Annotated in this window: 36 protein-coding genes (2 of these 36 running past the window's edge); 20 read left to right on the top strand and 16 right to left on the bottom strand. The window is 55.9% G+C overall.

Going from position 1 to position 57,671, the window contains the following annotated elements; translation table 11 throughout:
• The 4 genes from Mal65_RS24865 to Mal65_RS24850 form a co-directional block, all read left to right on the top strand.
• Nucleotides 1-331, top strand: the final stretch of a protein-coding gene (locus Mal65_RS24865) for a sulfatase family protein (protein ID WP_145304040.1). The gene continues 1,115 nt to the left of window position 1, outside the view; only the last 331 of its 1,446 coding nucleotides appear in the window; its start codon lies beyond the left edge, outside the window; its stop codon occupies nt 329-331.
• Nucleotides 332-510: 179 nt separating this feature from the next.
• Nucleotides 511-1,143 carry a 3-keto-disaccharide hydrolase gene (locus Mal65_RS24860; protein ID WP_196784431.1) on the top strand — a complete coding sequence of 211 codons (633 nt, stop codon included), beginning with the start codon at nt 511-513 and terminating at the stop codon, nt 1,141-1,143.
• 90 nt (nt 1,144-1,233) lie between these two features.
• Complete coding sequence (locus Mal65_RS24855; protein ID WP_196784430.1) at nt 1,234-2,673, top strand: sulfatase family protein; 1,440 nt, start codon at nt 1,234-1,236, stop codon at nt 2,671-2,673.
• A 151-nt stretch (nt 2,674-2,824) separates the two neighbouring features.
• Nucleotides 2,825-3,814 (top strand): family 43 glycosylhydrolase, encoded by a 990-nt coding sequence (locus Mal65_RS24850; RefSeq protein WP_145304039.1) that lies wholly within the window; start codon nt 2,825-2,827, stop codon nt 3,812-3,814.
• A gap of 67 nt (nt 3,815-3,881) precedes the next feature.
• On the opposite strand, the gene Mal65_RS24845 is transcribed toward Mal65_RS24850, so the two are convergent.
• On the bottom strand, nt 3,882-5,408 hold the full coding sequence (locus Mal65_RS24845; protein WP_145304037.1) for a sulfatase family protein: 1,527 nt from the start codon (nt 5,406-5,408) through the stop codon (nt 3,882-3,884).
• 64 nt (nt 5,409-5,472) lie between these two features.
• Nucleotides 5,473-7,044 (bottom strand): arylsulfatase, encoded by a 1,572-nt coding sequence (locus Mal65_RS24840; RefSeq protein ID WP_145304035.1) that lies wholly within the window; start codon nt 7,042-7,044, stop codon nt 5,473-5,475.
• Between the two features lie 218 nt (nt 7,045-7,262).
• Here Mal65_RS24840 and Mal65_RS24835 point away from each other — a divergent pair, with 218 nt between their 5' ends.
• Together Mal65_RS24835 and Mal65_RS24830 are read left to right on the top strand one after the other, a co-directional pair.
• Nucleotides 7,263-8,870 (top strand): hypothetical protein, encoded by a 1,608-nt coding sequence (locus Mal65_RS24835; RefSeq protein WP_145304033.1) that lies wholly within the window; start codon nt 7,263-7,265, stop codon nt 8,868-8,870.
• 32 nt (nt 8,871-8,902) lie between these two features.
• Nucleotides 8,903-9,544: a methylated-DNA--[protein]-cysteine S-methyltransferase gene (locus Mal65_RS24830; RefSeq protein WP_165701512.1), complete on the top strand. Its 642-nt coding sequence runs from the start codon at nt 8,903-8,905 to the stop codon at nt 9,542-9,544.
• A 111-nt stretch (nt 9,545-9,655) separates the two neighbouring features.
• Here the strand turns inward: Mal65_RS24830 and Mal65_RS24825 are convergent, their stop codons facing one another.
• Nucleotides 9,656-12,031, bottom strand: a complete 2,376-nt coding sequence (locus tag Mal65_RS24825) for a beta-agarase (RefSeq protein WP_145304029.1) — start codon at nt 12,029-12,031, stop codon at nt 9,656-9,658.
• Between the two features lie 140 nt (nt 12,032-12,171).
• Nucleotides 12,172-14,028 (bottom strand): sulfatase-like hydrolase/transferase, encoded by a 1,857-nt coding sequence (locus Mal65_RS24820; RefSeq protein WP_145304027.1) that lies wholly within the window; start codon nt 14,026-14,028, stop codon nt 12,172-12,174.
• Nucleotides 14,029-14,476: 448 nt separating this feature from the next.
• On the opposite strand from Mal65_RS24820, the gene Mal65_RS24815 reads away from it, so the two are divergent.
• Nucleotides 14,477-16,807 carry a hypothetical protein gene (locus Mal65_RS24815; RefSeq protein ID WP_145304025.1) on the top strand — a complete coding sequence of 777 codons (2,331 nt, stop codon included), beginning with the start codon at nt 14,477-14,479 and terminating at the stop codon, nt 16,805-16,807.
• Between the two features lie 92 nt (nt 16,808-16,899).
• Here the strand turns inward: Mal65_RS24815 and Mal65_RS24810 are convergent, their stop codons facing one another.
• Both Mal65_RS24810 and Mal65_RS24805 read right to left on the bottom strand, forming a co-directional pair.
• Nucleotides 16,900-18,375, bottom strand: coding sequence for a sulfatase (locus Mal65_RS24810; protein ID WP_145304023.1), 1,476 nt, complete (start codon nt 18,373-18,375; stop codon nt 16,900-16,902).
• 32 nt (nt 18,376-18,407) lie between these two features.
• Nucleotides 18,408-20,057: a sulfatase family protein gene (locus Mal65_RS24805; protein ID WP_145304021.1), complete on the bottom strand. Its 1,650-nt coding sequence runs from the start codon at nt 20,055-20,057 to the stop codon at nt 18,408-18,410.
• A 168-nt stretch (nt 20,058-20,225) separates the two neighbouring features.
• On the opposite strand from Mal65_RS24805, the gene Mal65_RS24800 reads away from it, so the two are divergent.
• The 3 genes from Mal65_RS24800 (at nt 20,226) to Mal65_RS24790 (ending at nt 25,414) form a co-directional block, all read left to right on the top strand.
• Complete coding sequence (locus Mal65_RS24800) at nt 20,226-21,329, top strand: cis-3-hydroxy-L-proline dehydratase (RefSeq protein ID WP_145304019.1); 1,104 nt, start codon at nt 20,226-20,228, stop codon at nt 21,327-21,329.
• Nucleotides 21,330-21,617: 288 nt separating this feature from the next.
• The gene (locus Mal65_RS24795) at nt 21,618-23,834 is read left to right on the top strand and encodes a glycosyl hydrolase family 28-related protein (RefSeq protein WP_145304017.1); all 2,217 of its coding nucleotides are present in this window, start codon (nt 21,618-21,620) and stop codon (nt 23,832-23,834) included.
• Nucleotides 23,835-24,238: 404 nt separating this feature from the next.
• The gene (locus Mal65_RS24790) at nt 24,239-25,414 is read left to right on the top strand and encodes a Gfo/Idh/MocA family protein (protein WP_196784429.1); all 1,176 of its coding nucleotides are present in this window, start codon (nt 24,239-24,241) and stop codon (nt 25,412-25,414) included.
• Nucleotides 25,415-25,459: 45 nt separating this feature from the next.
• On the opposite strand, the gene Mal65_RS24785 is transcribed toward Mal65_RS24790, so the two are convergent.
• Nucleotides 25,460-26,959 carry an arylsulfatase gene (locus Mal65_RS24785; RefSeq protein ID WP_145304014.1) on the bottom strand — a complete coding sequence of 500 codons (1,500 nt, stop codon included), beginning with the start codon at nt 26,957-26,959 and terminating at the stop codon, nt 25,460-25,462.
• Nucleotides 26,960-27,179: 220 nt separating this feature from the next.
• Here Mal65_RS24785 and Mal65_RS24780 point away from each other — a divergent pair, with 220 nt between their 5' ends.
• Entirely contained in the window at nt 27,180-29,411 is a 2,232-nt protein-coding gene (locus tag Mal65_RS24780; RefSeq protein ID WP_231131244.1) for a sulfatase-like hydrolase/transferase, read from the top strand.
• A gap of 15 nt (nt 29,412-29,426) precedes the next feature.
• On the opposite strand, the gene Mal65_RS24775 is transcribed toward Mal65_RS24780, so the two are convergent.
• Together Mal65_RS24775 and Mal65_RS24770 are read right to left on the bottom strand one after the other, a co-directional pair.
• Nucleotides 29,427-29,987 carry an ECF-type sigma factor gene (locus Mal65_RS24775; RefSeq protein WP_145304012.1) on the bottom strand — a complete coding sequence of 187 codons (561 nt, stop codon included), beginning with the start codon at nt 29,985-29,987 and terminating at the stop codon, nt 29,427-29,429.
• 221 nt (nt 29,988-30,208) lie between these two features.
• The gene (locus tag Mal65_RS24770) at nt 30,209-30,850 is read right to left on the bottom strand and encodes a hypothetical protein (protein WP_145304010.1); all 642 of its coding nucleotides are present in this window, start codon (nt 30,848-30,850) and stop codon (nt 30,209-30,211) included.
• Nucleotides 30,851-31,245: 395 nt separating this feature from the next.
• Between Mal65_RS24770 and Mal65_RS24765 the strand changes: the two genes are divergently transcribed.
• Together Mal65_RS24765 and Mal65_RS24760 are read left to right on the top strand one after the other, a co-directional pair.
• Complete coding sequence (locus Mal65_RS24765; RefSeq protein ID WP_145304008.1) at nt 31,246-31,734, top strand: EF-hand domain-containing protein; 489 nt, start codon at nt 31,246-31,248, stop codon at nt 31,732-31,734.
• A 150-nt stretch (nt 31,735-31,884) separates the two neighbouring features.
• Entirely contained in the window at nt 31,885-34,200 is a 2,316-nt protein-coding gene (locus Mal65_RS24760) for a serine/threonine protein kinase (protein WP_145304006.1), read from the top strand.
• A gap of 61 nt (nt 34,201-34,261) precedes the next feature.
• Here Mal65_RS24760 and Mal65_RS24755 read toward each other — a convergent pair whose 3' ends face one another.
• Complete coding sequence (locus Mal65_RS24755) at nt 34,262-36,616, bottom strand: peroxidase family protein (protein ID WP_145304004.1); 2,355 nt, start codon at nt 36,614-36,616, stop codon at nt 34,262-34,264.
• A gap of 282 nt (nt 36,617-36,898) precedes the next feature.
• On the opposite strand from Mal65_RS24755, the gene Mal65_RS24750 reads away from it, so the two are divergent.
• Both Mal65_RS24750 and Mal65_RS24745 read left to right on the top strand, forming a co-directional pair.
• Nucleotides 36,899-37,561, top strand: a complete 663-nt coding sequence (locus Mal65_RS24750) for a sigma-70 family RNA polymerase sigma factor (protein ID WP_145304002.1) — start codon at nt 36,899-36,901, stop codon at nt 37,559-37,561.
• A 67-nt stretch (nt 37,562-37,628) separates the two neighbouring features.
• Nucleotides 37,629-38,885: a BamB-related PQQ repeat family beta-propellar protein gene (locus tag Mal65_RS24745; RefSeq protein ID WP_145305185.1), complete on the top strand. Its 1,257-nt coding sequence runs from the start codon at nt 37,629-37,631 to the stop codon at nt 38,883-38,885.
• Between the two features lie 23 nt (nt 38,886-38,908).
• On the opposite strand, the gene Mal65_RS24740 is transcribed toward Mal65_RS24745, so the two are convergent.
• The 3 genes from Mal65_RS24740 to Mal65_RS24730 form a co-directional block, all read right to left on the bottom strand.
• The gene (locus tag Mal65_RS24740) at nt 38,909-40,795 is read right to left on the bottom strand and encodes a dienelactone hydrolase family protein (RefSeq protein WP_145304001.1); all 1,887 of its coding nucleotides are present in this window, start codon (nt 40,793-40,795) and stop codon (nt 38,909-38,911) included.
• A 57-nt stretch (nt 40,796-40,852) separates the two neighbouring features.
• Nucleotides 40,853-42,721: a sulfatase gene (locus Mal65_RS24735; protein ID WP_145303999.1), complete on the bottom strand. Its 1,869-nt coding sequence runs from the start codon at nt 42,719-42,721 to the stop codon at nt 40,853-40,855.
• 70 nt (nt 42,722-42,791) lie between these two features.
• Nucleotides 42,792-45,218 (bottom strand): PDZ domain-containing protein, encoded by a 2,427-nt coding sequence (locus Mal65_RS24730; RefSeq protein WP_145303997.1) that lies wholly within the window; start codon nt 45,216-45,218, stop codon nt 42,792-42,794.
• Nucleotides 45,219-45,689: 471 nt separating this feature from the next.
• Between Mal65_RS24730 and Mal65_RS24725 the strand changes: the two genes are divergently transcribed.
• The 4 genes from Mal65_RS24725 (at nt 45,690) to Mal65_RS24710 (ending at nt 52,293) form a co-directional block, all read left to right on the top strand.
• A complete protein-coding gene (locus Mal65_RS24725; RefSeq protein WP_145303995.1) occupies nt 45,690-47,498 on the top strand; it encodes an L-fucose isomerase in 1,809 nt (602 codons plus the stop codon).
• A 55-nt stretch (nt 47,499-47,553) separates the two neighbouring features.
• Nucleotides 47,554-49,353 carry an alpha-L-fucosidase gene (locus Mal65_RS24720; RefSeq protein WP_196784428.1) on the top strand — a complete coding sequence of 600 codons (1,800 nt, stop codon included), beginning with the start codon at nt 47,554-47,556 and terminating at the stop codon, nt 49,351-49,353.
• Between the two features lie 7 nt (nt 49,354-49,360).
• On the top strand, nt 49,361-51,112 hold the full coding sequence (locus Mal65_RS24715; RefSeq protein ID WP_145303992.1) for an alpha-L-fucosidase: 1,752 nt from the start codon (nt 49,361-49,363) through the stop codon (nt 51,110-51,112).
• A 74-nt stretch (nt 51,113-51,186) separates the two neighbouring features.
• Entirely contained in the window at nt 51,187-52,293 is a 1,107-nt protein-coding gene (locus tag Mal65_RS24710; protein ID WP_145303989.1) for an alpha-L-fucosidase, read from the top strand.
• A gap of 65 nt (nt 52,294-52,358) precedes the next feature.
• Here the strand turns inward: Mal65_RS24710 and Mal65_RS24705 are convergent, their stop codons facing one another.
• Together Mal65_RS24705 and Mal65_RS24700 are read right to left on the bottom strand one after the other, a co-directional pair.
• A complete protein-coding gene (locus Mal65_RS24705) occupies nt 52,359-53,777 on the bottom strand; it encodes a sulfatase family protein (RefSeq protein WP_145303986.1) in 1,419 nt (472 codons plus the stop codon).
• Between the two features lie 154 nt (nt 53,778-53,931).
• Nucleotides 53,932-55,110, bottom strand: a complete 1,179-nt coding sequence (locus tag Mal65_RS24700) for an AraC family transcriptional regulator (protein ID WP_145303983.1) — start codon at nt 55,108-55,110, stop codon at nt 53,932-53,934.
• A 173-nt stretch (nt 55,111-55,283) separates the two neighbouring features.
• On the opposite strand from Mal65_RS24700, the gene Mal65_RS24695 reads away from it, so the two are divergent.
• Nucleotides 55,284-56,558 carry a glycoside hydrolase family 117 protein gene (locus Mal65_RS24695; protein ID WP_196784427.1) on the top strand — a complete coding sequence of 425 codons (1,275 nt, stop codon included), beginning with the start codon at nt 55,284-55,286 and terminating at the stop codon, nt 56,556-56,558.
• Here the strand turns inward: Mal65_RS24695 and Mal65_RS24690 are convergent.
• A protein-coding gene (locus Mal65_RS24690) for a sulfatase family protein (RefSeq protein WP_145303978.1) crosses the window boundary here: on the bottom strand, nt 56,536-57,671 show its 3' portion. It continues 295 nt past the right edge of the window; 1,136 of the gene's 1,431 nt are visible here — the last part of the coding sequence; its start codon lies beyond the right edge, outside the window — the gene reads right to left on this strand; its stop codon occupies nt 56,536-56,538. The two genes, Mal65_RS24695 and Mal65_RS24690, sit on opposite strands and share 23 nt — an antisense overlap.

Raw genomic sequence — 57,671 nt, 5'->3', positions numbered from 1 at the left:
GGACGGACTCAGTCTGTTATCACACATGATGGGCCAAGACCCGCCGACCGCGGAGCAACGGGGGACGGTGTTTTGGCAGTTGGACCTTTATCGAAACATCCAACGCCACTACCCCAAACCCAAGCCCTATGCGACCGAGGTGGTGAAGCGAGGGAGGTGGAAAATGCTTGCTTATCATGGAACGCCTGTCGAGCTGTTTGATGTGCAGGCGGACCCGAACGAGCAACAAAATTTGCTGGCGGAGCACTCTGACCTGGCCGCATCGTTGGCATCAGAGCTTGAACAGTGGCTCAACGCGCCCCGGGTTTCTCAAAATCGGCAAGGTCACTGATCGTGATGATGATTCCACTAAGCCTTCGCACACACTGCGGCTGCCGATCAATCGGCGCAGCGGTTGTTTGTTTCGCGTTCTGTCTGATCGCATCGACGATTTCGTCGCTTTCAGCAGAGGATTTGGCGGACCCTAGGCTGCGCTCGGCATCTGGGCTCCAACCACCTAGCGGGGCAGTGGTGCTTTTCGACGGATCAAGCTTTGATGCATGGAAGCCATTTTCTTTCCAGTGGATCAATCCGGATGACAACCAGCGGCAGATCCAGTGGAAAATCGTTGATGGCGATGCGATGCAAATCGAATTTGAGTTCGATGGGAAACGTCGTAAACAGTTTCTGTGTACGAAGCAGTCATTCGGTGATTATCGATTGCACCTGGAGTTTCAGTTGCCCGGTGAAGGGTCAGGAAACAGCGGTGTCTTCTTTGGTCCGCTTTACGAACTGCAGATCTTCAACAGCTCTGGAAAAGAGAAGTTGGGTCTGGGTGATTGCGGAGCGATCTATCAGATTCGCGAACCCGACGTGAATGCCGTCCGGCCGCCCGGTGTTTGGCAGACCATTGACCTGCTTTACCGTGCTGCGAAGATCGGCAGGAATGGATTTATGGCCGAAAAGGATGCGGCGCGGGTATCCATCTGGCTGAACAGCACCCTGATCCACGATGACGTCAAGCTTTCCCTGCGGCGGAACAAGTACGCGGCCTTTTCAGAGACGCCAATGTCGCCCATTGTTTTGCAGGAGCACGGTTCCCCCGTCAAGTTTCGAAATATCTGGTTGCTGGAATCGACAAGCACGCCAGATCAGGACCAGTGAACTTCTCGGACGCAATGGTAGAAGTTTGGTGTCCGGTGTTCCGTTGTCGACGCCATCGGGGGCAATCGAGATCAACGAGTTTCAGTAAACATGTCATATCACAGCATATCAGCATCCCCAGGGGTGACCCCGCGAATCATGATGGGATTCGCAATCGCTTTTTGGGCGATCGGGTTTGGTGCCAGCTCGGTTTCGTCGGCGGGTGGGGCGAAACGGCCGCCAAACTTTGTGGTGATTTTCGCCGACGACCTCGGGTTCGGTGACCTGAGTTGCTATGACTCTCGGGGGATCGAGACCCCGAACATCGATGCAGTAGCACAACAGGGATTCCGAAGTACTGATTTTTTCGTCCCGGCCAACGTTTGCAGCCCATCTCGTGCAGCATTGTTGACAGGACGCTACCCCATGCGATGTGGGATGCCGGTCGCCAGGCATGAATCGGAATCGAAGTACGATCGCTATGGACTTGCGGACGACGAGATGACAATCCCCGAGCTATTGAAGCCGGCCGGCTATCGGACGTTGATGGTGGGCAAATGGCATTTGGGGATGGAGGTCGATGGTTCCCATCCGTTGGATGCGGGTTTCGACGAACATCTGGGGATCCCCAGTAACTATGGGAAGCAGCGTGGACCCAACTACAACACACTGTATCGTGGACGGCAGGTTGAACAACGCAATGTACCATGCGAAGAATTGACGAAGCGTTACACCGACGAAGTGATTCAGTTCATTCAGCGTTGTAAAGACCAACCATTTTATATCTATGTTTCGCACCACATCGTGCACTCACCTTTACTTCCAAGCGCTGGATTCGTTGGGAAATCTGGAAAAGGAAAGTACGGCGATTTTGTTCAAGAACTAGATCACAGTACTGGTCGCATTATGGCGGCCATTCGTGATGCCGGAATCGATGAAAACACCTTGGTGGTATTCACTTCTGACAATGGTCCAACCATCGCAGGGTCCACTGGTGGGTTAAACGGCGGAAAGTACTGCACGATGGAAGGCGGACATCGTGTCCCGGGAATCTTTCGGTGGCCGGGCATGATCCCGGCGGATCAGGTGTCGAACACGACCTTGACCAGCATGGACCTGTTACCGCTGTTCTGTGGACTGGCTGGTGTGATGCCGCCTGAGGATCGAAAGATCGACGGGAAGCACATTCTGCCGATTCTGTTGGGGCAGTCCACCGAGTCGCCTCACAAGGTGTTGTATTACTACAACGGCACCAACTTACAAGCCGTCCGCGAAGGCAACTGGAAACTTCATTTGCCGCGTACGGCTAGGGACCAACCGTTCTGGTCAAAGAAGAAGATGAAAGGCCGCGGATTTGTAGAGTTGAACGAGCATCGGCTGTTCAATCTCCGTGCGGACGTTGGCGAAACGCAGGATCTGGCGAGTCGTTACCCTGACGTCGTGGCACGATTGAAGCAGAGGGCGGACGAAGTTCGTGGCGAGTTGGGTGACGTGGATGTGACGGGAACCGACCAGCGCATGATCGAGTTGGTGGATCCCCAAGAACGATAAACCAGACAAAGTCCAGAGCCATCGACCTTGCGATGCTCAGGCATAATTTATCCGAGCGTCGACAGCGAGATGTCGCAAGATTGCGGCGGTGCTTCGTCGTCGACGATGACCAGGAAGCCTTAGCCCGTACGCGACAGCCCAGGAGCCGAATATGAAATTCTTAGTATCGAACTTTGTGTACTTTTTGGTATCGCTAACCGCTGTCGCAGGTTCCGCCGAACTTCCGACCGTTTCGGTGACCCACCGAGCCGTCGAAGGGATCGGCGCGACACCCAATGTGATGCGACGTGACCCCAGCGATATCATCCGAGTTGATGACACGTATTATGTGTGGTATTCCAGGGGGAAGATATCGCCTGGCTACGACGCAACCGTCTGGTATGCGACATCTTCGGATGGTGTTCACTGGACCGAACAAGGCCAGGCCTTGGCAAAGGGAACCCCTGGCGACTGGGACGGGGCCAGTGTCTTTACGCCCAATATCTTAGTAGCCGAAGGACGGTACTGGCTTTTCTATACGGGAACATCTCGCAAATTTCAGAAGGGGTTCAATCCGGATTCAAAAATCGGCGTTGCCGTGTCTGAATCACCGGATGGACCGTGGTCGCGTGTGGGTGACGGTCCCGTCGTGACCAACAGTGAGCATAAAAAAGATTTTGACAGCCATCTTGTGGACGACGCATGTCTGATCGCTCGTGAAGGAAAGTACTGGCTTTACTACAAAGGCAGACAGCTGGGTAAAGGCCCCGGGCAAACGCAAATGGGAGTCGCAGTCGCCAAGGATCCCCAAGGTCCCTACGTGAAGCACGCGGCGAACCCAGTCATACCTGGCAATCACGAAGTTTTGGTCTGGCCGCAAGGCGGTGGTGTGGCGGCGATGATTGGGACCACGGGCCCCAAAGAGATTACGAATTCTATCATGTACGCCGCTGACAGAATTCGATTTACCAAGACTCATCGTGTGATTAGCGGACCCTGGGCGGGTGGGGTCTATCGTGCTGATGATTTCCAAATGGACTACGCCGGTGGTCCGCCCAGATGGGGAATCGAAATTGGAAGGCCTGTGAAGGGCGGGGCCACCCGTTTGCCGTTCCTTCAGCGTTTTGAAATTCCCGAAGCCAGTCAACAATCGATGCGGTGAACAGGCTCGTGGTTCGCTTGATGCGCTCGCACGTTGGAGGGCCTTTGAGTTGGCTACTGGGCAACCGTCATTTCTGCGATTTCGATCGCTTCGTCAATGCGGCTTTCTCGCTCCAGGGAAGATTGCGATCGAACACCGTCGCATATCGTGGATAGCCGTTATAGGGTACCGATTCTTTGGCCCACTGGCGGACATATGCGTCGTATCGACGACGCATCAGGCGAAGCGTTTCGATCTGCTGGTTGTTTCCGGCCAGGTTGACCAATTCCAGCGGATCGTTTGCTGTATCGTAGAACTCTTCTGATGCTTCGAATCCGTCGCCGGCGTAGGACCACAAGATGTATTTATGATCTTTGGTTACTACGGACAGTGAATGGGTTGCCGGATTCCCCCAAACGTTGATTAGTGGCAATGATTCATGGATGGATTGGGAAGGATCTTCATAAATAGCCATCAGATCGCCACCGTCGGTTCCCTGCGGAACGGGAACGCCCGCAAGCGTCAGCAACGTCGGCATGAAGTCGCAATTTCCGGTCAACGCGTCGCAACGCCGGTTTTGGCCTGACCGCGGGGACCGCGGATCGAACACGATCAATGGGACGCGTGATGATTCTTCGTAGGGAAGGACTTTGGAACCATAGCCGTGGGACCCACAGAGGAATCCATTGTCTGACGTGTAGATGATGACCGTGTTGTGGTCGACATTGCACTGCTTCAAAGCTTTTCGAATCATCCCAACGGCTTGATCAATTCCATAGACCTGTTGATGGTACTTGGCCATCACGCCGTCGTAGTCATCGGCATAATTCCAGCTAAAGAAACGCTCGTATTGGCGATCCGTTTTGCTTTGTTTGGAAAAATGTGTCCCGTACTCGCGACCGAAGTTATCGGGTTTTCTGAAGCGATTGTTTTGGTAGACCGCATCGAATGCCGGATCCGGTTCGGCAGGCTTGTGTGGTGCTTTGAAGCTGATGGAAAGACAGAATGGCTGGCCGGAGATCGCGGAATTCTGAATGAAATCGCGACCGAATGCGCCATAGGACAGTGTTGAATGCGGATACTTGTCCGCATAGGCGGCCATGGACGCATTCGCTTTGGTTTTGTAACTCGTCTGACCCGGACCACCGCCCCAGCGATCGAATTCATTCGCCAGCTTCAATCGGTGTTCGCCCTGTTGGTCAGCGACGTCGAAGCCGATCTTTCCGGCAAATGCAGTGCGATAGCCTGATCGGCGAAGCAGAACCGGGTAGGACGTTTTCCAAGTGTCAAGCCGCATGTCACCATGCGTGAAATTGCATCCGGTCTTGAACTCAAAGCGCCCCGTCATCACGGTTGCCCGACTGGCCATGCAGATGGCCGTGGTGACGTAGTGATTATCAAACACGATGCCATCACGTGCCAGCTGATCTAGATTCGGTGTTTGGACATCGTTGTTGCCATAGCATCCCAGGGAGTAAGTGCACTGATCATCGGCCATCAAAAAAATCAGGTTGGGACGTTGATCGGTCGCCAATGCAACGACCGAACCGGTCCCCCACTGGATAAAGCAAGCGATGGCGGTCAGTACAACGCCAGCAGAGCAGGGAATACGCATGGTTTGTCAGCAGCTTTCGGACGGTGGTGAGATTGGAAATTTGAAGGCGTCGACACGTTGTTCTTCAAGGCTGAGCCGGAGCCAAGTCCGGACGCGGAGAATTCGATTCTTGCTGCATGATCTTCTTCATTCGCTGGACTTTGTCGGGATATCGGGACGCCAAGTCGAAACGCTCCTCGTTGTCTTCCCCGATGTTGTACAGCTGAAAAACGCCTTGATCGCGTCGGGCTTCGACCAGTTTGAAGCCATCGCTTGCGATCAATGCGCTGCTTCCCATCGCGGCAAATCGATTGAAGACAAAAATGTGATCGTGTCGCTCGGTTTGTTCTTGCCCGAGCAAGGTGGGCAAGAACGAAATCCCATCTTTTCCGGCGGGCGTATTCTGCCCCACTAAATCCGCCAAAGTGGGAAGAAAATCGTAGTGTGATGACAGTAGAGAGGTCTCGGTACCCGCGGCGATCTTTCCTGGCCAGCGCGCAATCATGGGGCATTGCATTCCGCCCTGGTAACCGCTCCGTTTCAAACCCGCGCGTCCGCCGGCGCCGTTGAACACATCACCGTACCGAGACGTTCGCCATTTTCTGTCGGTCAGATTGGCTGGCTTGCCATCAGGCAATCGCTGTGCGCGATAATCATCTTTGGGGCCGTAGTAGAGTTCGTGACCGTTGTCCGAGGTGAAGAAGACGATGGTGTTTTTGTCCAGGCCCTGAATCTTCAGTTCATTCATGATCCGTCCGACGTGATCGTCAAGCATCTTCACCATCGACGCGTATTTCTTTTCAGCCAAGGAAAGGTTCGGTGCGTCAGCAAAATCAGGATGCAGTTCCGGGATGGAAACCGGACCATGTGGCAATTGTGTGGGGTGATAGAGGAAGAAGGGTCGGTCACGGTTCTGGCGAATGAACTTCACGATGCCTTCAATGAAAACGTTTTGTGAGTACGTTTGGCCGCCGTATCCGATCGGTTCATCACCTTTCTCGGAAGTCTTTCCGCAGTCCGCCCGTGTATTCCCCGGAAGTTCGAATCGCTGGCCGTTTCGCCACAGATAGGGTGGATAAAAGCCGTGGCATCGCTGGTGGTCGAAGTAGCCTTCGTAGAAGTCCCATCCAAATCGCTTGACACGTTGGTGCCACGTCAGAAAGCCACGGTCGAGTTTGCCGAACTGTGCGGTTTCGAATCCGGCACGCTGCGCAATTTGTGCTAAGAAGACTTCGTTCTCAGCGATGGGATTGGCGTTGGCCTTCAGCGCCGCGAATCGCCGTTCATATTCTTGCTGTGTGATGCGTCCGGAATCACGCTGGATGGGAAGGCCGGGGCGGGTTTGTGACCACCCGCCGACGCGGCCGTCATGCATGCCGGTTAGCAGGGTCCAGCGTGAAGGAGCACAGTAGACGCCGCCGTAATAGTTGGTGAATCGGATACCCTCGGTCGCCAAGCGGTCAATATTGGGCGTGCGGATGACCTGTTGGCCGTAACATCCCAGTAGTCCCGGGCCAAGGTCGTCCGCGAAGATTAGGATGACGTTGGGGCGGTCGACGGTTGGGGCCGCCTGGATTTGCTTGGATACCGCAACCAGTAAGAAAACTGCGATACTGAGGCAGATTTTGTATCTGTTCACATTAAATGCTTTGTTCATCGTCGGTGCTGGTCGCTGGCATCTTCGGGAAGGAATCGGCGTGCCCAGATTTTGGGGAACGAATCGCGATGATGTGTAGCGATTGGGCCGCGGGATCGGAGACGCTGTCGAAAGTTCGGATGGGATCTGGTCGATCGGTCCGCAGGTGTTTAGCGTCACCATTGTAAAGTTTTTGATTGTACTTGAATTGCTCGGCGTCTAGTTCGGAACTTCTTGTGATGACCCACACGGAACACTTTTCTCGTAGAACCCTTGGCACGATCACGATTTGGATGCTGGGTGGCTTGATCGTTGGCGGCATGGCGATTGGCCAAGACATTCGGCCAGATCAGATCCAGTTTCGTCGGCAAGCGGTGCGGCGAATGGTTTTTGATTCCGAACAGGCGATTCCACTTGCTGGTTTGTCACCTTCCAAAGCGATTGATCTGGATTTGATGCATCCGGACAACGTTCCCGCAAGTGAGCGTGCGGTTTGCAGGCTGGAATCTGGGCACCTGATCGTCAAGGCCGGACAATCTGAACGATCGTTGACGCGGCGATGGATCGGTAGTGTCAACCCTTTTGCGACCTATGAAGTGGAGATTGCTTCGATCATCGGAAACGGGGCGGTTGGAATCCGGTTGGATGATTCAGGGTCGACTGATTTTTTGGAAGCCGAATTGCTGTTTCAAAATGATCGGCCGAATCAGGTGCGATGGACGACGCACATTGATGGCAACGACGTTCAGTCCCATGTCTGGAATCTAGAGGATCACCAAATTAAGAAAGCATCCTGTGTTCTGAGGGTCCAGATGGCGGCGGTCGGCGCGAACGTGTTCATTGAAACATCTGGTCGCAGCCGGTTGATCGGGTACATCGATTTTTCGGAGCATCTGGAGCTAAGAGACAAGGCTGTAGCATTTCGGTACGAATTCATGGCCACTGCCAATTTGAAGGATTCATCCGAGATCAAGATTCGACGGGTGACCGCGGCGATCACTCCGGGGACCGGTCAGGCGGACATTCGTGCCATCACCGACGAACAGGGACGCCCCTTATTGGATGACGGGCGATTGTGGTTCACCGTCACCATTCGCGGACGTGCGCTTCCGCATCCAGCCCAAGGCGTGTTTTCGCTGAACCCATCCGTATTCGATCTTCGTTTCGAAGGCTTGATTGTGTTCGATATGGGGGATGGGCTGTTGCGCAACGAATTGGCGTCGCACTTGTTTCGCGATTCAACGACGGGACAATGGCGTGGTTGGACGACCGGTTTCAGCGCGTTCGGAAGCAAAGGCCGCAATGAATCCAAATCGATCCTTGCGGTCCATTCAGATCGAGACCCACGCAAAGGATATTCGATCATGAAGGCGCGGCCGGTTGGCATCGACGGTGCGCATGAAGATCCGCACGGTGTGTACGATAGCCGCGATGGGAAATGGCGTTTGCTGTTGTGCGAGAATGCAGGTGGATACAAGGCGGCCATGTGGGAAAGCGATCACTGGGATCATGGCTATCAGCGGATCGCCGGTCCGGTAGAAGTCGACAGCACGGGCACGCAGATCCAGCAATTCGGCGATAAGCGATTCGCCCTGTTCGGCAGCGCCGATCGAACGGTCTATGTTCGAAGTTATCCTGATCTGAAGCCGGTCGGGGAGTTACAGATTCATCGTCCACCCTGGAATGACGATCATGGAACTCGAATTTGGCCCAACGTGATTCCGCTTCCGTCCGGGTATCCGGCCCCCTATGTCGCGTTGATGATGGATCGGGCCAATTTTCCGGGGATGCCAAAGCGAAATTGGACTTACGGTGCCTTGTACTTGTATCACGGTAATCTGAAGTGATGGACGGCGAACCGACTGAGACGAAGTTGGGAATGCACGAACCTGCGTCGGTTCCCCGGCAATGTGTTCTAAAGGGACTGTTGACGCAGACAGACCAGAACGATCGATCGGCCGACGCGATGCTTCAACGCTGGGCCCAAGGTCGCCCGCCGGCACGTGGCCGAATCGCTGTGCCGGCTTCCCTGGCTCGGATCACGACCCCTTTGGGACCGATGGTGGTGGCCGCTGACCCACAGCGGTTGATTCTGTTGGAGTTTGCCGATCAAGAAACGTTGGAAGCACATTTGCAGAACACACAGACGTTGTTTTGTGCCGACTTTCGTGTTGAGTCCAACTCGTTGATTAGGCAAGCGGAAGAACAGTTGCAGGAGTACTTCTGTGGCCACCGTAGCAAGTTCACCGTCCCGTACGAACTTCGGGGCACGGAATTTCAGCGTGCGGTTTGGGAGCAACTGTGTTCGATCCCTCCTGGTGCGACCATCAGTTACCAAGAACTGGCCAGTCGAGTCGGAAAGCCTGGTGCCCAGCGAGCCGTGGGACGCGCCAATGGCCAGAATCGATTGGCGATTTTGGTTCCCTGTCATCGCGTCGTTCGCGCTGATGGGAAACTGAATGGGTACGCCGGTGGGGTGTGGCGTAAGAGATGGTTGCTGGAACGCGAACGTCAAACCTGAAAGAACATAGCGATGCTGCCGTGCTGAACGAACGATGCCTTGGTGCGCGTCGGTAATCTTGCAACCGTGCGACACCAAGGCGTTCGGAAAAGCGTTGTCGCCGTACGGTGACTAGTCTGCGTCGCGTAACGTTTGCAACTGGACGGATGTGATCGTCGTCCCGGGTTGGGCGACAATGTCGATCTGGTTTTCTTGCTGTATCAACGATGGAAGAATGGCTGCGTCCAATGGTGCGAAGAACTCGGAGAATTCATCAGCGTCGCCGGTATCAATTGAAACCGGCGTGCCATTGATTTGAACGGCCAAGGGTTCCGTGATGCCGCCGCTTCGATGCACACCGACAATCAGTTTGGCGTGTTTGACGTGCGCCGCGTCGGTAACGTTGATTCGGAAGGTCTTGGATTGGCCGTCGCTTTTGATCGCCGTCGCATGGGCATAATTTCGATCCATTACCAGTGTTCCTGCGGGGGTAAGCGGCTGGGGCAACAAAAGCCGAATCACAGTGGTTTCGTTGACATCGACGGGGATCTTCGACGCGTCCACGGAATGTTCCGGTTCAAAGACGACTTGGCCACGATGGTAATTCAGCCGAGTCTGTGTCGCAGCACTTGCACCGACGCGTTGGGCAACATCGGAAAGATCGATGGCGATTTGTCGTCCACCCATGTTGGTCACCGCCAAAGAGATACGTTCACCGTCATGCACGGCAACCACGTCCAGCCAATCGCGTTGGAAGTCGACCGGCAGCCGGTTCCCGTCAAAGTCGCTCCACAGATCGAAGTAGTGTGAAACCGTTGTGCGATCAAAATCTTCGATCGTTCGGTGGCGGTCGCGATCGGTTTTAGGTGTGAACGCGGCGTCGCCGCTGTTGGGGTTCCACGACATGTGCAAGAAGATAAACGGAACAAACAAGTCGATCTGATCGGGACGCTGCATCGACTTATTCAGATAGGCGTTCCAGGCGTAAAGCCGAAGCCAATTGTCCGATGGCTGGCGACCGTTTTGCAGCGATCCACATTCGGTGATCAGGATCGGCAACACATTGTCGACTTTGTGCATGTGCGCACGAAGCATGTCCAAAATGGCTTCGTATCGGCCCAACAGGTAGTTCGAATAGCCCAGCCCACGACGCTCGTGAGCACCGAGCATCAACGCGTTCTCGTAAAAGTGATGCGAGAAGAAGTCAATGTGGCCGCGCGTTTCTTCGATAAACCGGGCTTGGTTGCGATACAGATCAAAGTCTTTGACTTGCAGTTGCATGTAGGCGGATGATGGACCGCCGACTTGGGTTTCGGGCGAACGCTGATGGACGGCTTCCGCGACTCGATTGTGAAAATCGGCAAGCAACCCCCAGCCGTCGATGCCTTTGCTTTCCTGCCAGTGATGGGCCCATTCGGATTGGACGCTGCTTTCGTTTTTGACTTCCCACCAATGGGCGCTGTAACCGGCATCCTTGATCTGTTCGGCGACCAGAGCGGCCGCCAATTCCGCGGCGTCGTCAAAGTGTTCCACTTGAGGTGTGCCACGTCCGACCAGGGGCACGGACATGAAATCAGGCCAGTCGTTGAAACAGCATGCGAACGGCTTTTCTTGGTACAGCGGGATTGCCTTTCGCAAACGAACGCCGGCGTCGTATCGATCAAAGAAGCTCATGTCAGCGGCGCCGGGCTGTGTTTTGCTTTCCTGCAACACTTCGGATCCGCCCCAGCTTCGGGTCAGTCCCGGATTGAACTTGAACGCACCGCGACCGGTCAGGAATCCGCGTTGGGCGGCCCAGTTTTCAAACGTGGCATCGACGGTTCCAGGTGTTTCATGCATCCGGAACCATCGATCGCGTTGCAGACGGCTGGTTCCACCAACGGACAATTCGTGATCGGTGTCCAATTGGATTTCCACCCGATCACGCGGGAATTCTGATCCCAGGTCGCGATAGGGGATCGTGTCAAACTGTGGTGGGATCGCTTTTTGGGCAATGAAAACCAAGTCGTCAATGCGACAGGTTTCATTCTTTTGCTTCATCAGAAACCGCATCTTCATTCGCGATGGTGTTGAGTCCATCAACGGAATCGACGGCATTTGAACGCGATAAAAGTCTTCGACTTGCTTGCTACGCGGGGGAGCTTTGTCGGGCGAGAACGGGAACACCCGGACTTCGGCGATACGGTGCAGGTTTTCACCGTGAAACGCAAAGTGGCGAAACAGTCCGGCGATCCGTTCGGCACCCTCGGGCAACAGGATTTCGTCACCGTCGCCGATCTGGTGCGTTTCGGTCAGAATTGTCAGCTCTTTCAATCCACGGTCACGCCCATTACCGGTGAACGTGGTTTGGCGGTCTTTGGCAAAGTCGTCAAACAGAAAATGATGCGTTGCTTGTTGTGCTAAGCCTTCTTGGCTTAGTTGCTGGCCATGCACGGGACAGATGGTGGCCAGGCATGCCGCCGACACAAGCATCACGGCCAGGCGTAGTTGGGCGAAGGATGTCAACATTCAAACTTGATGGGGATCGAGGGAACGGTGATCCGCAGGCCCGCGTCTGTCGACACGGGGCGTGCATTGATGAGGGGGGGGTAGAGTTAGGGCCCGGCCGGATGATCCGTGATGCGACCGAGCCGCTGGAAGAAGGAACGCTACAGTTCCAGTTTTCCGTCGTGGGCTCCGGTCGCGAATGAGCTGCGATGGATCTTGGTACCGTCAGCCTTTGGCCCCCATTCGACTTCGACGCGTCCGTCGCCAAGGACGATGCGTAACAGTTTGTCTTTCAGTTTTTGGGCGACCTGCCGATAGTCATCGTCGAATGCCAAGTTGTGGATCTCATGAGGATCGCTGGGCATGTGATACAAACCCGGGTCCAGGTCCGCGTAATCAGCCTTCATTGCCCATTGCATGTCGACGCCACGGCGTTTGTCGGGGCGGGTCTGCAGCGACAACACGTATTCTTTGGTCCGAATGAACGCGCGAGGGCCGGTGACCGCATGGCTTTCACCCACGACGTAGTCTCGCGCTGGTGCATCACCGGAGGTGACCTTGGCCAAATCGTAACCGTCCAAATGATCAAAGCGTTCGGTGGAAAGATCGGCACCGGCCGCGGCGAGAATGGTCGGTGCGATATCGACAAACTCGGTGAAGTCCGTGACCACTTTGCCAGCCGGGAATGCCTGTTTGTCCGACGCGGCCACGATGATCGGGTTGTGGGCATCGATATCCCACGGCGTGAACTTGCTGACCGATCCGTGGTCATTGAGTTTCCAGCCGTGATCGCCGCAGACGTAAACGATCACCCACGGTTGTTGATGATCATTGCTGTACCGAATGAAATCGTCGGTTGCCTGGCCGACCAACGAATCGCCGTAGGCACAGAACGCAAAGTAGTCTTGGATCATCGCCTGTTTCTGAGCATCGGTGAAGTGATCCGAATAGCCGGCTTTGACTTGCTTCTGCATCTGTTTCGGCATCGATTCCAGTTCGCTTTCGCTGAACTGGGGAACCTTGTAAATGTGCTGTTGGAAGCGTTCGCGATAGTCGCCCGGGGGCAACACGGGAGTGTGAGGAAAGTCAAATCCGATGTGACAGAACAGCGGCTTGGTGGGATCCACGCCATCAAACGTTTGTGATCCAACGGGGAATGGTTGTTGTTCGCTTTTTAGGTATTCGCCAAACAACGACGCATACCAACCATCACGTGTTTTGCCAGCCGGTTGTGAACTGACACCCGACAGAATCGATCCGTTGTCGGGGGCTGGTGGTTTGGTCGGCGTGAAGTGACGCAGCAAGTCGTACTTCTTCATCGTCATCTCGGCCGATCCGGCATACTTGGGGAACCGTTTTTCCAGTTCCAAAGATGCATATTCGAACTCGCCATCCGGGGTCACAAAGAAACGCAATTGTTTGATGGGTGGATCCAGCTTGATGCCGTCGATTTCGTAGAACCAGTCTTTCCCCCAACCGGTCAACCCGTCGCGGTGCAGTTGCTTGAAATTTAGGTCCGTTTGATAGATCGGATGGGGTTGAACCCGATTGCCTGTGACCGTTTTCAGCCGGACGCCCAGTTTCCCGATGTGTGTCGTCTGGTATCCCAACGATGCCATTTGTTCGGGAAGGGTTGGTTTGTAGTGTGGGGCGTTGTTGTTGTGATATTCAAATTCATAGACGCCCGAACGGAATGGGTAACGTCCGAAGTGCATCGACGCACGTGACGGTGCGCAGCCTTGGGCTTGGCAATAGGTATTGATGAACGTCGTGCCCATTGCCGCCAAGCGATCGACGTTGGGTGATTCGACATAACCCAGTTCGCTCATGTCACGACCGTGCAGCATTTGATTGAAAGCACGGATAGAATCGTATCGCTGGTCGTCGGTCAGAATCCAAAGCACGTTCGGTTGGACGACGGAATCGGCCTGCGATGCCGTTTGTTGGGCCGGGGCCGAATCGGACAACAATACCAGGGCGGCCAGAAGTGCGAAGAAGGGCAGAGGGGGACGTATCATGGCGAATTGCTTGGAGGGATGACGCTTGGTGGAGGGGGGGCGGCCGAAGCTTCGTCGGATATTTCATGCCGGGCGTCGCATCCACGACGCACCTTCAGATTGTAAACAATTGACGATCCGCTGTGCTGCTTCTTTTTGACCCAAGCCAGATGATGGGCGGTTGCTGGACGTCGGGGACTGGGGGTGCGACCATTGACGCTTTGATCGCCGGCGACCAAGCCGCGGCGGACTGTACTTTGGAAAATGCCGTCGGAATGGGATGTTCTTTCCCGCCAATTGCGGGGAAGCCGCGTGGTCCAAGACTCGGCAGAAAACGGTCCGACGGTGTGACTGGAACACAATGACGCACATGAACTTTTTACATCACCACGGTTTCGGGAGAACGACATCCAGACAGCTTCCCGGTGTTGTGTTTGGGCTGGCCTTTGTCGCAATGATCGGTGGATGCATGGCGTCCGCATCCGCGTCGGATCACTATTCATTCGCAACTTGGAAGAACGGTTGGCGAAAGAACCAGGATGATTCGAGCCCCGATGTGTTTCAGATTCAAACGGATCGGTTCGAATTTGCGTTGGATGTTGAGCAGATGTCGCAACCTAGGCTGGGTCCATCGACACCCATGCCCGGTTATCAGGCGGCGTTGGAAACCGAGTGCACTGACTGGGCCGCGATACCTGCCGCGTCGCTGACGCTTCAGATGGTTGTCGATGGTCGGAGCTATACCGCCAAGCGTTGTGCCGCCGGGACGCGAGGCGACCTCAAGCGGTTGGCCGATGTGCGATTGTGGGAATCCGGAAGATTCGTCCAGCACTTCGATTTTCTGGGGCTTGAAATTTTGGATGCTTCAGGGCGACGTTTGGATGTCGAAAGCCGCTTGGACATCGTGGCATGGCCGGACCGATTGGTGTTCACTCTGATTGCCGAAGGCTTGCCGTCCGAGAAAACAGTGGACATGTCTTTGCACCTGAGAAGTGCGATGGGGGAATGGTCCGCAGCGGAATCATTCGAAGTCAAAGCAGAAGAGGATGGTGAGCAGCGGGTTCGGATGGTTTGCCATTTCGACAAAGAGCATGCATCTACGGCCGAGGTCGATATCGCCGTGATGGCTCATGACGGACAGCAGCAAGTTGCCCGCCCCGATGATGATTACGCTTGTCATGCGGTCAAGTTTGGGCGTTTGCGTCGACCGTTTCAGACCGGTTATCAGCCCAATCGGGGCTTCGACGAGTTCGAGATCTCAGTGACTCCGCGGTCAAAGACGGATTCAATTGCAGCCGTTGATGACACCGTTCCGTTCATGCTGCATTTGTCATCGCCGGCCAACATCACGGGCATCGCCCCTGTCTTATGCGATTCGCGGGGGCGACCGACCGGGATTCCTGTTCAGCTGAGTAAGAATTGGCACTACGAACCGAAGGGAAGCTATGCCATTGTGTTCGCCATGCTTCCGCGACAGACGGCAACCTATCGTTTGCGATTGGCCTATGGCTTCTACGGGGCACTGCCCAGTGCCAGTCACGCACAGCTAAGTCTTGTCGGGTATGGCGGTCATGGACGATGGGATCAGTTTGCAATTGGGTGCTGGGGCGAAACCATCTGCTTTGACAGCGATCGCAGTCTGGTTGATTGTGCGATCACGGATATCCGCATGCTGATGGCTCGCGATGGCATCGATGGGCGGAAATGGTCTTGGACCGAAGCAGGGTGGGGTGGTGATTGGCTGGACATCAGGAATGTGACCGGTCAAAAGTTTCATCCGCGCGGGGTAAAGACCGCTTATCTGTCACACGGACCGTGTATGCCTCGCATGCTGCAAACCGGTTTCTATGGAACAGATCAGCAGGTCTCATTTTCCGCCGATGTTCAAGTTGCACGGGCCGACGACTATGCACGTACGTTTCAAACGCTGCGTTATCAGTTTCACCAAGAGGTGTCCGCCGATGATGTTTCGTTTTTTTCACTCGGTCGGACGCATCACTATGCGACTCCATATGTCGATGTGGGACAACGCAGCGGATTGATTCGCCAGATCCCTGTGGATGCCGGAAGGGCAAAGGGGGATCGTATCATCGATTCATTTCAGTGGAACGGCGAGGCTCCGCATTGGGTCGCGTTGACCGGTGCGTATTCCGTCGCGGCGAAGACCAAGCCCAATGGATACCGAGCGTTGATTGTGCACCGCTATCGCGCGAATTTGGGCGGCAAAGTCTATCAGCGACCGACGTTGGATGTGCGGGTGCACCAGTCAGGCCCGGCAAACGTGGATTTGCGGTTGGTGCCACCGGAACCGGTTTCCGGTTTTCGCAGCGGTGATCAAGTCGAATTGATGGTTGAGCTGATCACTTTGCCGAGAAACGCTGAGGACTACTACGGACCCAACGAAGTGTTTCGCGAACACCTTCATGTTCATCCCTCTTCATGGGAAACCACACTTCGTGAAGCGACGAACCATGAGGTCGCCACGGATGTGTCTGGTGGTCAGTTGTTGCAAGCGTATCCCGTGGTGATCCGAGCCAGCGATTCGACCGTTCGATGGCGGCATCAGGACGGTGTCGGACCCATTCCGGTGCGGATCGAAGGCCTTTCAACGATCAAGGATTTTTCATTGCACCAGATCGTCGACGGATCAAAGGTTCCGTTTGAGTTATCGTCACAGGGGGTGGATCAGTGGCAGGTTGACCGCGATCCAACGACGGGAACCTTTGCATTGACGTTCAACTTGCCCAGCGATGAACCGTCGCGGCAATGGGTGTTTGAAACCACCGCTGGGGACCACTGATCATCAACGCGGGCGATGGAACGGGTCGGAGTTCCCGCGTGTCGTTGGAATGCAGACGACGCAGCGGCAAACGCTGATGCGAATCATCGCGATCATTCGCTGGGGACCCAAGGTCGGTGGCCGTTCTTTTCCCGAAGGAATTGCGCGTTCACGTCCTGGTACCAATCGTGCAACCGATGCCGCATCTGTTCCGCCTTGTCCGGCATGTTTTCGGCCAGGTCATTTTTTTCACCCACGTCTTTGGACAGATCGTATAAGTGAATACGACCGTCTTCGTAACGTTCGATCAGCTTGTAATTGCCCATCCGGATCGCGCCGCCGGGAAAGCCGCCTTGATTGCTGTAGTGGGGGTAGTGCCAGAAAAGTGCATCGCGATCCAATGAGTTTCCGCGAAGGGCGGGAGCCAGGTTGATCCCGTCAATCGACGGGGGCAGCGTCGCGTCTACTGCGGCGGCAATGGTCGGAAGCAAGTCAATCGAACAGATCGGTTCGTCGCTGACGCTGCCGGGTTGGGTCACACCGGGGTACCGAATGATCCACGGTTCACGAATGCCACCTTCATAGACCCATCCTTTCCCACCACGCAGCGGCAGATTGCTGGTGGGCGAACCTTCCGATGTGGACAACCCGCCGTTGTCGGATGTCAGAACGACGACGGTGTGATCGGCGATTCCAGCGGCGTCGATCTGGTCCAAGACCTCGCCGACCGCCTGATCCATGGCTTCGACCATGGCGGCATAAACGGCATGCTTTTGCAGGATGCGAACCTTGCGGGGACGGTCGCCGAAGACCTGTTCTTCATCGGCAAACTCTTCGCCTTCGATCTCCACCGCTTTCGCTTGATATTTCTTCACCAAATCGGGGCGTCCCATCAATGGCGTATGGACGGAATAGAAGGCCAAGTATGCCAAGAAGGGTTGGTCCGCGTTCTGTTTGATAAAGGCAGCGGTTTCACGAGCCAGACGATCGGGCAAATGGTCACCCGGCGGACTGTCAGGTTTCAATTCCGGATTTTGAAAAGGCGAAAAGTACTTCTTGCCTGTGTAGGGGCCACCACGGTGATAGCCGCCCATGTTTACATCGAAACCTTGGGCCGGCGGGTAGAAATTCGGATCGGGACCGAGATGCCATTTGCCGGCAAAGAAGGTTTGGTATCCCTTGGGCTTCAACACTTCCGCGATCGTCACTTCTTCCAGCGGCATCTTGTCGTTCAACGGTGCCGGGCGAAACGTGCCTTCGCGTTTTCCCGAGAAGAAATTGGTTGCCTGAGCGCGCGTCGGATAACGCCCCGTCATCATACTGAACCGCGTCGGCGAACAAACCGGATTCGCTGCATAGCCGTTGGTGAAACGCATCGCGGAATCGGAAAAGCGATCGATGTTGGGCGTTTCGTAGAAGCAATTCGGATTGTTCGCGCCGATGTCCATGAAGCCGAGGTCATCGACCAGTAAGACGACAAAATTCAATGGTGGCGAGTCCGTCTCCGCGGCCGCGGTGGATCGCAGGGTGGCGACACCCAGCAATAGGACACAGACAATCAGACAGCGGGATTTGGATTCAGGTCGCATCGCGGTCTCGAAGAAAGTTGAAGAAAGAAAGCTCATTGCGCGGAACTGTTCGCTGTTTTGGCGGGACGGCTGCGTCCGGACTGAACCGATTCATGTAGTTGATCGCGTAGTCTTGCGGCGACGTCCGGATGTTGTTCGACCAGATTGAACGTTTCGCCTGGGTCGGCTTCCAAATCGTACAGTTGTCCTGGCGTATCCGGTGCGTGATCGGGCAAAGCGAACAATTTCAATTGTCGGTGCTTTTCATAGTTGTTGCCCCCGGATCCTTTATGATCCAAGTACTTCCATTTGCCTTGTCGGATTGCCAGCCAGCGAGTGCCGCCGAATCCTTGCTGCAAAAGATACGGACGCAATGGGCCGGACAAACGTTCCTGGAAAACAGGGATCAAGCTGTAGCTGTCTTCCGCCGCGTCATCAGGCAGGTCGACATCAAGTGTTTTCGCTGCGGTTGCAAACACGTCGCACAGTGAAATCAAGGCATCGGAGGTCGTCCCTGGGCGAATGCTGCCCGGCCAAGTCGCAATGAACGGCACGCGATGGCCGCCTTCCCAATTGTCCCGCTTGACGCCACGCCAAGGTCGTGCGCCGTCGTGTTGGTGATCGTTTCGCATGTGGAACACGGTGGGGACTTCTGGACCATTGTCACTGGTGAAGATCAGCAACGTGTTTTCGGCGATGCCCAATTCGTCCAACGTGTCGGTCAATTCGCCGACGATGTGGTCCAGTTGGGCAATGAAATCACCGTGCGGACCCGGATCGGTTTGACCTTGAAACGCGGGTGCCGGAAACGATGGAAGATGAACCGCTTGTGTGCTGTGCAACAAGAAGAATGGCTGGTCGGGATGGCGTCGAACATGATCGTGTAGAAACTGCCGACTCTTTTCCAGAAAAACCAAGTCAACCGTTTCCAAATCAAAGTCCGGCGCCTGCATTCCACGTCGGTTGTCGTTGGCATAGGGATGCTTGGGCAACGTCGATCGATCCAATAGGCCGGTCGGCGGTGTGGGGATTCGATCACCATCGATGAACGCGTACAGCCAATCGGTTGTCGGGCAACAAGCGGTACCAAAAAATTGGTCAAAGCCGCAATCGATCGGCCCACCGTCGATGCGACGCGAATAGTCAATTCGTTGTACGTCGGGAAGTCCGCCGCGATGGATCGGTTCACCCTGTTCGTCGTAGAACGTCAGGCCAATGTGCCATTTTCCAAAACAGGCGGTGGCATAACCGTTTTGTTGAAGCATGCCGGGTAAGGTCAAACGATCACTTGCAATCAGAGACGGACCACCTGCGCCGCTGAAGACACGTCCGCCATTGGGAATTCGGAATGCCATTTGGCCGGTCATCAAGCTGTATCGAGTCGGCGTGCAAACCGTGCATGGGCTATGGGCATCGGTCATCCTGATGCCGCGGCGGGCCAACGCATCGATGTTCGGCGTCGGGATGTTCGATTCTGGGTTGTAACAGCCGACATCACCGTATCCCAAGTCATCGGCCAGGATGACCAGAATGTTTGGACGCGAAGCTTCATCTGCAATGGCGACAGGTCCCCGGATGCAGACAACGACAATCGCCAAGGCAATCCGTGCCCACCAGAGCGTCGTTGCGTGGGATCGTCGGTCAAGATGGTCAACGCGGATGACAAACGCGTCGGCGGAAACCGGGATTGTTGAGTGAGCCATGGCATCGCTGGTGTCTTGAATGATTCAAGTCGTCAGTCTACCTCAACGGCCGATCGGTGATGCAGTTTCAAGGGGGCCATCCATTGGAAATATCGATCGCCGGATCGAACAGGTTTGCCTTCGGCGGGTACGATGTGACCTCTTTGAACGATCCCAGTGGAAACCGCGATGAAGATTGCATGCATCCGCGCCTATCAAGTCGATCTTCCCTTGATCGAAGGCTCATACAATTGGTCGGGCGGAAAGTCCGTTTCGGTGTTTGACAGCACCATCGTTGCGGTCGAAACGGACGACGGGACCGTGGGCTTTGGCGAAGTCTGTCCGTTGGGACCAGCTTACCTGCCCGCGTTTGCCGCAGGTGTGCGGACGGGGCTTCGCGAAATCGGTCCTCGCTTGATCGGATGCGACCCACGTGAACTCGGTGCGCTGAACCTGCGGATGGATTCGGTGTTGCGTGGGCACCCATATGTGAAATCAGGAATCGATATCGCTTGTTGGGATTTATTGGGCAAAACCAGTGGCTTGCCCGTTTGCACGCTGATGGGGGGACGCCATGGCGACGCGGTACGGTTGTACCGGGCCATTTCCCAACAGTCGGCTGACGAGATGGCGGCGAAGATCACGCGCTATCGCGACGAAGGATACACACGATTTCAGTTGAAGGTCGGTGGTGATCCCGACACCGACATCGAACGCATTCATGCGGCTCGTGATATCCTGCCCGCGTCGCATCGACTGATCGCTGATGCCAACACCGGTTGGACGCAGCATGAAGCGATGCGGGTGGTTCGGGCGACAAAGAACTTGGACGTCTATATCGAACAACCCTGCGAGACCTATGAGGAATGTTTGGCGATTCGACGTGGGACGGATCATCCGTTCGTGCTGGATGAAAACATTGACAGTCTTGGGATGCTGTTGCGCGCCAAATCTGATCTGGCAATGGACGTGGTGAATCTAAAAATCAGTAAGTTGGGTGGCCTTACCAAGGCAAAGCAGGCGAGAGATTTGTGCGTCGCGATGGGAATCGCAATGACTTTGGAAGACAGCTGGGGCGGAGACATTGCCACGGCCGCGATCGCGCACTTTGCCCACAGCACCCCCGAAGCCTTTCGATTCACCAGTACCGATTTCAACAGCTATGTCACCGTCTGTACCGCGGATGGAGCACCCCAGCGGATGAGTGGTTGGATGAAGGCGTCGGACCGACCTGGTTTGGGGATCCAGCCTCGGATGGATGTTCTGGGCGATCCTTTGCTGGAGATTCGCTGACGTTGTCGTCGGCTTCTGAAATGTTGCTGGCATGATTTCGATTGGCTGTTCTGGTCATGGCGCCAATTCAATCGATTCGTTTTCCGGTGACTGTAGAAATCGGTGAAAGGTGGTCACCCCACCATGCTTGCTGCGGTGAAGTGCCGCAGACACTGTCTCCTCGGCTTCACGGCGGCCTGCATCAAGTTTTCGTTGCGTTGTGCGGGCGTCTTCACCGTTACACTGCACCGGAAACCTTCTTGTGACATCCATTGTGACGTTGCCCGCAAATTCGCATGAGAAATTGATATGGCCCACCCCATCTTGCGACTCTCGGTCTGCATCCTTCTCGTCGGTGTCATGGGGGCGGATGCAAGGTCGGCGGAAGATCCCGATCGTGTGTTAGCCAGTCAGCCTCTTTCGTCGTTGGGGATGATTGACGTCACCGCACCTCCCTTTGGTGCCGATCCGACGGGTAAAGGCGACAGCACCAAAGCAATTCAGCGCGCGATCTTGTTCGCTCGTGACGCACAAATGGTGACCTATTTTCCAAAGGGCACCTACGTCGTCAGCGACACACTGCGATGCCTGCACGGACGTTGGGATCCCGACATCGGCAAGCTTCGCAATACACGCGATTTACCATGCATCTTGGTCGGCGATCGGTCGACAGCGGAACGTCCAATGATCCGACTTGCCGATCATAGCGCCGGATATGATGACCCGACTCGTCCCAAGCACGTGGTTCGGTTTTGGGCGTTCGGAAGTGGTCGAGAGCAACCGACCAGCGCGTTGCAGCCGAACATCAACATGAACCAAATGATGATCGGAATCGATGTCAGTGTCGGTCAGGGGAATCCGGGGGCCGTCGCCATCCGCCATCGCGCCGCACAAGGATCCAGTATTCAAGACTGTACCATCGACGCACGAGGCGGATTGACCGGGTTGGAAGGCGGCGCGGGGTCGGGAGGATCCCACTTCGGGATCACCGTGGTCGGAGGAAAAGTCGGAATTGATTACTCCGAGACGCAACCCGCGCCCACCCTGGCCGGGATCACCCTGATCGATCAAGAGCAAGCCGCTATTGTGAATGGCTCGCGTCAGGCTTTGACGGTGGTCGGGTGCCGGATCGAAACCAATGGCCACGGTCCCGTGATTGTCACACGCCAAAAAACGCCACACCATGGCCAACTTTCGATGGTCGATTCCACGGTTGACTTTAAGAAGCCCGGCGAGAATGTGGTGATCGACGCACGAGCGGCGGTGACATTGCATGACGTGTATGTACGTGGTGCATCGACTGTGGTGCAAAGTGGCCAAGAGACGTTGTTCAAAGCCGATCAAGATGGCTGGATTCACGTGCAGGAATTGGCTGCCGCACTGCCGGCCCCGCCGCTGGGATCTTGGACGCCGATGCCAGGCTTTCGATACGGGACGCCCGTTATTTTGAATGGTAACCGATCGTCGTCGGCGATTCATGCACTTGTTGATTCGGTGAATGGTCCGCCGAAGGATTTGGTGACACGCCACCTTTGGCGATCATCTTTTCCGTCATGGCAATCCCCGGGAGCGGTCAATGTGGCTGAACCACCGTATGGGGCTCGGGGCGATGGCCGGAACGACGATACGGAGGCCATTCAACGCGCCGTTGACGAAAACCGAATCGTTTTCCTGCCGAAAGGCGTTTATAAGATTTCACGGCCGATTCGATTGCGATCCGACACTGCACTGATCGGTGTGGGACGTTGCTATACCTGGATCGAACCGTTGGGTGGCAAGCGCAGTGCGTTTGTAAACCCGGCGGATCCAATGCCGTTGATCCAGACGGCCGACGATGCCCAGGCAAGCACGACGTTGGCGTTTTTCGGTTTGGCCACGACGCTGGACGCACCCGGCGCTTATTGTCTGAACTGGCGATGCGGCGGGGCATCCGTCTATCGCAGCGTCAACGTTGACATGCCAGCGGCGTGGAAAGCAAAACGTTTGAAAGAACTGCCCCAGTATGACTTCCCGTTGGTGCGAATCACCGGCAACGGCGGCGGCAGTTTTTACAACTTCCACCAAGAATCCTGGGCGCTTCATGGAAAGGAATACCGCCACGTTTTGATCGAAGGCACCCGTCAGCCACTGCGGTTCTATCAATGCAATCCGGAACATGCACGCAGCGATGCAAACATGGAAATTCGTTCCGCAAGCGATGTCAGCGTGTTTGGCGTCAAAGGCGAGTACCAAACCCCAATCATCAGGATGGTCGACAGTGAAAAAATCCGCATTTTTGGCTATGGAGGAAACGCGTCGGCGTGGCCGCGTCGTGCGCTCTTTGAAATCCAAGATTGTTCCAGCTATCTGCTGACCAACTTGGTGGATTCACCGCGACTTCAGGGGGCGGGTTCCGCAGATCATTTTGCCGGCGAAGGTTCGGACCCCAGGACTTGGTCGATGGTTCAGGTAATGGTCGGCGGGAAGTCCGACCTGCAATTGCGTCCCGCCGATCGGCCTGTCTTGATCCGCCGAGGTGATCCCTGAATTCGGCTGCGCTGATGAGCAGTTGACCGAATTTTCAAGCGTGTTGTGAAGTCCCAGCGACGACCAACGCGGCGCCGGTGGATCAATCGACGAAAGTCACTCGGATTGCGGCATATTGCCCCGCAATGCGGCGATGCATCCGCGTCTGCATTAGGCTGGTATGTCGATTTGGTTTGGTCCGTTCTTGGAATCCGGTCGAAAAAGATCATTCATCCGAAGGCAAAAAAATGAATTCCTCATCCAATACATCCGATTCTGCGAGCCGTCGTCAATTCTTCAAAGCGGGGTCGGCCGCGATGGCTGCCGCATCCGTCGCTTCTGCGCCCCGTGTGCATGCCGCTGGCAGTGATGATCAGGAGATCCGAATAGGTTTGATCGGTTGCGGGGGCCGCGGAACAGGCGCCGTGATCGATGCCCTGGGTGCCGAACGTTTGACCGTCTACCCGCAATCGGGATATCACACTGAAACGGTGGCCCAAGACACAAAGGTCAGCCAAAGTCGAATGCGCGTGGTGGCACTTGCGGATGTGTTCGAAGACCGTCTGGAGAGTTGTCGGAAACAGATGGGCAAGTTGGGGTTTGATCTGGGGCCGGAAGTCTGTTTCTCCGGCTTCGATGCTTACAAGCAGCTTCTTTCGATGACGGATGTGAACTACGTTATTTTGGCAACGCCGCCCCATTTTCGACCGCTTCATTTACAAGCGGCCATCAATGCCGGTAAGCACGTCTTTATGGAAAAGCCGGTGGCCGTCGACGTCCCCGGTGTCCGCATGGTGATGGAAGCCGGAAAGCTTGCCCGGCAAAAAGGGGTGGGCATTGCCGCCGGAACGCAGCGACGCCATGACCGTGGCTATCGCGAAACCATCGAGAGAATACACGGCGGCGCCATTGGCGAATTGGTCTATGGAAAATGCTACTGGAACGGAGGCCAGATCTGGGTGGTCAATCGGAAACAAGAATGGAGCGACATGGAATGGCAACTTCGCAATTGGAACTATTTCACTTGGCTTTCAGGCGACCATATCGTTGAACAGCACGTTCACAATTTGGACATCATGAATTGGGTGATCGGATCACACCCGTTGCGTGTGGTCAGCGGTCTGGGGGGCCGTCAGGTTCGAACAGATCCACGTTATGGGCACATCTACGATCACTTTGCAGTTGAGTATGAATACCCAGGCGGAGTGTCCGTGTTTAGCCAGTGCCGTCAGATCAATCGTTGCAAAAATATGGTCAGCGAAGAAATCGTTGGCACTGGCGGCATGAGCAACTGCAAAGACTATATTCAGCCGAAATCTGGAGAAGCGTGGAGTCGACGGCAGAAGGAACCGAGCGCCTACAAACGGGAACACGAGGATTTAATCAACAGCATCCGTCAAGGCAACCCGATCAACGAAGCCCAAACGATTGCCGAAGCCACGATGACCGGGATCATCGGACGCGAAGCGGTGTATAGCGGCCAAGGAATCGATTGGGACGAAGCGATGAAGTCCGAGACCAAATTGGGCCCGGAACAATACAAGTTGGGCGATCACCCCGTGCCGCCCGTTCCCATGCCGGGAACTTATCGGTTCGTATGATTGAAATCGGCCGCCATTGACAATGCCAATGGGCAGCGATTTCAGTCACAACGAAGGTGCCTGCCAGTCCGGAATGCCGGATTCCGCCAATTGCTTCTCGTATCGGACGGCTTGTGGTTGGACGGGGCAATAGGGGGCATCTTCATTGACCATCAGCGGTCGCGTTGTGTTCCACCATTGATCGTAGACGGTCCGCAGTCGTTGAACGACGTCCGGATGGGCGTCGGCGACGTCCGTGGATTCCTTGGGGTCGGAACGAATGTCAAACAATTCGTTGTTGTTGACCAGACGCCAACGCGTGGTCCGCACGGCACACCTGTCATAGCGACTGTCATTCGGATCGGCGCCTTTTTCCCAACGTCCGACGTGCACGAACAATTCCCGATCCGCCCATTCGGATTGAGGGTTTTCCAACAACGGCAGCAGACTTCGTCCATCGATGGATTGGACATTCGGTGGGATTTTCACGCCCGCGAGTTCGCAGAACGTCTTGTACAGATCAATGTGAGCCGTCAATGCACCGACATCAGTATCTTCGGGCAGTTTGCCTTTCCATCGCCAGAACGCCGGGACATGTGTACCACCTTCGTAGGGTGATCCTTTGCCGGTTTTGAACCCGGCGGTAAACAGCGGAGTGGGTTTTCCGTTGCGTTTACCGCTGCGCCCCGCTTGCCCGTTGTCGGTCATGAAAATCACCAGCGTGTTTTCCCACAGTTCCCATTCGTCTAGCTTCTGCATCAACCGACCGAAATTATCATCGATGTTTTCGATCATCCCGTAGCGACCTTGGGTATTCCCGTCCCAACCCATATCCGCAAATCGCTTCTTGTAACTTTCGGGGGCGATCATGGGGCCGTGTGGGGCATTGGTCGACACGTAGGCAAAGAAGGGGGTACCGGATTGTTGCTGATCGCGAATCCATCCGAGTGCCGCTTGAAAGAACACATCGGTGCAGAACCCTTGGGTCTGAACGATGGTGTCGTTGTGAAGGATCACGTTATCGAAATAGCGTTGGTCTGCTTTGCGATTCGGTGGGAAATCGGCGCAGCTTCCTTGGAATGACTGGCCGATTCCGCCGGCGCCATGGATGAAGACTTCGCTGAACCCGCGTCGGTAGGGCTGGTATTCGTCTTCGTCGCCGAGGTGCCACTTTCCAAAGATGCCGGTGGCATATCCGGCCCGCCGCAATAGCTGTGGAAACGTGGTGGTCGATAGGGCCATCCGTTCCCGTTCCTTGATGGTGTGCGTCACACCGTTTCGAAATTCGTGACGTCCGCTAAAGATCGCGCTGCGGGTCGGAGCACAGGTCGGGCTGACATGAAAGTCCGTGAACCGCATCGACATCGAATGAAACTTGTCCAAGTTTGGCGTCCGCAACACCGGGTTCCCCATGCAAGACAGGTCACCCATGCCCTGGTCGTCGGTCATCACCAGCAAGATGTTGGGCCGGCTGCCGGCCAGGGAATCGGCACCAGCGGTTTCGCTAGCCCCGAATGTGATGCAGATACAAAACGAGACCAGCAACCATCGATGGCGAAAAAACATTACAAACACTCTCGGGGTGGGGCGTTGGGGCGGCAAAGGGACTTGGCGATCCCTAGCATATCGATCGCGGAGTTCGGGGTGTTGCCGATGGTGGCCCGTGGACGAATCGATGCTGCTAGAATTGTTCCACCATCGTGTTTCGATTCGCCGTACCTGGAGGTCAAGCGTGGGCCGTCATTTGTTCGTTCCGTTCGCGGTTTTGGTGGTTTTGCTTGGATCGGTGAATGTCCCACGCGATTGTGTGGGTGCCGAAAAGCCGAACATCGTATTCATCTTTGTCGATGACCAAGGTTATTACGATCTCGGTTGCTATGGCGCAACGGAGGTCCAGACACCTCGAATCGATGCCTTGGCGGAACAAGGTGTGCGGCTGACGGACTACTATGCCGCGGCACCGATCTGCAGTCCATCAAGAGCGGGTTTGTTAACAGGATGTTATCCGCGACGCGTTGGGAACCACATCTGGGTTCATCGTGCCGATTCGAATACCGGTATTCACCCCAATGAATTGACTCTGGCGGAATTATTAAAATCGGCGGGCTATGCCACGGCATGCGTCGGCAAATGGCACTTGGGTTTTCATTCACCATTCTTACCGCTTCAACAAGGCTTCGATCACTATTACGGCTTGTTGCATAACTTGGATCCGGTGGAGGTCGTCTATTTTGACGAACAGGGCGGTGTGCCATTGATGCGGGGAGATCAAGTCGTCAAACGACCGGCGGATCCGTCGGAACTGACGCGGCTTTATACCGACGAGACGATCAAGTTCATCAGGGATCACCGTGACGGGCCGTTCTTTGTTTACTTATCCCACACGATGTTGCACAACCCGTTGGGAGTGGGGCCGGAGTTCAAGGGCACCTCGCACTGGGGCGATTATGGGGATGCGATCCAGGAGATGGATTTTCATGTTGGACGGATTGTCGATGAACTTAAAAGCCTGGACATCGACGACAACACGCTGATCGTTTACGCGTCGGACAATGGGCGAGGCCCCGGTCGCACGCCTGACCAAAAAATCCAGGGCCGGAAGTTGTCCACTTACGAAGGTGGGATTCGAGTTCCCGCGATCGCTTGGGGGCCGGGGGTCGGGATCACCAAGTCATTGGTCTCTGGTGCCGTGACTCGAGCGATGGATTGGTACCCGACGCTGGCAACCTTTGCCGGAGTGACGGTTCCAACGGATCGCGTGATTGATGGACGCGATTTGACTCCGTTGCTGATCGGAGAAACAAAATTTGTGCCGCCCCCAGGAATGAAGATGTCCTTGAACGCGATGGTTCCATTGCGGCGTCGCTTCGAACCACCCGGGGAATGGGAACCATTGATCAATCGCAACGAATACTTTGACGCGTTTTTCTATCATGGCAGCCAAGGTGCTCTAGCTGCGGTGCGGTGGCGAAATTGGAAACTTGTGCTGAATCCAAGTTTGACCTTGTACGACTTGGCGAAAGATCCTGGCGAAACGAAGCCGGTGCGCAACGGAGAAATCCTACGAAAGTTGCGAGGGATGGCGATTTTGTTCCAAGAGGAAATGCGACGCGATGCGCGGCCGGCGGGCGTTGTTGTTCCTGATCAAGCCGATGGACGGACACTGGTCACGGCGGATCAGTTGGATCGTTTGAATGCCGAGACGGACGTGGTGTATGCGCAATACGATGATCGACAGTTGGCGATGGATATCTATCGACCAAAGTCTGCTTGGGGGCCATTGCCCGCGGTCGTCTGCATTCACGGGGGCGGGTGGTACAAAGGAAACCGATCTAGTCATCGGGCCATGGCGCAATCACTTGCTTTGCGTGGATACGTGACGGCGACGATTTCTTATCGACTTAGCGGCGAAGCTTCCTTTCCCGCAGCAATTCATGATTGCAAAGCGGCGGTGCGTTTCTTGCGTGCCCATGCCAAAGAATATGGGATTGATCCTGATCACATCGGCGCGATGGGACTTTCGGCCGGCGGACATCTGACTGCGCTGCTGGCGACTGCCGCGAGCGTGAAACGGTTAGAAGGAAGCGGCGGCAATCCTCAATTCAGCAGTGCGATTCAGGCGGCGATACCCATGGGGGCCCAAACGGATTTGACATCGGAGCGGACTCGCACCGTGTCCGCCAATGCGAATCGGGGTCAAATCTGGCGGCAATTCTTGGGCGGTTCTTTGGATCAAAATGAGTCCAATTACCAGTTGGCATCACCGTTGTTTCATTTGGATGACGGCGACCCACCGTGTTGGTTTGTGACGGGGGAATTGGATGATCCCAGCACCCACGCGGATCGCTTTCGCAAACGCATGGATGAATTGGGGATTGATACCGGGCTGACCGTCATTGCAGATGCGCCGCATGCGTTTGTGGGCACGCAGCGTTGGTTCGATACGATGTTGAACGACGCGGATCGTTTCTTTCAGAAGCACTTGAAAGCAAAGGCCCAGAAGATAAACGGACGATAGCCGTCCAGGTGCGCGCTACCGATCCATTTCTCGCTGCAACCAAGCACGCGCGTATGCCCAATTGCGCTTGGTGGTCCGAGGAGACACGCCCAGGATCTCCGCTGTTTCTTCGATGGTCATTCCTGTGAAGTAGCGTAGTTCCACCAACTTTGCCAGCTCGGGATCTTCGTCGGCCAGTTTGGTCAGTGCATCATCCAGACTTAGCAGGTCGTCAATATTGTCTGGGGCCACCGCCACCAGCCCGTCATCCATTTCTTGGCGCACCCAATCTCCACCACGCTTGTCACGACTCTTGCGACGCGCGTTTTCGATAAGGATTCGTCGCATCGCTTCGGCGGCCGCGGCGAAGAAGTGTCCGCGCCCGTCCCATTGTTGGGGGCGGCTGCCACCGACCAGACGCAGGAATGCTTCGTGCACCAAAGCCGTGGGTTGCAACGTGTGCCCGGGCTTCTCCTGATTCATTCGGCTGGCGGCCAGACGACGCAATTCGTCATAGACGACCGGCAATAGATCATCTGCGGCTTTGGTATCGCCGTTTTCAATCGCTGAAAGAATTCGCGTGATGTCCGGGTTCATGTGCTGAAGCCGCCGTCACGAAGTCGGTCAGCGGAAGTGATCTAGTGTCGTTGAGATGGCCTGTCAAAGGACGATGCGCGGTTCATTGTTTCATAGTTGGCGGTGCCTGTACATCCACAGACGTAGGCGTCGACCTGAAAAGGGCATGCCCGAATGTCCGGGCCGCCGCAGTTCGCGGCGACCACGTTCAAGCATGCGAGTGGCGTATCGCGGGTGTCCGGTCAAGCCAAACGGTCCATGAACAGACCGCTGGGATCGCCGCCGTCGGCGATCGCCCGCTGGAATGCGTCCACATCCACACCGTTTTCCTGCAGCACGTTGGTCAACGCCGATCGAATCTCATCCGGCGATGCCGCTTCGGTGGATTCCGACGCCAACTCATCAAGGGTGTTTAAGATCTGGCCGATCAGTTGGTCGGTCGACGACTCATCGACACCGGCGGCCAGCAAGGCGGATTCCAATGATCCGGTCTCGCTATCTTCATCGCCGGATGGCGGCGGGGGAGGCGGCCCGTTGGGACGACCGGCCCCGGACGCCTGTCGGGTTCCCGATGCAGCGGATGGGCCGTTGGCGCGGATGGCTTCTTCGACTTTGGACGAATCGATTCCGTTGGATTCCAAGACTTCGTCGATGGCGGTTTGAACGGCTTGCCGATCGGCTCGGCCTGACGATTGGCCTGATTGAATTTCGGAGATCGCGTCATCGATTTGTTGCAGCACATCGGACGCCGTTGACTGGTCAACGCCGACGGATTGCAACGCATCGGACATCGCTTGCTTTCCCCCTGGCGGCGGTCCACCCGAACGCATGCTTGCAGCGGAGGACTGAGAAGTCAACGGCGAACTGTTGTTAGAAATGTTCATCGATTCAATCTTGAGTTCCTGTCAGCATAATGAAGTACCGCGCGGTCGGGCGGCATTATGCGTGTCGGTGTTAAGTATCGAATTCTTGCTCAAAAACACACGCAAAAGATTCGAATACAGATCGTTTTTCGCTTTTCTGACGATCAATAAAAAATTCCCAGAATGCGTGGCCCCTGTCGAAGAAACTCGGCGCATTGCATTGGTGGCACGACTCATCGTCTTTCGAAATGCTGCCCCCCTTTGTCGCATCTACAAGGAATCGACCATTGAAACGCCATCTGAAAGTCTTTGCGATTTCTGGTCTTCTGGTGTTCCCTATCGTCGCATCTGCGCAGCCGCCGGGACGCGGTGGGCCTCCCGGGATGGGAGGACCTGGGTTCCAAAACGGTGGGCCAATGGAGATGCGTTCACAGCCGTCGATCGAGGTGTTGATTTTGTTGTTCGATCAGGCGGATTTGAATCGTGATGGATGCCTGACAAAATCAGAACTGAATCGAACGATGCGGAGTCGCAGCAATCCCTTTGCGATGGGTGGTGCGGCAGGACGACCGCCGAACATGCCACCCGAAGGAATGCGACCAGACCGACCAGGTGCCGATGGGCCCGTGATGCCGCCCGGACCGGCATCCAAGCCGGGCGAAGTGGTTTCGGAAGATGCTGCCGATTCGCTTGATTTGAATCCGAGGCAAAGCCGCCAGTTGAAGTTGTTGCAAGCGGAAGTGGATCGACGGCTCGCTGCGATATTGACCGATGAACAGGAACTGTCGTTGAAGAACTATCGTCCCCCGCATCCGCCGGGTCAGCCGCCGCAAGGCGATGGTCCGCCGCCGCCCCGCGATGACGAAGATCTGGACGCCGAAGATGACAACGCGGAAGCCGAATAAGGCGACCCTCAAAGGATTCGCCCGCAAACGAACGTGGCGTTGTGGCATGGCATCGAACAGCTCGCGAACCGTTTTGGTAGGCTCTTCGGCCGATGCCTTGCCGCCATCGGTTTCGGGGCAGAATTGTTTTACCTGTCGATCAATCATCTGATGTCGAAACCCACCGAGCGATCCGTTTTTCTGCAGGCGATTGAGGAAGAAGATCCCGCCGATCGCAGCGCATATCTGGATTCCGCCTGCGGCGGCGATGCACAGCTGCGTCGCAACGTCGAAGCCCTGTTGCAGGCTCATGAAAATCCAGCAGAACTGTTAGATCACCCGATCGGTGCGGATCAACAACGTCCCGTATTCAACACCGAAACCATCGTGCAGCACGTCGAGCATATCGGCATGCAAATCGGTCCCTACAAATTGATGGAGCAAATTGGGGAAGGCGGTTTCGGTCTTGTCTTTGTTGCCCAGCAGGATCAACCGGTTCGACGACGCGTGGCGTTGAAGATTGTCAAACCAGGGGTTGGATCCAAAGAAGTCATCGCGCGTTTCGAAGCGGAACGGCAAGCGGTCGCGATGATGAATCATCCGAACATCGCACAAGTGTTCGATGCCGGGGTGACCTCCGATCATCGACCCTATTTCGTGATGGAACTGGTACGGGGATTGCCCATCACGGATTTCTGTGACAAACAACATTTGACCGTGCGTGATCGGTTGAATCTGATGGTCGATGTCTGCATGGCGGTGCATCACGCGCATCAAAAAGGGGTGATTCATCGCGACATCAAGCCGTCCAATGTCATGGTGACGTTGCACGACGGCCGGCCGATTGCCAAAGTGATCGACTTCGGGGTCGCCAAAGCGATCGGCCAACGATTGACTGACAAGACCGTGTACACGCGGTTCTTTTCGATGATCGGAACACCGTTGTACATGAGTCCCGAGCAAGCCGAGATGAGCGGGTTGGATGTCGATACCCGCAGCGACATCTATTCACTAGGCGTTTTGTTGTACGAATTGTTGGCCGGGGCAACGCCGTTTGATCGTGGACGAATGGAATCCGCCGGCTTGGACGAAATGCGCCGCATCATTCGCGAAGAAGAGCCGCCGCGGCCCAGCACGCGTCTTTCTACGATGAATCGCACGATGACGACGATCGCCGATCAACGACGGGTTGATCCACAGCGGTTGGCATCGACCCTGCGTGGTGATCTGGATTGGATCGTCATGATGGCCTTGGAGAAAGACCGTGCCCGAAGGTACGACACCGCGTCATCGTTTGCCGAAGACGTGCGCAGGTACCTGCGTGGCGAATCGGTCCAGGCACGGCCACCCAGCACGATGTACCGCTTTCGAAAATTCGCCAGTCGCAATCGTGTGGCCATTGTCACCGTGGGATTGGTGGCCGCATCGATGATCCTGGGGACGGCGGCCAGCTTGTGGCAGATGTCTCGGGCAATCGATGAACGCAACGCCAAGGACGTGGCTTTGCGTGACGCCATGCAGGCAAAGGTCGAAGCGATTCAAGCGAAGCAACAGGTGGAACAGTTTGCAGACGACTTGATTCGATCCAACGAACTGGTTGCCAGCGGTCAGTCTCACGTCGATGCGGGACGCTGGCAGGAGGCGGTGGACGATTTCGACGCCGCCGTGGCGATGCAGCCGAGTTACTATTTTCCGCGCATCCAACGGGCCCAGCTATACACGCGTTTGCGGTTGTGGCCTGAGGCGGCAAAAGATTACCGGGTGGCGATGGACACCGGTGCGGCGACCAATCAACCGCAGTGGTGGGGAACGCTTGCCTTGTTTTGCCTGGTCGGAAACGAGGATGCTTTCGAACGTTTGGCCCAGCAGAATTTACAGCGGCTGACAAAGAACTCGCTGTCGGACTGGTTAACGCTTCGTGGTTTGTTGGTGCGTCCCGAATCCAGTGTGATTGAAGATCCTGACAAGCTGGCCAACCTTGCCGAGCGATGGTTGCTGGAATTGGAGTTTCCGATTCCGCCGGAGTTGCGAGGCCCTTTCCCGGTTCCTGGTCCTGAACGACCGAGAGACGAATTCGGCCGGATGCCGCTTGGCGACGATACGCCGCTGACCGTTTGTCGGTACACCACCGGGATTGCCGAAATGCGGGCGGGCCAGTTTTCGTTGGCTGTCGATTTGCTGAACGAAGCCAAGGACGATCAACAATGGCCGGCACACTTCATCGTGCACGCACCGTTGGCGTTGGCCTATCACCACCTCGGCGATTCAACGCAGGCAATCCAGACGCTGCAGCAATCCGAAAAGGCTTTGCGAAGGATCCTGAGACTCTACCAGAATCAACCGGATCGTCCTTCCGTATCACCCTGGTTCGATTTGGTGGAGGCATTGGTGCTGCACGAAGAAGCCAGCATGGCGATCACGGGATCGCCATCGGCGTTGCAATCGGAGGTGCTAAAGATGCGAAAGGTTGCATCGGATCTGCTGTGATTGGTTTCCGTCCAGCAAGGCCGCTGGGCAAAGCTCGCGCGGCCAATCTTTTTCGTAATGGTCAGACAACGACACGAAAATCCATGCCGCGGATATCGACGTCGCCGTCGGTGACCTGAACCTGAATCGTTTCATTTCCGATCACGCTGTACAGATCGGATGACAGCATCTGGATGGTGTAGGTTCCCGATTGGTCAATCTCCGCAAAGCTGTAGTTGCCTCTGTCGTCGGTGATCGCGATGTCCACAACGTTTCCATCGCTATCGAGCAACTGCAACGTTGCACCCGCCATCGGATTCAGATCGTCGCCGGGTTCTTTCCGACGATCGTTTCGTTCGTCGTCCTGCCGCCGCTGATTGCCCTGGTCACGGGCCAGCAGGTCCAGGTCCGCTTCGCTGATCGGTTCGGATTCATCGACAACGGCTTGCAGCGGATCGGTGGATTGCGAGGTCACATCGCGACCAGTGGATTCCGCGATCACGGTGCCGCTGATCTCCGGTGCAAAGAAGAACACGTTGTCCTGTAACGTCGTCAGTTCCGTGTTTCGTTCGATGATATCCGCCAGCGTTGTGTTTTCGATTTCTCGCAGTTCGCTTCCGGAAAGCGTGTTCTGGTACCAGAAACGATCACCGTCACGCAGCCGTTCGAATTGGTCAGCGATGATGGTCGTCGCCGTTTCGCCCAGTGATCCGTCATCGGTGGCGTCTTCGGCCAACAAGCCAACCCACAGGTCGATGTTGTCGACGCTGCCGTAAAGTGATTCCAGATCCGCTGCCAGATCGCTGTCGCTGGTGATCGTATCGAACGTGTCGACCGGTTCCAAACCATACGCTTGGCGAACGGAGTTGTAGTCGGCGAGCCCATGATCGCGGCCACGCTGAATGTTCAGCGACACCAGGTCCAGACCGCCGGCACCGGGTGGGCCGAACAAGAAGTTTCGAAGGCTGTCGACCACTTCAAGATCGACTTCTTGTGAAAGTGTCGACGAAGCATATTTCAACAAAGGTTCGATACCCGTTTCTTCCAGCACGCCGGGTTGGAAAAATGCATCGGCCAAGGATATCGCTTCGTCAATATCACTTCCGTCATCGCCGACCATGCGGAACGTGTCGTTCAGTGTGCTGTGCCCGAATCGAAAAGCCGCGGTGGAGAATTCATTGGCAATGGACGGGTCGACATCGGCGTTGTATCCGACGTATGGATCAACCGCATCGTTGCCCAGCAATGCGGGCAGAAACTCGTTGAAGGTGATCGATTGAAGTTCAGCGATCACCGTCGCCCGTGCTTCTTGATAGATTTGTTCATCGGTCAACGTCGGATCGCTGGCGGCAATTTCGTCGGCCAATCGGTTGTGTTCCCGGACAAACAGGGCATGCATTGATGTCAGCACGATGTTTTCCGCGGCGCGAATGTCTCCCGCCAAAATGCCGCCGTTTTCATCACTGGGCAGCAAACCATCGTCGGTCATCAACAGTCGCCCGCCGACGAATTCACGTAAGGAATCGGCCGTTGTTTGATCGCTGCCATAGATTTGTGAACCATCAATCCACGCGGTGATCGCGTTCACTTGTTCGGCCGGGTTGTCGGTGGACGTTCCCGTGCCATCGGCAAATTCGGATCGGGTCAGGTGTATCGTTGCTTCACCAGTGCCGAGCGGATCAAACAGGGGATCGCCCGTGGGCACTTGGATGTCGAAGGCGGTGCCATCGGTCTCCGGTTCCAGTGACAGATCAATGTCATGATCTAAGAATTGTCCCCAGGCGAAGACAAAGGAACTGAGATCACGATCGCTGGTGGTGCCTTCGGGATCCGCGGCTGAAAGCGTGTTACTAACTTCGCGTGCGCTCGGACGGTCCTCACCGGCGGGCTGTGAAATTCCATCGGCATAATCGGCTTCGGAAACCCGAAGCAGTTCCGTGTCCGCAGCCCCCAGTTCAGGGTTTTCTAGATTGTTTCCGGTCCCGTCGATCGACTGGACCTCTGTGGTCGTTGATGGATCTTCGTCCGGCGTTTCAGTCGGCGGGTCAGTGACGGGAGCTTGATCGTTCCTGTCGGGTCGCGATGGGTTGCGCTCGCGATTCAAACGATTGATTACCAGCAGTGCGTCGTGAGCCGTGTCGCGGCCATCGTTATTCACATCGGTCATTCGCCCACGACCCCGAGGTTCGTCGTCGGCATCGGCATTGGACTGTCGCCGATTCATTTGGTTGATGATGGTCAACGCGTCGATCGCCGTGACTTGTCCGTCCTCATTGACGTCCTCGGGGATGGCTTCGTTGTGGAACAGATTGGCGGCCAGAAGACGCCGAGATTCCAGCGCTTCGCTGCGTATCCTTCGGCGTCGCGTCTTACGTCGACGTGGGACTTTTGTGTTTGGACGGAGACGGCGGATCCAGCGATTCCAAAGGTCTGACATTGCGGCACCTTTGCGGAGTGGAGGGAAGAGCAGAGGAGGCTCAAAAAAGCGGTGGTTCGGCAACGACTTGGGTGCTTCATTGCTCAACCTTTAGGTGCGACATGAGCGACAAAATGTCACGCTTGGGCGGGAAAATCGGCCTTAGATAGCGAAACTTTTCATTGCGGGCGGGGTTCCCGGGGGCCTCCGAGTTCAGAAAACTTGGCCCGGTCGCCGGTGAAACGTCGCATGGAATTCCACACCAAACTGTTCCATCGATCCGCCGCTTTTTGGTCTTCTCCGATGCGCTGTCTGCCTAGCAACGATGCCGAATCATCCGCCCGTTCCGATGCCGTTGGCCAAAGGATCGCCCAGGCCCGTCAGGGGAACATCCCAATACTGGGTCAGTTACTGCAGCGGTATCAGCACTTCTTGTCGGTCCAAGCATCGGCTCAGCTGCACGGACGTTTACGGCGGCGGGTCAGCGATTCGGATTTGGTCCAGGAGACTATGTTGGCCGCGCACCGCGACTTTCATCGTTTTCGTGGGACCACCGAAGGCGAATTGTTGGCGTGGTTGCGACAGATCTTGAATCACTGTCTGAACCACGCGGTTGAAAAGAACGTGTTTGCACAGAAACGGGATGTGCGTCGCGAAGTGTCCTTGGAGGCATTGGCCACAAGATCGAGCGACAGTGTGATGCGGTTGTCGCATATCGCAACGGATCGTGCGGCGTCACCCAGCGAAGTCATGCAGAAACAAGAATTGGCGGACGATCTATCCAGGCAACTTGGAAAGCTTAAGGACAACTATCGTGATGTCATTGTTTATCGAAACCTGCAAGGAATGTCTTTCGAAGAAATCGGACAACGCATGAACGTGAAGTCCGGGACGGCTCGAATGATGTGGGTCCGCGCCATCGCAAAGTTCAAAGAAATCGCGACGCCCCCGTCATTGTCATCTTGAATCTTTCGTCGTCCGTGGTTGGTCCTCGGGCATGCCTTTCACCACACGCATTCTGTTCGGAATCATGATGAATCGATTCGCTCTTGTTCTGGCCATCTTCGCCACTTGGTCGCTGTCGGCGCTCTCGGACGACTGGCCAGAGTTCTTGGGGCCCGGTGGGGCAGCACGCAGCAGTGACACCGTGCCCAGTGAGTGGAGCGAGTCCCAGAATCTGAAATGGAAGGTCGATCTACCCGGCATCGGATCGTCCAGCCCGATCGTCGTCGGCGATCAAGTCTTGGTGTCCTGTTATGTGTCACAGCAGGACGCTTCCAAACGTCAACTCCTGGCTTTCGACAAAACGACCGGACGGCAGAATTGGTCGTTGGATTTCCCGATCGACTATCGCGAAGACCCGTATCAGGGATACATCACCGAACATGGATACGCCAGCAACACACCGGTGACCGACGGAACCAACGTGTACGTTTTCTTTGGCAAAGGCGGCGTGCATTCAGTCACGCTGGATGGAAAACGAAACTGGAGTGTCGATGTCGGAAAAGAATCCAGCAATCGGCAATGGGGATCCGCGGCCAGCTTGATCCTGTTTGAAGACAGCGTGATCGTGAACGCGGCAGAGGAAGCGGTGTCGATTATTTCGCTGGACAAAGCCACGGGCAAAGAAAACTGGCGTCAGGAAGCCGGCATGCTGGAACTGACCTACGGGACACCACGAATCGTCCATTTGGATAGCGGTGAGAGTGAATTGGTGATCAGTGTTCCAGGAGAGATTTGGTCAATGAACCCGGTCACCGGAAAGCTGAAATGGTACGCGCAGTCTCCGATGACGGGAAACGTTTCGCCGTCGGTGATCGTTGATGGCGAAACGGTTTTCAGTTTCGGTGGGTATCGTGCGTCGGGAAGCATCGCGGTTGCCGCCGGTGGAAAGGACGACGTGACGGATTCCAAGGTGTTATGGACCAACCGTTCCAGTTCCTATGTCGCGACACCGCTGTTGCATCAGGGGCGGTTTTACTGGATCGATGATCGCGGCATTGCGTATTGCACATCGGCCGACGATGGTGAAGTGATTTACCGTGAACGCGTGGGAAACTTGAAAAGCGGCCGCCCCGTCTATGCATCGCCCGTTCTGATCGGTGATCTGATTTATGTGGTCACACGCCGCAGCGGCACCCTTGTTTATAAACCCGGCGATTCGTTTGAACCGATGGCTCAAAACGTTTTCACCGACGACGAATCCGACTTCAACGCGACGCCCGCCGTGTCTGATCAACGGTTGTATTTGCGTAGCGATCAATCGCTGTACTGCGTCGCAAAATCTTGACCGACTGCCAGTGAAGATGACTTTCACGGCGAATCGGACGTCGCGGAATGGTCCGTATCGGGATCGACCTCTATCCATCGCAGATCGCGAAATTTTGGATCGGGCCCGGTCCATCGCTGGCCGATCGTACGGCTTTTTAGATCCGAACCACGCGAGGGCTTCAAACGAAGGGTGTCGGTCAGCGTCAGCTGGTGAATTCCCTGCCAATCGGTCAGCGAATCACCGGCCAAGTCGCGAAAATCGTTCACATCGACGACCACGGTTTGCCAGCCGCTAGCCCCCTGAAGTTCGACGGATGCGGCATGTTCGTCGATCGCCAAGACCAGCGTGTTGGGCCGTTGGGTTTGTACATCGACAGTCAACCTGGCGTTTGGTGGCGCGTGATAGGTGGATGAATAGACCTGGTTGGTGCGGCGGGCCCAGTGGCCGGGTTGATAGGTAAACCAACGCTTTTGCCAATCGCCACGAAAGTCTTCAAGCAGTTGGGTGGGATGAACGCTGGGGCGGACACCGGCGCGGTCCAACTGGCTTTTGGATACCGACAACATCAACGATGAAACATTGAATCGGTCCGTTGTGTATTCGCGGTAGTAATAGCCTGCGCCTGTGACCGAATGGGGAAGGTCGTAGGTGACGTTGGCGAACACCCACAATGGTCCGTCATCCGATGGCAGCGGCAACTCGGCGTGCCACTGTTGTCCATCGGTCGCCGCGGATGCGTGGTACCAGTAACGGTGAACGGTGTGGTCGCGATCGGCCGAGGTTTCGTTTTCTTTACCGTGACGCGTGTAGTAGACGTCCACCGATCGTATGGGTAACGAATCGTCGGCATCGACTTGGACGACCGGATCGCCATGGTCAGTGTTCAGTCTTAGCGATGTGGTTGGTGTTTGCGGCCACGTAAAGCGATGCTGCAGGTGCTGGTCGAACCAAAGCATCGACGCAACTTCGAATGGCGGCGTGTCCTGGTGGTTGTGATGTGGCGAACAGGTGACACGCCACTGATCCGATGAAATCTCTTGGATTGCTTTGGGCAGATCACCGATTCGGCCGTGGAAATCGTTCGCAGGGCTGAGAAAGATGATCGGACAATCGATGTGCTTCAAGCTGACGTCGTCGCCAAGTGTTGCTCGGAAAATCGGGTGATCATTGTCGCGGTCGCTGATGCCGCCGCACGAGGGTGCCGCCGCTTTGACGCGAGGATCGGAGGCGACCATCACGGTCAATTTGCCTCCCATGGAGTGACCATAGACGCCCAGACGATCGGGATCGACCTGGTCCTGTTGTTGCAGGAATGTCAACGCACGTCGTGCCGCCATCGCACATAAAAACCATCCGCTGTTGCGAGGCGAATCGACACGGTCGATGGTACATTCATCCGGACGAATGTTCGGAAAGCTGTTGCCTTGGTTGCGTGTGGGGGCGTGATAGCCGTCAACGGCGCCCCAGTCGGTGGTCGGTCGATAATCGGGGTGATCGACATCGCCGTTCCAGAAAAGTCGAACTTCATCGGGACCGACCCGGTAATCCGGTGTAGAAATCCGTCCCGCCCAGGCAATCGAGAGTGTTGCGTACCCTCGTTTTGCATTCAGCAGGCAGGGCAAATGATGGGCGTATTGTCCGCCGCCGTGAATCTGAACCAAACCGGGCAGATTGGTTCCCTGTTTGGGAACCCCGTACACCGCAGCGATTCTGGACTCCTGGCCTTTGAAGACGCCCACGCGAAATCGGACGACCTTTAATGCGATCCCGTCTTGTTCCCACGAATGCAAGACTTCGACGTCCAGCGGTTCGGATTCCGGGTCAAAGTCGGCCCAGAGTTCTTCGAAACTTGTGGGAGCCTGTCCTCCGGTGGCCGCCGGCAGCGTGTCTGCAAGGGTGACATTGACGCTGCATAGGAGGTAAAGCATGCCCCATTTTGATAAACAGTTGATGCGTCGGCGGTTCGGCAACATGGGCATCTGCAATTAAGGGGCGTCACGGGCGAAGGCGGTGTCAGAAAATTTTCCCGACGCATCCGAGGCGTATTTGACGTCGGGATAGCTGACCAAGAAGTGGTTTTCGTCAATCAAGTTAAACACATAGTGCGTCGCAGATTCTGGCAACGCGGCAACGACGCGGTTGCCGACAATGTTCGCTTCGATCCGGTACCACTCTTCATCACGATGGCCACCATTGTCGGTGTAGATCAGGTCGGCGTGAACGACCTTGGCGCCGTTTTCACGAAACGTGGCCCAGACCTGTTGATTCTTACTTCCATGTCGAAGTGGGGTGGGGATGTGTTGTCGGTTCGGAAGTCTACGTGCCGACTTGGCATTCAGCATCGGCGCATCAGCATCATGCTGTTCCAATAGATGGTCCAACTGCTGGTGCAGATCTTCGGCGATCTCCGGCAATTGAATCGCAAGGTTGTTCGATTCTTCGATGTCGACGCGATTTCCTTGGTCATCGTACAGGCGATACAGTTCAAGGCAATCGGATCGTCCCTGTAGGTAGGGTTCCCAGTTCCTTATCAATTTGTAGCCGCCGACACGCAGCGTGGACTGCATCGACGAATGCGGGAAATGCCAGAACATACGTTCTCGCGGTTGACCGTCGGCGTCTTTGATGGCATCGGGATCAGGCGGGGTCAATGTAAGGAACCGGGCCAGATCCGCTCCATCCAATTGTTGGGATTCGGGGCGATCAACGCCGGTCCAAGACAGAATCGTCGGATAGAAATCGAGGCCGTTGACCATGGCCGCTGTTTGCGTTCCCGCTGGAATCCCGGGGCCGCAGATGATCAGTGGCACACGAATACCGCCTTCCTTGGCATTGATTTTTCCTTTGTCCAGCGGATAGTTGTCGGTAATGACTTCACCGGGATGGCGTTCCATTCCACCGTTGTCCGAAGTGAAAATGATGTAGGTGTTTTCGATCAGCTTGTGTCCCGGTCGACGCGGATCATCGATTGCCGAAAGATGGTTCACTGTTTTACCGACGTAGTAGTCCAGCATTTCGACCATCGCCGCGTAGTAGGGATTGTTCTGGCCCTGGACATCCCAAACGGTCGGATCCGTCGGATAGGGCACGTTCATTTTGCGACAGTACTTTTCCAATAGGTGTTGCGCCCGCGTGTGAATGGGGGCATGGACCAACCATGTCGCTTGGTACAAGAAAAAGGGGCGGTCTTTGGCCTGGTCGATGAACTCAATCGCGTCGACCGAGTTTTGGTGATAGGGGAATCCATTTTCGTCCAGTCGGTACGGATCGTCGGGATCATCCGTTGCGAAATCGGCCAGACGGTTTGGACGTTGGGGCCGCGTCACGCCGCGTTCCGATCGTGTGTATTTGAATCCCTGGTCTTCGGGCTGTGGAAACGAGTTGTGATTGATTGCGACATGCCATTTTCCGACGTGGCCGGTGGCATAGCCGGCGGATTGCAAGGCTTCGGCGATGGTGATTTCACTCAATCGCATCCGGCCGCTGTACCACGGCGAAATCAGGGGTGAATTCTTGGTGTGGGGTGACGGCGGGGCACCGCCCACGACATGAGTCTTTTGAAGTCTTGCAGGGTGCCGACCCGACAGAATCGCCGCGCGTGACGGGGCGCAGGTTGGGGCGGGGGAATAGGCTTGCCAAAACTGAACGCCTCGGTCCGCAAGCCGATCGATATTGGGCGTTTCATAGGGGCACGGATCATCAATGTCATAGCATCCGACGTCTTGCCATCCCAAATCATCCACCAGGATCAGTACCACGTTCGGACGTGGTGTCGTCGGATCGGCCATTGAAATGTTCAGGCAAATGCCGACGACGAACCAGCACGTCGATAGGAAAACGAATCGAGTGTTCATGCGAAATGATCGTCTGTCCTGGGATCTAAAGGCCCGGGAATGAAAGAAGAGGGGTGGGATCGGACGATAGTCAGGGTTTCTTCAGCACCAACGACAAGGGCTGTTGTTGCCGAATGATTCCCAGGCGATGTTGCCGGCGTTGTTTCCACGCTGGTGACCGGACGGATGCCTGGAGATCAGGAACGGACGCTCCATCGACCTTCAGCACAATGTCGTCTTGAATCAGTCCGGCCGTGGCTGCCGGACTGTCGGGATTCACGGCCAAAACCAGCCACGAATCGTCTTCCGCAGAAACGCCGAACGCGGAAAACTCTTGCCCCATCAGTTTGCGAAACTTTGCTCCATGCCACTCGACCAGCAACGCTCGCGGCGCGCCTTTGGGGCTATCGGATCTTGGTGCCGCCAAGCTGTCACGGATTTGCAGATCAGGAATTTCGGGCGCCAGAGCGATTCGTTTCAGCGATTCCTTTTTGACACCGAACTGATCCATGGGAAAGTTTTCAAAACCGATTGAAAAGGCGGGCGATCCCGGTTGGACGCGGAAATCACCGGACGCCGGATCGACAAACTGTGGGTCGGCGACGATGGAATTCAGATCCCAACCGAATGATTGATAGCGATCCTTCATCGTCGGCGTTTGGGAGAAATACAAATTTTCGTCGATGCGTTTGCCGCGAGCCGAAAGGGTCGGTGTTCGCGCGCCGCGGTGGGCGGCCATGAAGATGTTCGCGTACACCTCGTCGCCGCTGTCGTTGTACCAGACGTGTGGATGGAATCCATTGTTGATGGCGATGTTGTTGTGGGCGCGACGCCAGAAGCCTTCGCGAAATTTCAACCCGCCCGACAGCATCAAGTTGTTGTAGATGTCGTAGTTGGATGAACCATCGTCCAGATCAATATCCCAGCCATGATCACACCGCCAGCGACTGTTACAGATGACGGTTGTTTCGACTGCGTCCAGGAACGGCAGGTCGGGCTCGGCGTCGACGAATTTTTGAGACTCGGATCGGTCTTTGTGCCAATAGCGATCGCGGCCCCAAGAATTGAAGGATCCATGGTCATGCGTTTCTTGCACCGTGTCGAACACATCGCAACGTTCGATTCGATGTCCACCCCAACAACCGTCACCGATGTTAATGCCGGCTCGGGCACAGTCGTAGATTGAACAGTCGGAAACGCGTATTCGTCTGGCTATCGCGATTTGTACGCCGGCCGGTTGACGCTCCACGCGACCGATGCCGTGAATCAAACAGTCTTCCACCACGCAGTCAGCGGGATAGTTGTCTGTTTTGGGGCCGGAAGTACGGTCGATCTTGGCCAAGTCGTTGGTTTGGCCATATCCAAACAGCGGATCACGTACAGCATCGGGGTCACCCACAAAACAAACCCCACTGGCACCCGTATCGTGAATGTGACAGCCACGAATCACTAGTTGTCGGTTGTAGTGATTCGCAAAGATCGCGTTACCGCCGACTTGATCAAATTCCGAATCCAGGATCTGAACCGATTCCGTGCCGGTCAACGTTATCGCGCCGCCACGATAGATGGCCCAGTCGCTGCGAAGCAGCGGTTCCCTGGTTTGCATGAACGTGCGGGCGGCATGGCGAAAGGTAAATCCGGAAAGCGTGATGTCATGAACCGGCTGGTATTTGTTGCCCGTGAATTCAATCAAATGCCGCAGTCGCACCACTTCGACCGTGGCTGATGAGAGGTCCGTGTCGCCGCTGGGGATGAAGTACAAACGCTGTTGGTCGGCATCGTGATACCATTCGCCGGGATCGTCCAATTCCTCAAAGACGTTTTCGATCATCCGATATTCTTTGTGCATGCCCGATGGTCGGTTGTTTTGCCAACCGCCTTCGTAAACGACATCGCCGTCGGCATTCTTCCCCGTTACTCGATAGTGATAGCCACCCCAACGAGATCGATGCATGGCGTGGATATAGGCGCCCGTTGGATCTTTCCAACCCTCCGCACGTTGTGTGGAAAACGCATCGGCCGAAAAGCCCTGATATGCAGCCGTTTTCTTTGTCGCGTCATAGTTTGGGTACCGCGCCATGCGTTGATTGACACCGTCGACAAACAACTGATCGATGACCAATCCCGGTGGTGTGTCGGCATGAAAGATACCGTCGTGGCCTGCTTGCCAATCCAAGTCCAATCGGATGCCACCGCTGATGATTGCCCCGTGTTCGGACTGTGCGACGTAGCGAACCGGGTGATCGGCTGAACCTGAATCCTTGGGGCCGAAGACAAGTGTTTCGGTCAAATAGTAGGTCCCGTTGGCCACGTGAACCGTCACCCCTTCTTGTCCGGCCACGGTTCGCACCAATTCCTGTGCTCGCTGCAGTGTGGCGACCGGCGAAGATAAATCTCCGGTGTTGGAATCATTGCCGTCGGGGCTGACAAAGATCTCTGCTGCGTTTGCCCATCCGGCGTCGAATGAAACGCTAATCAGCAGAAGGGTGACAAGCCAGTTGGTGCGAATCAAAGGCATGGCAGGTTTCGTCGTTGGGGCAGGGGGGCAGGCGTTGGATGCCAAGAATCGTTTGCCTTGGCGATACGCCGCGGCGCAGAAACGCTGTCGCAGCGGTCCGGGCGCATCGATAGGTGGGAACGAAGGGGATTCTCAGTCTGCTAGGTCGGCGCGGACGCAGCAACAGTGGACTACGCCATCGGATTAATGTTTTGCGACGAGCCTGTGCGGACCACCGATCGGTCGTATTCGATTGACGCAAATCCAAGGTGTGGCCAATTGTCACTTTGTGATGGGAATCGCCACGCCGGGTCAACGGTGTCGTGGATTGTTACTGCCGTGTCGCAGCCCACCATTGCTTGGTCGGTCGTAGAATCTAGGCTCGTCGTCCGACCTGGCCCGCCGACCATGTGATTCATGACCCGGGCCTGCGCCGGCAGGTACTTCCGAAGTCACCGTGTGTGACGGTTTTGCGCCATCCCCAGATTCGACATGTCTCGCCAAGTATCCCCCACCGTCTTTCAAGAACCGCTTCCCGCGATCGGCATCCGCCCCACCATCGATGGTCGGCTTGGCGGGGTTCGTGAATCGCTGGAAGACCAAACGATGAATTTGGCCAATAGTGTGGCCGAACTTATCTCGTCCAATCTTCACTATCCCACCGGTGATCCGGTCCGGTGCGTCGTCGCCGAATCGTGCATCGGTGGCGTTCGCGAGGCGGCCGCGTGTGAACAGTATTTCCAGCAACAAAATGTCGGCGTTTCTTTGACGGTCACGCCGTGTTGGTGCTATGGATCGGAAACGATGGACATGGATCCGTTGCGTCCCAAAGCGGTCTTTGGCTTCAACGGAACCGAGCGGCCCGGTGCGGTGTATTTGGCGGCGGTTCTGGCCGGTCACACGCAAAAGGGCATTCCGGCTTTTGGAATCTATGGTCGCGATGTGCAGTCGGCCGGTGACACGGAATTGCCCGACGACGTCCGCAACAAAATCCTTGGCTTTGCACAGTGCGGCTTGGCCGTGGCGCTGATGCGTGGCAAAGCCTACTTGTCGATGGGCGGAACATCGATGGGAATCGCCGGGTCGGTCGTCAACCACGAGTTCTGGGAAAAGTGGTTGGGCATGCGAGTCGAAGACATCGACATGACCGAGTTCGTCGGTCGAATGCAAAAGGGACAGTACGACGCCCAGGAATTTGAAAGCGCTCTGGCTTGGGTCAAAGAGAAATGTCCCGAAGGCGAAGATTACAACACGCCCGAAACCCGACGCAATCGCGAGCAGTTGGATAGCGAATGGGCCGATAGCGTGAAGATGTCTCTGATTGCTCGAGACCTGATGGTGGGCAACCCAAAGCTGGCCGATCAAGGATTGGGCGAACAGTCGCATGGTCACCAAGCCATCGCAGCCGGATTCCAAGGCCAGCGTCAGTGGACCGACCACTTTCCCAACGGCGATTTCCTGGAAGCGATCCTGAATTCATCGTTTGATTGGAACGGCAAACGAACGCCCTACATCGTGGCAACCGAAAACGATGCCTTGAATGCCGCAACCATGTTGTTCGGCCATTTGCTGACCAACACCGCCCAGATCTTTGCCGACCTGCGAACCTACTGGAGCCCCGATGCGGTGGCCGCCGCTTGCGACGGTTACCAATTGGACGGGGCAGCCCAAGACGGATTGTTGCACCTGATCAATTCAGGGCCTGCCGCTTTGGATGGTACCGGTCAACAAACCGACGCCGAGGGGCGGCCGACGATGAAGCCGTTCTGGGAAATCACCGACGACGAAGTCAACGATTGCCTGGACGTCACCACCTGGCATCCCTCGGTGACGGAATACTTCCCGGGCGGCGGGATGAGCACTCGGTTCAAGACCAAGGGCGGGATGCCGGCGACCATGACACGCATCAATCTTGTCGATGGAATGGGGCCGGCGCTGCAGATTGCCGAAGGCAGCACGGTGGAACTTCCCGACACGGTTCATGACAAGCTGGATCAGCGGACCAACCCGACTTGGCCGACGACGTGGTTTGCACCGCGATTGACCCAACGGGGCGCGTTCACGTCGACCTACGAAGTGATGAACCACTGGGGGGCCAATCACTGCGTCATGACCGCCGGGCACGTCGGGCATTTGTTCATCACGCTGGCGTCGATTCTGCGGATCCCGGTCTACATGCACAACGTTGAACCGGAGCGAGTTTTCCGTCCGAGTGCTTGGAACCTGTTCGGTACCGACAATTTGGAATCAGCCGATTTTCGCGCCTGCCAGAACTTTGGACCCATGTATGGTCGCCGCTGAACCGGCATCGATGTCAAACGCAATACCGTGGTTGTCCAAGCTTGAAGGAAGTCCCATGCGAAATTTTGTCCTGTTGTTGATCGCCGTTATGACCGTCGCGGCCCAGAACGCCACTGTCCAAGGCCAACAGGCGATGGATCAGATGTGGGGCGAATCGGTGGTGAAACTTCGTGCCGAAAACGCCCGCCGGGGGCAACTGTTCGACGAAGGCAACTATGCGATGTTCATTCATTGGGGGCTGTATTCGATGCTGGGTAATCAGGTCGACGGAAAGACCTATTACGGCATCGGCGAATGGATCATGAACCCACGCATGGCCGGTATTCCCGTCGACGAGTACAAGCAATTGGCCAAGCGGTTCAATCCGGTGGACTTTGATGCCAAAAAGATCGTCGCCATCGCCAAAAATGCGGGAATGAAATACATCGTGATCACCGCAAAGCATCACGACGGATTTGCGATGTACGATTCGGACGTGTGTGATTTCAATATCGCCGATGCGACGCCGTGGCAGCGTGATCCGATGGGGGAACTGGCCGATGCGTGCCGGGATGCCGGACTGGGGATTGGTTTTTACTATTCACATAACCAGGATTGGACGTTCCCCGGCGGTGGCAACGGCCCCAAAGTGGACGATCAGGGACAAGTCGCGACTTTCGATGATTACTTTGTCAACAAGTGTTTGCCACAAGTCAACGAGATCACAACCAAATACGGCCCGATCGAATTGGTGTGGTTTGACACGCCGGGAAAGATGCCCAAACACTACGTCCAGCAACTGGTGGAACTGGTTCACAAAAACCAACCGAATGCTCTGGTGTCCGGTCGGGCTGGTCACGGGTTGGGGGATTATCAAACGCTGGGTGATATGGAAGTCCCGCATCAAAATGTTCCCGGTATGTGGGAAAGTGTGGACACCACCAATGATTCCTGGGCCTATGCGTGGTATGACGAAAACTGGAAATCTCCTAAGGAAATTCTGAAGCGATTGGTCGCCTGTGTCGGTCGCGGTGGCACCTACATGCTGAACATCGGACCCAAAGGCGATGGCAGTGTGCCTGGCCGGGCGGCCGCGTCCCTGAAAGCGGCGGGCGACTGGATTCGACGTTATCCACAAGTGATCTACGGAACCGATGCATCCCCGTGGCAGCATGCGTTGCCCTGGGGGGATGTGACCCGCAATGACAACACCTTGTTTTTGTGTGTGTTCCGCTGGCCCGATGACGGACGTTTGTATGTCCCGAATCTGTTGACGTCGATTCAATCGGCCCGACTGCTTGGTGCGGATTCTTCCGACTCCCTTCCGTTTCGAAGTGAACAAGAATGGGCGGTCATCGAATTACCACCACGTCCGGTCGATCCTTTGGTGTCAGTGATTCAGCTGGATTTGAAATCACCGCCGAAAGTGGATCCGGTTTGGGCGGTCGATCCTGCACAAAGCACCGAAGTCTTGGCAGAGTTTGCCGAAGCGGACCATGCGGTGAAGGAGAAGCGTCGCTGGATGGAGAAGTTTGGCGAGTGGAAGGGCGTCGTTCATGTTCATGATTTCGGAGGCGACGGTCGGGCCGTCTGGAAACTGGATGTGCATCGCGCCGGTACTTACCAGGTCGATCTGGTCTATTCCGGAACGGGACGGCTGGTATGGCAGGTGGGCATCGATGGTGGCGAAAAAATCCAGAATCAACAGAACGCCTCGCACAACTATCAAGCTTTTCCAATCGGTTGGTTGTCGTTTCCAGAACCGGGAACCTATTCAGTGTTCGCCCGCTGCATCGACGGTGATGTGGAATCGGCCAGTCTGAAGTCCATCCAATTCGATCCCGTTGAACTGATGAGCGATGCGAATCAAGAGTAAGCCCGAGATGAGAAATTCAACGTTCGCCTGTTTGTGTCTATTCGTCGTTGCATCGCTGCTGGCATTGACACCCGCGGTTGCTGAAAGCCCGAGTTCCGATCGGGATCAACGCATGGCGTGGTGGCGCGAAGCCAAGTTTGGCATGTTCGTCCACTGGGGGATCTATTCGGTGACCGGCGGTCGCTATCGCGGTGAAGAATTGCCCAATAGCGCTGAATGGATGATGAACCGAGGCAAGATTCCGATCGCCGAATACGAACAGTATGCGGCGCGGTTCAATCCGACGGAATTTGATGCCAGCAAGTTTGTCGGCTTGGCAAAAGAAGCGGGGATGAAGTACCTGATCATCACCGCCAAGCATCATGACGGGTTTGCGATGTTTGATTCGCACGTCAATCCGTTCAACGTGGTCGACGCGACCCCCTTTGGTCGCGACATCATGAAAGAGTTGGCCGAAGAATGTCAGCGGCAAGATATCCGCTTCGGTTTCTACTATTCGCAAGCGCAAGACTGGCACCATCCCGGTGGTTTCGGGAATAACTGGGACAAGAACCTTCAGCGGGTCAGTAGCGATATCTATGTGCGTGAAAAAGCTGTTCCGGAGGTCCGGCAACTGCTGACCGAATATGGGCCGATCGGAATCTTTTGGTGGGACACGCCTCGTAAAATGAGTCGTGAATCGTTCGACAGCCTGCATTCATTGACGCGATTACAGCCCAAGGTCGTCACCAACGATCGACTGGGCGAGGATTATCCGGGTGACTACAAGACATTCGAACGTCACATTCCTGACACGCCGCCGGCGGATCAAGACTGGGAAGTCTGTATGCCCATCAGTGGCAGTTGGGGCTACAAAGCAATCGACCAGGATTTTAAGTCGTCCGAGACGCTGATCCGCAATCTGATCGACATCGCCAGCAAGGGCGGGAACTATTTGTTGAACGTCAGTCCGACCGGACGTGGCGACTTGTTGCCCCAAGCGGTCGAAAGGCTGAAACGAATCGGTCAATGGATGAAGGTGAATCGGCAGTCCATCGAAGGTACCCAAGCCAGTCCGTTGTCGGATTTGGCGTGGGGACGATGCACCATGAAGACGACCGGCGAAACCACGCACCTGTTTTTGCACGTCTTCGACTGGCCGGATGATCTGGCGCTAACGGTTCCCGAGTTGAAGAACACCGTTCGCGAAGCCCGTTTGCTGGCCGACGGTCGGACGATTATGGCCGAAAACACGGACAAGGGCGTGTCGGTGTCCCTGCCGATGGAGGCACCGGACGACATCGCATCGGTGATCGTGTTGGAAGTGGAAGGCGAACTGAAGATCGAGAAGCGTTTGCCACACCCGGATGAAAACGGCAGGCTGACGCTGAACGCCCGTGACGCCTACATCCACAACAACGAAGGTGCACGCCAGGCGGGGATCCGATACCACGACGACATAGCGCACATCGGATACTGGCACGATCGACAGGCATGGCTGGAATGGAATGTTGAATTGGATCATCCGGCAACGTTCCGGGTTCGTGCCGAATTGTCGGTCGAACAACCCGAAACGCGGTTCATCGTCACGGCACCAGGCGAATCGCTTCACGCTACCGCGTCGTCGACGGGAGGCTATGGCAACTATGCCGAGGTCGATCTGGGAACGATGACAGTTTCCGATTCAGGCAAGATTCGAATCACCTTAAGGCCTGATGTGGATCACTGGCATCCGATGAATCTGCGCCGGGTCGAACTGACCGAAGTGAAACAGCCCTAACAAGCGTCGCAATAGGTTTTTTCTGCGTTCCGCCCGCCTTGTTGATCACCCACCAGAGAACGAGAGTCTGTTCGATGTATTCGCAAAAACTCAATCGTCGACGAGTCCTTCAGGCGGCGTTTGCCGCATCGGCGTTTTCCTGGGGCGATCGTTGCACAGCGGACGAAACGCCTGCGGATCCGCCCTCCTACTTGGCCGGCATGAAGACCGCTTTTGCGAAGGACCCGCGTGGTGCGGCGATTGAGTGGTTTGAATCCGCCAAGTTCGGTTTGTTTCTGCACTACGGCTTGTACTCGCTGTTGGGCCGAGGCGAATGGGTGCAAATCAACGAGAAAATTCGTGTCGCCGACTATGCGAAACTGGCGGATCGTTTCACGGCAGAAAAGTTTGATGCCGACTTCATTACCGATTTGGCGCTGGACGCGCAAATGAAGTACATCAACATCACGACTCGTCACCACGACAGCTTTTGCCTGTTTGATTCGAAGTACACGGAATTCAAAAGCACCAACACACCGGCCAAGCGAGATTTGGTCGCCGAATTGGCGGAGCAATGTCAGGCCAAAGGGTTGGGGTTCTTTTTGTACTATTCGCATGGTCGCGACTGGCGGCATCCCCATGCGCCCAACAACTGGGGTTGGGGTGGTTCCGCGCGACCCAAGTACGATCCGCCGGAGACGCATTATGTGCAAGGCAAAACGCATGATCTTCAGATCTACGTCGAATTTATGAAGAACCAGGTTACCGAATTGTTGACCAATTATGGACCGATTGCGGGGATTTGGTTGGACGGCATCGGTGTTCCCAAGTCGCGGCAAGCCAAGATCGAACAGTTCAAGACCCAGGAACTGTACGAGCACATCTGGTCGTTGCAGCCACAAGTGTTGGTGTCGTATAAGCAAGGCCTGTTGGGAAACGAGGACTTCAAAGCGCCCGAGCGAAACTGGAAGGGCGAATCCGATGTGCCGCTGGAGTTGTGTGACACGTTGCAGCCGCACGGATGGGGCTACAAGGAAAGTGACAACGGCAAACACAAGTCGGCTGACCAGGTGATGCAGATGCTGGACAATGCATCACAGATTCCGGCCAACCTGTTGCTGAACACCGGGCCTTTGCCCGACGGATCGATTCATCCCGATGACGTTGCCACCTTGCGCGAAGTCGGTCGACGGCTGCGCTGATTTAATCATCCGCACCGCCGCCGTCGCGTGGTGTCAACTTGCTGGTATTGATTCCTGCGTCTGATTCACGGGGATCGCAGTTCGGAAAAGAACATGGGATCGGGTGACGCGGGTAGCGTCGATTTCCAATCATCCAGTTGCTCTTTCAGACGCTGCGTGACTTCATGATTGGATGCCCGGACGTCGACCAATTCCATGGGATCTTTGACGATGTCATACAGTTCGGCATAGGAACCGTCGGCATTGGCCAACAGCTTCCATTTGTCTTGGACAATGCAGTACGACGCCCAGTGGTGTGGACTCGATTTGGAGGGCGGCCAGGACGATCGGAGTTTCCAGTACAGCGGTTTGGCGCGTCCCTTGGGAGCGTCGCCGTCCAGATACGCCGCTTGGCTGATTCCGTCGCCCTGATACGAATCGGGAAGTTCGGCGTGGGCAATCTCACAAAAGGTTGGCAACAGATCCACGGCCGAAATCATCAAGTCGGGGTCGATCGCACCGGCCCGTATCTTGCCCGGCCAGCGTGCGATGAAAGGAACGTTGATGCCGCCTTCGAACAGCGAATTTTTATAGCCTTTTCGGCCAGCGGTGATGCCTTTGGATGCGGCGATCCCGAATCCGGCACCAGTCGCCGTGTCATAGGTCAATTGCAGTGATGTTGGGCGTGATGCACGTGCGGGGCCGTTGTCGGAACTAAAGATGACCAGTGTGTTGTCGGCTATTCCGAAACGGTCCAATGCGTCCAGCACTTCGCCGATGCGGTCGTCGGCATGGGCGAGTACCGCCGCATAGATCTCATCGGCTTCGGATAGACCCGCGTCACGAAATTGCCAGCGGTACTTTGGAATCACGTGAAAGGGCGTATGGGGTTCGTGAATCCACAGGTTGATGAAAAAAGGTTGGTCGTTTTGATTCGCTTGTTCGATGAACGCGATGGCACGATCGGAATCGTCGTGGACTGGCATTTGTTCGCCGGAGCAATTGAATGCACCGTGGTCGTCGTATCCATAGACGCCTGGCGACGGAGAGTCCGGGATCATGTCGTTGGACAGGTGCCACTTGCCGTAATGGGCGGTGGCGTAGCCTGCCGATTTCAGCAATCCGGGTAAGGTCGTCACATTGGGATCCAACCAATCGGGCATGTTGCGTTTCGCGTTGCTGGGCACCCACGCGAAATGGCCGTCGATGTTGAAGCGTGCGGGAAACCGACCGGTCATCACCGCCGTGCGACTGGGCGAACAGACACCACTGGCGACGGTGAAGCGGTGAAAGTCGGTGCCCTCCCGCGCCAAGCGATCGATGTTTGGGGTTTCGACATAAGGGTGCCCGTGGCATCCCAAATCGCCCCAACCCCAGTCATCGGCGAAAATGAACAGGATGTTGGGGGGATCGTCCGCGGATGCTGCGTTCGCGGTCGGCTGTGGCAAAAACAAGCCAAACGTCAAGCTAGTCACGATCACAAGTATCGATCGTTGGGGGGACATTCGTTGATCCTGCTTTGATAGGTGATCGGACCGGTCGATGACGGCTTTGGTCGTTCAAGCATCGACATTAAGACGGAGATGCATTGTGACCGACCGTCGTTGCGGTGGGGTCAAAGTTTGCGTCAATCACGTAATGGATCGCGACACCGATCGACTATTTCGACTTGCGATGTTTGGTGCGATACACGCCTGGGGTCAATCCGGTTTCGCGTTTGAAAACCGCACTCAAGCTTTCTTTGTGGGCATAACCGGCTTTGGCCGCGATCTGTTCCAGCGTCATGTCGGTTTCACGCAGCAGTTGTTTGACGCGATCAAGTTGCGTCGCGGTGATCATCTCGTGCGGCGTGCGTCCAAGTTCTTCGCGAAACCGTCGTTCCAGTTGCCGACGCGACAGATTGGAGATTTCAGTGATGTCGTTGACGTTGATTCCCTGGCAAGCGTTCTGGCGAATGAATCGGCACACCTTGGCCAGTTCGACATCGTCAACGGCAACGACTCGGGTGGATTCACGCTCGGAAACATGACACGGGGGAATCAGTTCGACCTGGCGGTCCGGCGGATGTCCAGAGATCATCTGGTGAAGGATTTCGGCCGCTCGGTATCCGACGTGTTCCGCGTTGGGACGGACACTGGACAACGGAGGGTCGCACATCAGACAGATCGCGTCGTCGTCGTCCACACCGATCACGCCGACATCGTCCGGGATGGAGATACCGATACCGCGACAGGCGTTCAAAACTTGCTGGCCACGGATGTCGTTGCAAACAAACAATCCGGTGGGACGCTGCAACTTGGATAGCCACTGGATCAAGGGTTTGGTGTCGGACAGACCTTGGCATTCCAGCGTGGTCAATTGGCTGCCCAGCTTGCCTTCGGATTGATAGGCGGTGAACGGGCACCCGGACTGCTGGACACAAGCACGAAACGCATCCAGGCGGGTTTCGGAGTAGGTGGCAAAGCGAAAGCCACAGTAGGCGAATCGGCGGAAGCCCCGGTTCCACAGATGTTTGAACGCCACTTCGGCGACTCGGTGGTTGTCGGTTTCGACTTGGGGGATGCCGGAGAATTTTCGATTGCAGCGGACATCAACGATCGGGACACCCAACTGGCGAAGCGGATCGATCACGTGTCGATCGACGCGAGCGATCACCCCGTCGATTCGCGAATCAGACATCCACGGCGGCACGGTGGAATCCAGCATCATTTCTTGATGAAGCAACGACCAGTGGACCTGCGTGCGGGCGTAGTAGGCGACGCCGCGCAGCAGTTCACGACCGTACGCGCGTGACGCTTCGACGAGCAGTGCGATTTGCGGGCGACGTTGTTCAAGCATCGGGCGGGATGACGGGCGGAGCAGCGCAGCGGTCGTTGGCTTTGCGGTCCCCCTGTCACGGGCGGTGAAAGGGCGTGCTAGGCTAGGAAAACCGGTTCCGAATCGGCCGGTCCGGCCCGACGTCCAACGCCGCGGGCCACCCCCATGCTAGTTTCTTTGCGAGACACAACGAGATGTTGACCAAGATGATCGAACCAGAACGCGTCATTCTAACGCTGGCAGGCCTGTTTCTGGCAGCCGCCGGCGGACAAATCCACGCCGATCCCCCGGCCGGTTTTCCCTATCAGTTTCCAGACCAGAAGCCCGACCTGCCGCTGAGCGCCGCCATGGAGCGGAATTACACGGCCTATCCGGCACCGCGACCGGAAAACAACGAACTGTTCACGCAGTTCAAGTACACGCGTTTGAAGGGTTTTGACTACAACGGCCACGACGGCACAATTTCACGTCGCGATCCATCCAAGATCATCGCGGTCAATGGAAAGTATTACGTCTGGTACACCAAGCGTGACACTCCCACCCCGCCACAAGGTGCGGGCAACAGCACCGATGTGATTCCGTCGGCCGATTGGGATCTGGCCGACATCTGGTACGCAACCAGCGAAGACGGTTTCGTTTGGAAGGAACAAGGGGTGGCTGTGCCGCGACCACCCAAGCCAAACGTGGGTTGGCGATCGGTGACCACCACCGACATCCTGGTGTGGAAAGGAAAGTACTACCTTTATTACCAAGGCTTCATGGAAGCCAGTGGAACCCGTGGCGATGATTGTCCGGTGTCCGTTTCCTGGGCCGATTCACCTGATGGGCCTTGGCATCCGACTCATAAAATTGTCATCCCCAACGGCCCGCCGGGACAGTGGGATCAGTATTCGATTCATGATCCCTATCCGCTGGTGCACAACGGAAAAATCTATCTGTACTACAAGTCCGACAGCAACGGTGATCCCTACATTCGCATGCACGGTTTGGCCATCGCCGATGACCCGCTGGGGCCGTTCACCAAGCATCCGTTAAACCCGGTGGTTAATTCAGGCCACGAGACGACTTTGTTTCCGTTCAAGAAAGGGGTCGCCGCGCTGGTCATCCGGGACGGCAATGAACACAACACGGTCCAGTATGCCGAAGACTGGGTCAACTTTGAAATCAAATCGATCGTGGAATTGATGCCCAACGCGGGCGGCCCTTTTATCAAAGATGCCTTTACCGATACCGATGACGGACGCGGCATCACATGGGGCCTTTCTCACTTCACCAACGCCACGGGGAATTGGAAGAAAAACCATGCGATTCTGGCCCGGTTTGATTGTGATCTCAGTCGCGATGTCGATGACCCGTCGATGAAAAAGCACCATGTCTATTTCACGCCGGAGATTCACTTCAACCAAGGCTTGAGCAAGGATCAGCGGGTACGTATCGACCAAGAAACTAAGGCGAATCTGTCGCCGTAGACGGGCTCGACACCGGGACTTTCAACAAGACGTCCATGGGCGGGCCGTGGCGTTGCAACGTATCGCCGCTTTGCCGAATCCACTGATCCAGCAAACGGCGGTGCCGGCGTTTGACCGCTTCATAGCCGGGGTCGGCCGCCAGGTTGCGTTGTTCGGAAGGATCCGATTCCAGGTCGTAAAGTTCTTCGGCGGGACGACGATGGTATTCCCTCAGTTTCTTTGCGACATCGGGATCGGATTTCGCCTTGGCAATCCATGATTTCCACATCGCGTGACCCTCGGCCGACGGGTTATGGTCCGTCTGTGTGGTGAAGTTCCATTCGGGAACGACATTCATCACGTACCGGAAACGTCGAGTCCGAACAGTTCGCAACGGGTACGTGTGATGGGCCGCCGATGAGTTCGTTGAAAAGACGGACTCGCGATGCTGGTCAGTACGGCCACGCAGCAGATCGGCAAAGGACCGACCATCAATTTGGCCGGAATCAAATCCAGAGGACGGCGGCTTTCCCCCGGCGATTTCGATCAACGTCGGCAAGATGTCGACGAACGAAATCAGCGCGTTACTTTTCACGCCTGCCTCAGTAACGCCTGGCCAGTGGACCAAGAACGGGACACGCAGGCTGTAGTCGTAATTGTTCCACTTTCCGTAGGGCAGTTGCGCGCCATGGTCACTGGTGAAAATCACGATCGTGTCGGATCCCAGGTGTTGCTGGGTTGCCCGCAGCACCGCGTCCAATTGTTGGTCCATCCGCTGGACATCGCTGTAGTACCGGGCCAGGTGAAACCGCGTTTCCGGCGTGTCGATCAATTGCTCGTGCAGCGTCAACTTGGCGGGATCGCAATTGGAATCCGGAGTGTCGGGCCAGGGAACATGCGGGTCTTTGATGCCAACCATCATCAATAACGGTTGGATGCCCTTCCGGTTGGCCAGAAAGTCGTCGACCATCTGCGTGTTTTCGAATGAAAAACGGCGATCGTCCACATCGAATCCGGCACGCTTGTCTTTGCCGTGGGTGATCTTTCCAAAGCTGGCCACCTGATAGCCCAAGTCTTTGAAATAACGTGGCAGCTGTTTGACGTCGTCACGGACCAGCGAGTGATTGGGTTCGG

The organism is Crateriforma conspicua (assembly GCF_007752935.1).
Classification (GTDB): Bacteria; Planctomycetota; Planctomycetia; order Pirellulales; family Pirellulaceae; genus Crateriforma; species Crateriforma conspicua.
This window is presented reverse-complemented; position numbering and strand designations above follow the sequence as displayed.

Excerpts from the sequence above, each read along its gene's own strand:
- Mal65_RS24765 (WP_145304008.1), top strand. The coding sequence starts at position 31,246 with ATGGAGATGCGTTCACAGCCGTCGATCGAGGTGTTGATTTTGTTGTTC.
- Mal65_RS24760 (WP_145304006.1), top strand. The coding sequence starts at position 31,885 with ATGTCGAAACCCACCGAGCGATCCGTTTTTCTGCAGGCGATTGAGGAA.
- Mal65_RS24745 (WP_145305185.1), top strand. The coding sequence starts at position 37,629 with ATGAATCGATTCGCTCTTGTTCTGGCCATCTTCGCCACTTGGTCGCTG.
- Mal65_RS24695 (WP_196784427.1), top strand. The coding sequence starts at position 55,284 with ATGTTGACCAAGATGATCGAACCAGAACGCGTCATTCTAACGCTGGCA.
- Mal65_RS24820 (WP_145304027.1), bottom strand. The coding sequence starts at position 14,028 with ATGATACGTCCCCCTCTGCCCTTCTTCGCACTTCTGGCCGCCCTGGTA.
- Mal65_RS24795 (WP_145304017.1), top strand. The coding sequence starts at position 21,618 with ATGGCCCACCCCATCTTGCGACTCTCGGTCTGCATCCTTCTCGTCGGT.
- Mal65_RS24830 (WP_165701512.1), top strand. The coding sequence starts at position 8,903 with ATGCACGAACCTGCGTCGGTTCCCCGGCAATGTGTTCTAAAGGGACTG.
- Mal65_RS24855 (WP_196784430.1), top strand. The coding sequence starts at position 1,234 with ATGTCATATCACAGCATATCAGCATCCCCAGGGGTGACCCCGCGAATC.
- Mal65_RS24850 (WP_145304039.1), top strand. The coding sequence starts at position 2,825 with ATGAAATTCTTAGTATCGAACTTTGTGTACTTTTTGGTATCGCTAACC.
- Mal65_RS24755 (WP_145304004.1), bottom strand. The coding sequence starts at position 36,616 with ATGTCAGACCTTTGGAATCGCTGGATCCGCCGTCTCCGTCCAAACACA.
- Mal65_RS24705 (WP_145303986.1), bottom strand. The coding sequence starts at position 53,777 with ATGTCCCCCCAACGATCGATACTTGTGATCGTGACTAGCTTGACGTTT.
- Mal65_RS24750 (WP_145304002.1), top strand. The coding sequence starts at position 36,899 with ATGCGCTGTCTGCCTAGCAACGATGCCGAATCATCCGCCCGTTCCGAT.
- Mal65_RS24835 (WP_145304033.1), top strand. The coding sequence starts at position 7,263 with ATGACCCACACGGAACACTTTTCTCGTAGAACCCTTGGCACGATCACG.
- Mal65_RS24815 (WP_145304025.1), top strand. The coding sequence starts at position 14,477 with ATGGCGTCCGCATCCGCGTCGGATCACTATTCATTCGCAACTTGGAAG.
- Mal65_RS24775 (WP_145304012.1), bottom strand. The coding sequence starts at position 29,987 with ATGAACCCGGACATCACGCGAATTCTTTCAGCGATTGAAAACGGCGAT.
- Mal65_RS24720 (WP_196784428.1), top strand. The coding sequence starts at position 47,554 with ATGCGAAATTTTGTCCTGTTGTTGATCGCCGTTATGACCGTCGCGGCC.
- Mal65_RS24700 (WP_145303983.1), bottom strand. The coding sequence starts at position 55,110 with ATGCTTGAACAACGTCGCCCGCAAATCGCACTGCTCGTCGAAGCGTCA.
- Mal65_RS24735 (WP_145303999.1), bottom strand. The coding sequence starts at position 42,721 with ATGAACACTCGATTCGTTTTCCTATCGACGTGCTGGTTCGTCGTCGGC.
- Mal65_RS24715 (WP_145303992.1), top strand. The coding sequence starts at position 49,361 with ATGAGAAATTCAACGTTCGCCTGTTTGTGTCTATTCGTCGTTGCATCG.
- Mal65_RS24730 (WP_145303997.1), bottom strand. The coding sequence starts at position 45,218 with ATGCCTTTGATTCGCACCAACTGGCTTGTCACCCTTCTGCTGATTAGC.
- Mal65_RS24740 (WP_145304001.1), bottom strand. The coding sequence starts at position 40,795 with ATGCTTTACCTCCTATGCAGCGTCAATGTCACCCTTGCAGACACGCTG.
- Mal65_RS24845 (WP_145304037.1), bottom strand. The coding sequence starts at position 5,408 with ATGCGTATTCCCTGCTCTGCTGGCGTTGTACTGACCGCCATCGCTTGC.
- Mal65_RS24805 (WP_145304021.1), bottom strand. The coding sequence starts at position 20,057 with ATGGCTCACTCAACAATCCCGGTTTCCGCCGACGCGTTTGTCATCCGC.
- Mal65_RS24725 (WP_145303995.1), top strand. The coding sequence starts at position 45,690 with ATGTCTCGCCAAGTATCCCCCACCGTCTTTCAAGAACCGCTTCCCGCG.
- Mal65_RS24825 (WP_145304029.1), bottom strand. The coding sequence starts at position 12,031 with ATGTTGACATCCTTCGCCCAACTACGCCTGGCCGTGATGCTTGTGTCG.
- Mal65_RS24810 (WP_145304023.1), bottom strand. The coding sequence starts at position 18,375 with ATGCGACCTGAATCCAAATCCCGCTGTCTGATTGTCTGTGTCCTATTG.
- Mal65_RS24710 (WP_145303989.1), top strand. The coding sequence starts at position 51,187 with ATGTATTCGCAAAAACTCAATCGTCGACGAGTCCTTCAGGCGGCGTTT.
- Mal65_RS24800 (WP_145304019.1), top strand. The coding sequence starts at position 20,226 with ATGAAGATTGCATGCATCCGCGCCTATCAAGTCGATCTTCCCTTGATC.
- Mal65_RS24840 (WP_145304035.1), bottom strand. The coding sequence starts at position 7,044 with ATGAACAAAGCATTTAATGTGAACAGATACAAAATCTGCCTCAGTATC.
- Mal65_RS24785 (WP_145304014.1), bottom strand. The coding sequence starts at position 26,959 with ATGTTTTTTCGCCATCGATGGTTGCTGGTCTCGTTTTGTATCTGCATC.
- Mal65_RS24770 (WP_145304010.1), bottom strand. The coding sequence starts at position 30,850 with ATGAACATTTCTAACAACAGTTCGCCGTTGACTTCTCAGTCCTCCGCT.